This is a genomic window from Microcoleus sp. B4-D4 (assembly GCF_036705185.1).
Classification (GTDB): domain Bacteria; phylum Cyanobacteriota; class Cyanobacteriia; order Cyanobacteriales; family Microcoleaceae; genus Microcoleus.
Genome location: NZ_JAUBTX010000003.1, coordinates 1 through 57,671, shown reverse-complemented (window position 1 = coordinate 57,671; position 57,671 = coordinate 1). Strand labels below are relative to the sequence as shown.

Here is a 57,671-nt window from a genome sequence, read left to right as displayed (position 1 = left end):
AGCTGTTACATTATCTGCTAGAGTTTCTAAAATGTCGCTAACGCGAATTCTCATGCCGCGAATACAGGGGCGACCGCCACATTTACCAGGTGTTTGAGTAATCCTTTTAAGCAATGCAGTTCTATCAGTCATATCTTTAATTTCTCGTTTTCCGATCGATTAACTGTGATAATTCAGGTTCAACGGTTTTTGTGATGGCGTTCTGGAGTCCGCAAATTGGAGCCTGTGCAAGTCCGCACTGCGAACCGTTTTTATTATGGTAATCCATCAGGCATGATATGACCGAAAGCATCCAGGATACAAGCCCCCGCATTCATCCGTGGAGAAATAAAAAACCTGTATCCGATGAAACTTGCCCCCCGAATTTATCCGTGGGGTCAATGCTTCAATCTAAAATCTAAAATCTAAAATCGATTGACCGCTCGCTAATTTCACGGACGTTGATATTTGTTCAACAAATCAGCAAAGTGCTTGTAATCTACAGGCTTCCTTAAATACTCCGCCGCTCCTAATTCCAAACCCTGATTTTTGTCGTCCAAAAAAGTCAACATAATCACCGGAATATCCGCTAAATCCGGATCTGCTTTTAATGCAGACAGCACCGCCCAGCCGTCCATACTCGGCATCATTACGTCCAGAGTAATCGCATCCGGTAGCAACTCCTTTGCCAACTCAAGCCCAGCTTCACCGCTAGCTGACGATCGCACCTCAAATCCCTCTTTCGACAAACAGCGAGTGATTAAATCCCGGGCGTCGGGATCGTCGTCAATCACCAGCACAATAGCAGCATCTGGCAATTCCAAGGGTTGCGGCCCCAATTTGTCCGTTTTTTCCGGCAGCGATTCATCGCCTTGGGCTTCTTTCTGACTTTTAACCGCAACCGGCAACCGGATTGTAAAAGTAGAACCGCAATCAAACTCGCTCTCAACCGTAATATCCCCGCCCATCATCTGGCAAAACTTCCGGCTAATTGTCAGCCCCAAACCGGTGCCACCGTACCTGCGAGTAGTAGAATCATCGGCTTGGGAGAAAGCCCCGAACAGCCTCGACAACTGATCGTCAGTCAGCCCGATGCCAGTATCGGTGACTTGAAACACGATCGCAGAATTTTGACACCCAGAGTTCACGATAGAAAGTCCTTCAGAATTGTCAGGAGGCAAAACTTCCCATTCTTCTTCCTTCCAAACATTAATCGTAATTTTCCCTCGATCGGTAAACTTAGCAGCATTGCTCGTCAAATTCAACAGCGCTTGTCGCAGCTTCGAGGAATCAGAATATATCGTGCCAATATCGCGATCGCAATTGACGATCAAAGTGTTGCCATTTTTACCCACCAGCGGTTGAACCGTCGTCACAACCTGCTCAATCAAATTCCACACATCGAAAGTTTCCAGGAACATAGTCATCTTTCCTGCTTCAATTTTAGAAATATCAAGGATATCGCTAATAATATTTAGCAACTGTTTGCCTGCAAGATTAATGCTTGCCAAATCCATCACAAACTCTTCTTCGCCTAGTTCGATCGCCTCTTCTTGCAGCAGCTCGCTGTAGCCAATAATCGCATTTAGGGGCGTTCGCAACTCGTGAGTCATATTTGCCAAAAATGTGCTTTTCGCCCGGTTGGCAGCTTCCGCATAGTTCTTAGCAACTTCCAATTCGCGCGATCGCTCCTCTAGCTGCCGCTGCCGTACTTCCAAACCCTTGAGCAAACTGTTAATTTGCTGAGCCATTGTATTGAGAGTAGAAGATAGCACCCCGATCGCATCATTAGACACCACAGGCGATCGAGCCGTCAAATCACCGCTCGCCATCAGTTGGGCTGCTTCCCTGAGCAAGCCGAGATTCCGAATAATCCCCGACACCGACACACAAGCAACTATCCCCGCGATCGAACTCAAAACCAAAGTCCCCAGCAGCCAGTGCTGAGTGCGGCTCGCCACAAACATAGTTTGCTGCACCAGCACCGCCATTGCTGCCTCAGAAACCCCCGCTGCAGCAGAGGCAGCCTCTATTGCCACCAGATAGTTCTTCATCTGCACCGCCCCCATCCACCCGACTCCCGCCGCCATCCAAGTTATCAGTACCAAGATCGCAAACAGTCCGATCAAAGAAGCCCGAGTTCCCACAGAAATCCGCCTCGGAGCAAGGGCCGCCGCCCAAGGATAGTCTTTCAGAAAAGGATCGGGCACCAGCGGCGCGCCGGAATTCCAAATTTCCTCAATTTGACCGTCCGATCGCACCTTGCCAATCCGAGCAGTTTTCCAGGTATGCTGTGTTTTGGCATCTATTTTTACCTTGCCCGAAGGCGCGGCAAACTCAATATTTTTAGCAGCCTCCCTGACTTTAACTGCATCTATCGAACCAGCTTTTTCTACTGCTTGTTTCCAGAGATAAACGCCAAAATAAGCCGCTTCTATCGGATCGTCCGTCACTCTATTTTTCCCGTATCGAGCTTTATAAGCCTTGACAAATTGCTGATTTTTGGGTGTATCTATGGTTTGAAAATAATTCCAAACTACCAAATGTCCGGCAATATTTTGATACCCGATCGCCCGCACTTCCTCTTCTGCTATGCTCGCCGACATCACCAGCAAGTTTTCCGGTTTCAAGCCAGCTTCCCGCAACTTTTGGAAAAAAGCTACATTGCTGTCGCCGTTAAGAGTATTGAGAATCGCATCCGGTTTCACTGCTAAGATATGTGCGATCGCCTCATCCACCTTCCTCGAACCAAGCGGCAGATACATTTCCCCCGCCAATTCTCCCCCGAGTGCCGCCAGTTGAGCTTTCACAATCATATTTGCCGTGCGGGGAAAGATATAATCCGAACCCAACAGAAAAATTTTCCGCTTCCCCTGTGCGAGTAAGTAATTCACCCCAGGTAAAATCTGTTGGTTTGGCGCAGCACCAGTATAAAAAACATTCGGACACTGTTCTAGCCCTTCATACTGCACCGGATAAAACAGCAACCCGCCATATTGCTCAAAAGCCGGCAGTACAGCTTTCCGACTCGCCGAAGTCCAACAGCCAAATACCACCGCCACCTGCGCTTCTAGGAGCAATTGCTTAGCTTTTTGAGCAAAAGTTTGCAAATCGCTGGCTCCATCTTCTATCACCGCTTCCAAGGGGCGTCCGAGCACTCCTCCAGCAGCGTTAATTTCCTCAACCGCTAACAGCGTCGCGTCTTTAACAGAAATTTCGCTGATGGACATCGTGCCCGTGAGCGAATGCAGCACGCCTATTTTTATCGGCTCACGAATTAGGCCTGCTGCTTCGAGAGGGTTACTGCTGCTTGCTCCCATAGGGTTTTAGATACTTTCTACTAATAACAGAAATTTTAGTTCGATCCTGCTGGAAGTCAGCCTTGATGCTAACTCCTGTTTAGCAGATTTGTTCGGGCGATCGCCACAAAACTTGGGAATTGCCGCACCCTGTTGATTTTAACGGTCAAACTCGATCGCCTTGACCTCAGTCTGCACCAATCTGTCGCCTATTTCTCTCTTCATTTTGTACCGATGTCGAAACCGCCTCATCAAACAAACGACACAAGTCCATAAATGCGCCATACCCCAAAAATTCTCCCCGCACTCCCCCACACTCCCCGCACTCCCCACGCGCGAGTCACAAAGCAATCTCACGCACTCACGCACTATTCCCCTTCCCCTATAGCCTTTCTCAAAAAGGTGAAGAGCGATCGATTTTAGATACTTCGGCTTGCTTCGGCTACGCTGGCTCACAAGTCGCTCAGTACGAGTTTTAGATTTTAGATTATAGATTAGGAGATTGGGCAATTGGGCGATTTTCGATACCTCATATGAGAGTTCTAACTGCTATATCGCGGTTTTCAAGCGTGGTGAGGTTTACCCTATGCCGGATAGTACCTCATAGGAGAACTCGAAAGGCTATATAGCGGTTCTCAAAAACATGAGGTATGCCAAATTATGCGACGATCAGCTTTTCGCACGGAGGCCGTCTTTACCTCCAGAAACCTCAGAAAGCCTATAGGCACTTGCGATTCCCAATTCCCAATTCCCAATTCCCAATTACCCATTACCCATTACCGGACATACCTCATCTTTACGAGAAAGGCTATATCTCTCTTCCGGCCGATTCAAGTTTCCCTGATTTCTCTAACTATTAGATTAAGAAGTAAAAACTAAAAACTATTCCCCAGCCCTAATCTCCCTTCAGGCAGAGGAAAGTCTCTGCGATGGCGCTTAGGATAAATCTAAGGTTGACTCTATAAGTAACCTTCTTAAAAATAACTTTTGCAAATAGTTGGGTGAAAACTAATGAATATTGAACCAAACGCAACCAACAGGGTCAGCGACCTACAAGTCACGCTACCAAAATCCAGAGAAATATTGCTCGGCGAGGAAACAGAAAAAGCCCTCGGCGAGCAGAAACAACACAATGCTGAAACTATGCGCGCTGTCGAACAGTTAAAAGAAGAACTGCAGCACAAAATAGATACAGAATGTCACCATACGCCCGATTAAAACTAATGCCAATATTTAGAGGGTGTGGGTAAGATACGGTCTTGCCCGCACCCGCTTTTTGAAGTTAGATAAAAGTCGGTACAATTCAAGATAAATTTAAAATTTTCCATTTTTTGAGTTAAAAAAAATCCTGTTCTCGGTGTACAAATAGGTTAGCACCGAGCTTTTTGTGCGACACTACACTTCGCTTGTTGCAGCTCGCAATTTAGGTCAAAAAACTGTCAGCAGCAAACTCGCAGTCTATCCTCAATTCAAGAATAATTTTTCCTAATTCCCTATTCCTAATTCCCTATTCCCTATTCCTGACCTCCATGAGATTCTGTACACTCCGAGTACACCAAACTTTCTTCCTACAGGTAGAGTGCAACTGAACTTCTTGTTCCCTATGATAATAAGTAGAAAGTGTAAAACTAGATACAGATAAGGAAAAACAAATGAGTCTTGAAGATAAAGCAAAGGCAACTGGCAAAAACATCGAAGGCAAAGCTCAAGAAGCCCTAGGCAATGTTACTGGCGACCCCAAGGACAAAGCTGAAGGCAAAACGAAGCAAGCAGAAGCACAAGCTCGTCACGCAGTCGAAGATGTGAAAGATGAAGTCAAAAAGAAATTAGACTGATTCTAATACTAATTGAGAGGGTCTATAAAGCTGACCCTCTCAAATATTAAAACTGTTTTCATACCGGAGGAAAAAAGGTGAGTTTATTGCAGCAGAGTCGAAAAATAATTGCGGGTCTAATGTTGGTTTTAATGCTGGCTGTGACGACTGCCTGCGCCCCCAGCGTTTCCGCCCAAAAACCGACTAATGTACCTGTAGCAATTGGCGGCAGTCAGGGTTATTACGCGCAGCTAGAACGCGGCAATACCGCTGCAGGTCAAGACTTTGGTCAATGGGTAACAAAGACTGCTCAAGGCTTAGTTCAGGATGCTTACGTGCGTGACAATAATAAGTTGGGAGTTGTAATTACTCCGCAAGTGAACCCTAAAGAAGTGAAAGATTTGGCGAAGTCTTTAGCTCAAGGTTTTCACCGCAATTTTCCCAACCAGGATGTAAGTGTTTTGATTTATGCTCCTGATAAAAAGCTAATTTTGACGGCCAAGTACGACCAGCAATCAAATCAAATTGAATACAATTCTTGATTTGGCAACAAAGTTTGAATGAGCGCGTAGCTTTAATAACTTTTTGGAATTTTTGGCTGGCGAAATCATCGAAATTTGAAACATAACAGTTGTGTAGATTTGGGAAAAAATACCATGAGTAGCAGCGATAATTATAAGAGTCAAATCATGAAGGATTTGGCTCAGGGGAATAAAGAAGTGATGCCGGAAACAACCGGTGAAGAGTACGAAAATTTTGACGATTTTGCTCAGAGAACTTCGCCGGATCAGCGCAAACAATTATTCGGGCGTTCTTTGAATCATGACTCGCTACCGCCGGCGCAGTTGGAACCGGAATTGCAAAAGGCGATCGCCCAAATTAAGCCAAACGAACGAGACGACGTGGCGCGGGAATTCTTCAAGCATTTGGGCAAGAGAGGATTGGACGATCGCCACTTGGAAAAGCAGCTAGGACTTTCTACCCACCACGCCAGCCGCATGAATGCTGACGATGTTACCAAGCTGGCCTCGTTTACCTATCACAATCACCCGGATATTTTCCGAGAAGTGCTGGCCGAACAGCCGAGTTTGATGAAGTTTTTGGGCAATCCAATTGTGGCGGGTATTTTGGGAATTGTTGCTGCTAAATGGCTCAACAACCGGAAATAATCGAGCAAACACTTGCACTCTTGACTGCAAATCTTTTTGATGACAATTATATCTATTCCGGCTGCGCCGGAATGATATAGAGGACACGGCAGTGCCGTTTCCCTACCGCGATTAATTGTAGGGACACGGCACTGCCGTGTCCTGATTTCTTACTTGACTGCAAATCTTTTTGATGACAATTATATCAATTCCGCCTGCGCCGGAATGATATAGAGGACACGGCAGTGCCGTTTCCCTACCGCGATTAATTGTAGGGAAACGGCACTGCCGTGTCCTGATTTCGGGTAATATTAATTCCGATGCAACCGGAATTGATATTACTAATTATTCCTCACATATAAAAATAGCTGCACAGCAGTAAACTTAGGTACACCTGACACTCCGCAAAATAGAATGTAGGATTAAGTGTTGCCTTGAATCAGAAAAAAAAAGATGAACTTATCCACTATTTGGCGAAAACTCCGCAGCCAGCAAGCCTTCTGCTTCGCTGCACTGCTGGCAGGTTGCCTGGTATTTATCGGTTGTTCCCCCGCCCAGTCAGTGGCTGGCAATTCAGTCGATCCCAAGTTTAAAGAGCAAGTTTTGCAGGTGCTCCGCGAAAACCCGCAAGCAATTTTAGATTCGGTACAAGCGTACCAGCAAGAGCAGCAGCAGTCTCTCAAAGCTGCACAGGAGTCTTTTTTGCAGGCGATGAAAACTAATCCCAAATCTGCGATCGGGGATGCTCCTACCACGGGCTCGGCGGCGCAGCAGATTGTACTTTTAGAATTCTCTGACTTTCAATGTCCGTTTTGCGCGAAGGCTCACGAGACTATCAAGCAGTTTATGGCAAAACACCAGGACAAAGTTACTTTAGCTTACAAGCATTTTCCCTTGACTTCAATTCACCCTCAAGCGCTGCCAGCGGCTAAAGCAGCTTGGGCTGCTGGGCAGCAGGGCAAATTCTGGGAATATTACAATGCTTTGTTTGAAGGGCAGAAAGACTTAGGCGAAGAATTTTACGGATCGATCGCCCAAAAGCTCAATCTAAAATTAGATAAATTCAACACCGATCGCAACAGCCCCGCCGCCGAAGCCGCCATTGGGAAAGACGTGCAACTGGCTAAACAACTTGGCATTGAAGGCACTCCGTTCTTTATCATGAACGGCCAAACTTTCTCCGGGGCTGTCGAGCTTTCTGAGATGGAAAACATTCTCGCGAATGTCTCGAAATAATCAATCTCATTTCCGGTTGCATCGGAATTAATATTACCCGAAATGAGGACACTGCACCTGCGGTGTCCCTACAATTAATCTCAGTAGGGACAGGGCATTGCCGTCTCCTCTATATCGCAAAAAAGTGCAACCGGAGTTGACAGAAACGCTGCGATTGAATTTGCAAAATGGGAATTATAGCACTCCTAAATCATTTTCAATAACTGGTTAAGAGGCTAAGAGCCTAGGAATCGATGTCACTCTTGAAGAGCCTCGCGAAAATTGAGGCAGAGCCTCCGGATCTGCGTTACCAGGCAGAGCCTGGTAACGAGTAATCTAAAATCTAAAATCGAATGACTGGCTGTTTGAGTCGATCGCAACTGAGCATTACTGTTTGTATGATATTATAATACACACATCCTCAAACACCGTCAAAAACAGAACATAAAGAACAAGATTGTTAGCATCAAGTCAATCGCAAGAATTTGCATGGCAGTTGCGATATTTATATCACCTCATATATCAGTGATGGAGGAACAACCTCATGACACCCTTGATATCTCCAACCGATCGCACCAGTGGATTGTACGTGCGTTCCCCCGAAGGAAAACAACTCGTTTTTCCCCTGAAACATACAGAAGTTCTAGCCCAAATAGCCGGAAATCTATCGCGAGTTGAAGTCTCGCAAACATTTGAAAATCCTTTCACCAAGCCGCTGGAAGCCGTCTATATTTTTCCGCTACCTGCCGAAGCAGCGGTTGATGAGATGGAAATTAAAATTGGCAGTAACACTATTAAAGGCAGCATCAAAAAACGCGAAGAAGCACAGCGAATTTACGAAAAAGCCAAACAAGAAGGGCGAACTGCGGGTTTGCTGGAACAAGAGCGAGATAATATTTTCACCCAGTCCCTTGCCAACATCAAACCGGGAGAAGAAATCGAGGTTGTGATTCGCTATACGGACAGCTTGAAATTTCAAGCTGGGGATTATGAATTTGTGTTTCCGATGGTTGTCGGGCCGCGATATATTCCCGGTACGCCGCTGGATGAAACTGCAGCCAGCGGTAGCGCCCCAGCCCCAATGACAGTTAATTCGTCTACCGATATTGTTCCCGATGCGTCGCGGCTGAATGCCCCGATTTTGCCGCCGGGAATGCGATCGGGACAGGATATCGGCGTGACGCTGGAAATTGAGGCGGGCGTACCGATTCGCAATGTCAATTCTCCATCGCACCAACTGCAAATTGAATATTTCGACTCTCCCCAAACTTCCCCAAACAGCGAGCAAAAGAATGGGCTGAAGGTGCGAATTCAGTTGGGAAATCAAGATACAATTCCCAACAAAGATTTGATTGTTCGCTATCAAGTTGCCGGTCGAGAAACTCAATCGACGGTATTAACTCAATCGGACGATCGCGGCGGACATTTTGCTATTTACTTAATTCCGGCGATCGAGTATAAAACCGATGAAATTGTTCCGAAAGATGTCGTTTTTTTAGTCGATACTTCTGGTTCGCAATCCGGTGCGCCTTTGCAGCAATGTCAGGCATTGTTGCGGCAATTTATTAACGGATTGAATCCAGCGGATACTTTCTCGATTTTGGATTTTTCCGACAAAGTGCGGCAACTGTCAAAACAACCGCTACCGAATACAGCGGAGAATCGGCAACAGGCGATCGCATATATTAACAAACTCCACGCTAACGGTGGTACGGAAATGTTGGGCGGCATTCGGGCTGCGATCGATTTTCCAGCACCATCCGGGCGCTTGCGGACTGTGGTATTGCTTAGCGACGGTTACATCGGCAACGAAAACGAGATTTTCGCCGAAGTACAGCAGCATCTCAAATCGGGGAATCGCCTGTACAGTTTTGGTGCGGGGAGTTCCGTTAATCGCTTTTTGCTCGATCGCATTGCCGAAATTGGACGGGGGTTTTCCCGGATTGTCACCCACGACGAACCAGTTAATAAATTTGTGGAAAAGTTCTTCCGGCAAATCAACAATCCGGTGTTAATAAATCTAGAAATTACTTGGCAGGGAGAGGGCGAAAATCCGGTAATTTATCCGTCAGTTGCGCCGGATTTATTTGCCGAACAACCGCTGGTTTTATTTGGTAAAAAGGGCGATCGCCAAGCTGGAACACTTCATATAAAAGGAGTTAGCGCAGGCGGACACCAATACATCCAAACCTACGAGATGAACTTTACTGATGCTGGAAATCCGGCAGTTGCCCAGCTTTGGGGGCGGCATCGCATCAAAGATTTGATGAATCAGATGGTGCAGTACGAAACCAAGGTGGGAGTGGAAACAGTGACAGAAACGGCGCTAACCTATCAGCTTCTGTCGCAGTACACGGCTTTTGTGGCCGTCAGCGATGATGTGCGCGTCGAACCGGGTGCGGAATCGATCGCGATGAATGTGCCAGTAGAAATGCCGGAAGCGGTGGAATATGAGGGCGTATTTGGTGGCCACACAGACTATATAGATGGCAGCACAGACTGGATGGAAGCAGGAGGAGAATTAGAACGCGGCATCTCATTTAGCCCACCTCAGCAGATGTATTCATTGTCCGCACTAGCCAGCGCCCCCGCACCGTCGGCGCGCCCGCGCGGCACCTCACCTGTAGAAGTTGTTAGCGCTACGGGGTTGGATGAAGAGGCGATCGATAGTTTAAACGAACACTTGGAAACTCTGACTGTGCCACCGGGTACAAATGGCGAATTGGTGTTAGAAATTGTCTTCGGTAAGGTGCGCCCCAGTCGAATAGTTGTGGATGATGATGCTTCGACTTTGGCGGATGTGGAGTTGCTGAAAACGATTAAAAAATGGCTGTTTAGTTGGCGCATTCCTCACTTTATTGGGGATACAGTGCGCCTGACGCTGCGGGTGCGCTCAATTCCGGTTGCACCGGAATGATAGAGGAGACGGCAATGCCGTGTCCCTACCCAAAATAATATTGTAGGGACTTAAGCCAAGCCGTGTCTTGATTTCTACGCCAGATTAATTGTAGGGACACGGCACTGCCGTGTCCTGATTTCGGGTAATATTAATTCCGATACAACCGGAATTGGTATAACTTGACGGAAACGATCGCATTTTCAACTAAACAGCAGCCAACTCAGGAGTCGGGCGCTTGCTGTTGCGGATACCCTCGATCGCGCTTGCGTAATCCTTCGCCTTAAACACAGCAGAACCCGCGACGATCGCATTTGCGCCCGCTTCCAGAACCTGCCAAGTATTGTTCGTCTTCAAACCGCCATCCACCTCAATCCAAGGATCGAGGCCCTTCTCATCGCACATTTGGCGCAACTGGCGAATTTTCGGCAGCACCGCCGGGATAAAACTTTGGCCGCCAAAGCCCGGATTCACGCTCATAATCAGCACCAAATCGCAAAGTTCCAGCACGTACTCGATCAACTCTAGGGGTGTCGAAGGATTCAGAACCACACCAGCCTGCTTGCCCAATTCCCGAATTTGACCTAGGGTGCGGTGCAAGTGAGGCGAAGCATTGTGCTCGGCGTGAACGGAAATAATGTCCGCACCAGCCTTAGCAAAGTCTTCGACGTATTTCTCCGGCTCCACAATCATCAGGTGGACATCGATTATCTTGGTAGTAACGGGACGAATTGCTTCGACAATCATCGGCCCGATAGTAATATTAGGAACAAAGCGACCGTCCATCACATCTACGTGAATCCAGTCAGCCCCAGCTCGATCGACCGCCTGAATCTCTTCTCCGAGACGGCTAAAATCGGCTGATAATATTGATGGAGAAATAACGATCGGTTTTTGAGATTTGGTCATGGCTAAGTCTGTTCTCCTGTCTGCGGTGCTGTATCCAGTTTATCAAAATACGGCTCTCCGGGTCGAAAAGTTGCTGGCGGGCGATCGATCGCCCGCAATCACCGAAAAATTTTGCCTCTGACAGACAACGTTTGTGCAAAACCAGCCCTGCTGCGAATTTTGGTCTGCGAGCTCAATTTTGTGTCAAACCAATAAATTTTGTGCAAAACTAGACCTCCTGTAAATTTTGAATGCAAATTATGAAAAATACACATCCCTCAGAAAATCCTGAACTCGATCGGGCAAGTCTGTTTGTATTAATGATCCCAGTCATCGGCTTTTTCCCCGCCCTGTGGAATCTTTATCGGCGTCAGGGCAGCCCCGAACGCAAAGCCGTCAGCCGCTTGGCAATTGCCCTTGCTGTTAGTTGGCTCCTAGGACATATTCTTTTAGAAGGTGCAGCGATTTCTGCGGAATCTCCGACACTTACCATGTTATTAATGAGTAGCCTGCTAACAACCAGTTATTTTATTGTTTCTGTGGGACTGATGGTTCGTCTCTGGAAGCGTCAACCGCTATGGTTGCCCGGAATAAGTCGCGTAGCCGAGCAAGTGGTCGGCAAACATTTATCATAATTTAGGGTTCTTTTAAGCCCGACCCTATTGATTGAGTGCAGTTTCCGCTTGATACTACATATTTCCGCGATGTTTTTTTATTTTTGTTGTCTGTGAGGAAGCCAGTGCCAGTTCAAAAAACTCCTAATCAAGACCCTATCGAACAATCAACCGCTCAACCTGCAACTAAAAAATCGAACCAGCCGCATCGAGGCCGTTGGTTGGGTTTTGGTTTTGGTTTGGCTGGAGTAGCAATGCTCTCAGCCACCGCCGGAGCGCTGCTAGCCGTCTCGCTTTCCACAACACCGCTTCAGCAACAAAAGTTGACTCCCGAAGAAGCGGCGGTGTTTTCTCAAGGCGACATGGCAAAGCTCAACATGAAGATGCCGGAACTGACTCGTCCAGTTAATATTTTAGTTTTAGGACTTAAGGTTCTGAGTTCAGACCTCGACGGCCATCCCGACAAGGAACAGGGATACGATGTCTGGCAAAACTCTTTTAAAGGGTTAACCGATACCATGCTATTGGTGAGGTTTGACCCTCAAAATAAAAGATTAAGCGTGCTTTCGATTCCCCGTGACACCCGCACCTATGTTGAAGGTAGGGGTGAAGTGAAAATCAACGAAGCTAATTACTACGGTGGCCCGGCTTCGTCAGCTAAATCAGTCAGCGGACTCTTGGGCGGCGTGGGAATTGACCGTTATGTCACAGTCAATATTCAAGGCATCAAAAGCTTGGTAGATGCACTGGGCGGCATTACTATTAATGTCCCTAAAGACATGAAGTATACCGATGAAAGCCAACATTTATATATAGATTTAAAGGCTGGCAAGCAGCTTCTCAACGGCGAACAAATCGTGCAATATTTGCTTTACCGGCACGACGATTTGGGCGATATTGGGCGGGTGCAGCGCCAGCAATTGTTGATGCGGGCTTTTGTGGAACAGGAAGTTAATGTAGGTTTGCTGTCTCGCTTGCCGAAGATTTTGTCGGTGATTCAGTCTCACCTTGACACGAATTTGAGTATAGAAGAATTGGTGGCTTTAGCTGGTTTTGCTACTCAAACCGATCGCGCTGGCGTGCAGATGTTGATGGTTCCCGGCAGATTCAGCGATCCTAAAGACTATAAGGCAAGTTTTTGGTTGCCAGACCAAAATGCGATCGAAACTATGGTGGCAGAGCATTTTGACTTCGGCCAAAATACTTGGACAATCGAGAATGCTGATGCGACTTTTCTGAAGGTGGCGATTCAAGACAGTACGGGCAATGAATCGGCTGTTGAAGATTTTGTCAATACTCTGACTCGCGCTGGCTATCGGAATGTCCAGGTTTATAAAGATTGGCCAGAACCGCTAGAAGAGACTACGATTGTCGCTCAAGACGGCGATATTAAAGGTGCCCGAGCGATTCAACAGTCTTTGGGTTTTGGAGATGTGCTGGTTGAGAGTACGGGTTCTTTGCAGTCGGACGTGACAATCAGATTGGGTAACGATTGGTTGACTAAAAGAACTCTGTCGGGCGGGGAATTTAAGTCTTTTTAAACTGGGTTTTAACCGCAGTATTTGTAGGACACAGCAATGCTGTGTCCTCTTATTTTCTGTGGGTATAGAGGGAGGCGATCGCTTTTTTGTCGATTTACTGATACTATATTTTTTGGTGATGATGAATCGCGATCGCCATACTGATACTTCCCTTTGCAACCAGAACTAACACAATAATCAACGAGGGAAAGCTTAATATTTTTTTATAAAGGTAGGGTTGATGAACAAGGGTGCTAAAATAGACCGACAGCGCGAACATCAGGCAAATGAACGCACCTTTCTTGCATGGTTGCGAACTTCACTCGCTTTAATTGGTTTTGGATTTGCGATCGCTCGGTTCAGTTTATTTCTCCGCCAATTTCAAGCTACAGTGACTCAGCAAGAAGTTTCTTCCCCTCCCTTCTTCAACTCCGAAACTTTAGGGCTGAGTTTAGTCGTTTTTGGCATTGCAGTCATAGCCTTAGCAGCATGGCGTTACAATCGAGTTTTCTGGCAAATCGAGCGAAGTGATTATCGCCCTAATCGCGTGCTAGTTTGGATTCTGACGGGAGTTGTGATGATTTTAGGAACGTTAAGCATTCCGTTGTTGCTGTGGCGAGATCGCGCAAATATAGCTCCCACTTCAACTCCTAAAAACTCTCAATTCTAAGTTAACCCGATCGCTCAATTAAAGTCAAAACAATCGCAACCATATCATCGATCGGGTTAATCGCGATCGCCCACAGGTAAACTCAGTATAAACCCTGTTTGACCCAGGATTGCAGCATCTAGTTGAATATCGCCGCCGTGGGCCCGTGCGATTTCCCTTGCTAAACTTAGCCCCAATCCCGATCCTTCTATTTTTTTGGTCTGAGTCGAGTCACCGCGATGGAAGCGCTCAAAAATGCGATCGCGCTCCCTCAAAGAAATATCTTGAGAGCTATTGACAATTTTGACAATTACTCTTTTTCCCTGACAGTTAGCCTGTAACCTGAGCCAACCCTTCGGTAAATTATATTTAATCGCATTACCAACTAGATTTTGCAAAACCTGCACCAGCAAATCGCGATCGCCCTTGATATATAAATTGGGAGCAATTGCCATTTGCACATCTAAATGCGGTGCTAGCAGTTCCATATCTTCGGCAATTTCCGATAGCAAAGCCGACATATTCACCTCAACCAAATGTAAACCCATACGTCCGGCATCTGCTAGAGAAAGTAAGAGAAGTTTACGGGTAATTTCACTCAAACGGCGCACTTCATCCAATAATTTACTGAGGGTTTGCTGCACATCCGAACCCGATTCAACTTGATGCAAAGCCCGTTCTAGTTGGCCTTGCAAAATTGCCAGCGGAGTCTTTAATTCGTGGGCAGCATCTCCACTAAAACGAGAAGCTTGCTTAAAACTTCGTTCCAGACGTTCTAGCATCTGATTGAACACAAAAATTAATTCTACAAACTCTATATCCGTTGAGCCGTCAGGGACGCGCCGATCTAGCCCCTGTACGGTAACATTGCGAATTGCCATCGTAAGTCGCCCAATTGGAGATAGAATACTCCGCGATATGACCCACGCTCCACTGGCCACGAGTAAAAGCACTACGGGAATAGAAATTAGAAAGATATTACGAATCGATGCCATTTCCCGATCGATCGCTTGTAAGTTAACAGCGATCGCTATTTGAGTCTGAGGAGAATGAATCGCGCCTACACGCCAAACAGCCGTGCTAGTACGCTGGGTTGCTAGCTTAGCTTTGAAAACTCGAGGAAAATCCGGTCGATCGAATTGAGGAGGCGGATCGCGCGGGGGTCTTCTTTCTCTCGGTGAAAATGAATCGGGTCGATCGGGAGGTGGCGGATAGGGTGGAGGTGGTGGAGGGGGAGGTTCTAATTGAAAAGGTATTCTAGCAGGATCGGGAGGGGGTTGGGGCAGCGATCGCCATAATGAATTAGCATCAAGTCCATCTTGCCACTGGCTCGATCGGTAGAGCAAATTACCATCTCTATCAGTCACCAGCAAAGCCGCGGTTGTTTCCCCATCATTCATGCCTAAAACTGAGGGCAAAGAATCACTATAAACATCCCATTGCGTCGATTGCGGGCGGGTAGATTGGATTAACTGATTCTTGATTTCAGCATCAAGACGCTTGACCTTAGCATCGTAAATCAACCACCACGAAACAATACTAAAGCCAATTAAAGCAATACTTGCTAGAACAGCAGATGATAGAGCAATGCGAAAGCGAAAAGATTGCAATTTCACGATGGGGAATCTGGTTTGCGAAACCGATAGCCAACGCCCCGCACGCTCTCAACCCATCCCGTACCGCCGATCGGTTCTATTTTTTTGCGAATGCGTTGAATGCACACATCTACTACATTCGTATTCGGATTAAAATCATAGCCCCAGATATGTTCGAGGATTTGCGTGCGGGTGAGTACCCGGCCAGGCGATCGCATCAGATATTCCAACAGATTAAACTCGCGGCTTGTAAGTTCTACTGCATGGCGATCGCAAGTAACTTCTCGCAAAATGCGATCGAGCTTAACTGGGCCAACACTCAGAATATTTTGGCGATCGCCAGAAGCCCGACGCACCACAGCATAAATCCGAGCAACTAACTCCTCAACAAAAAACGGTTTAGCCAAATAGTCATCAGCACCGAGATGTAACCCTTCAATGCGATCGTCTAGTTCATTGCGAGCCGTTAATAAAATCACAGGTACGTTGCGCCCAGCCTTTCGCAGATGTTTGAGGATAGACAATCCGTCTTTTCCCGGTAAAACAATATCAAGCACGATCGCATCGTACTGATTATCCATCGCCCGATCGTAGCCATCATTGCCATTATCGCAATAATCCACAACAAAGCCTTGTTCTTTCAAGCCCATACAAACAAAATTGGCGATTTTTTCTTCATCTTCAACGTATAGAACATTCATAGATTTACCTATTCGGTTGCGATTATACGGCCATCAGGGATTTACTTAAATTACAAAACTGTAATCCATCCGCACTGGTGCAGGTAATGTTTGGGGAATTTGATGTAGTTATAAACATTTTTAGGTCGGCGATCGTAAATATCATGAAAATTGCTTCACTGCTAGCGTTACCTGCTACAGCCTTGCTGCTGGGATTTAGCAGCTTGACTTTTCCCGATCGGACTACAGCTAATTCTAATACTCTACTCGCCCAGAGCCAACCCGAACCCAGTCAAGCGCCCAGACATCCGCCCCGTATAGATTTTCCTGCTGCTGCCAAACAATTAGGAGTCACCGAAGCCGAGTTAATCGAAGCTTTGGGGCTACCCGCCAAACCGCCGGAACCGCCAAGTGAAAATAATCGCCCGCCCAGCCCACCCCCCCGTCCTCGTTTAGATATTCCCGGTGCAGCGAAAAAGTTGGGAGTCACCGAAGCAGACTTGATTAAAATTTTGGGCATTCCACCGCGTCCACCGGGCGATCGTAATTTACCTCAAAATTCGGAAAAACCCTAATTTCTCCAGATTACAAAACTGTAATCACAGCACAGGGATAAATGTCATTTTCAACCAGTTTAATGATTGTAGAGACTAAATCAAAGGCCGATCGAGAATTCATTCCTTTAGCCTGAAAGTTACTTCAAACTTAGAAAACTCATCGAGGGAATTACATCATGCCACCACTATTTCCTAATTCAAACAACGCACCGGGCAACCAACCACCTCAAAATCAAGGCGCACCGGGCAACCAACCACCTCAAAATCAAGGCGCACAAATTACCAATTCTGCTCTACCTCCGCAAAATCAAACTCCACCCCCTCCGCCAGCTAACAGTATTAGTACCACAGCAGGAAACGACAATATTACCGGAGATAGTTTAGACAACTTCATTCTAGGTAGTAGCGGCACTGATAGCATAATTGGAGGATTAGGCACGGATACAATGAGCTATCTTTCCCTTACCAGCAGCATTAGCCTTGAGGCGAAAGGTATTGTAGATAAAGGCGCAGCAGGTACAGATACCCTGCAAAATATAGAACAAATAATTGCTCCTTTGGGACAGATTAATACGATCGATGCTTCTACAGGTAGCGGCACAGCTTCTATTAATGTGGATTTGTCGCAGAATCGTTTGGCGGTTAACAATCTACCCGGTATCGGCACTCTGAATTTTACGGTAGAGAATTTCGTTAACGTCACAGGTACTCCGAATGTAGATGTCCTTACCGGAAACATCCAGAACAATTCTTTAGTAGGAGGAGATGGTAACGATACACTCTCAGGTTTGCGCGGCAATGATACGCTAATTGGAGTCAACCCATCGAGTGCTGCACCGGGAAGTAATGAAACGGATGTGCTGATTGGCGGTCGGGGAAGAGATGTTTTTGTGCTAGGTGATGCCGCCAAGACCTACTATAGTGGAACAGGAGTTGCGTTGATTCAAGATTTTCAGCAGGGAATCGATCGCATTCAGTTACGCGGGAGTCTTTCCAACTACAATATTGTTGGTAACTCCATCAATTTGGCTGGTACATCTGACCAAATTGCTGTAATTCAAGGAGCCTTTACTCCTGATAGTTTCCTGTTTGTTTGAACTATCAAGTTTTAACTGGTTAACTGGTTCCCCGGCTCCAGCCTGGGAACCCATATCTAGAGGCTCTGCCTCGCTTGGGAAGGAAATGGAGGCAGAGCCTCCCGATCAGCGTTACCAGGCTGGAGCCTGGTAACGAGTAATTCTTCCCGCAACAAAAGAGCAAAAGCACTAATTTTCTGTAAATACCGATCGCTCTTTAATCCAATCGAGTAAAATAGGATTGACCAATTCCGGCGCTTCATCCTGGGGACAATGGCCAACTCCCTCCAAAGGAATAAACTTTTCAACAGCCGGAAACTTTGCCAATTCTCGCCCCAATGCGATCGGCTCCCAAGGGTCGTCCGTACCCCACAAAATCAAAGCCGGACAGCTCAAACGAGGCAACAAATCCTCCGGTAGCGGCCCTTGAGAATAACTGATAAATGCTACAAATACTTCGACTGCGCCGCTATCTTTTGCAGGTTCCAGCAGCATATTTACCAGTTCGTCGCTGACAGCTTCAGGACGGCGATATGCTTGCAAAAGCACTTTTTTTACTGTTTTTGGCGTTGCTAATTGTTTAAAAAATAATTTACTTATCCACTTGACATTTAAAACTTTTTGTGCAATTGGCGCTCCCATACTGCGATACCAAGGCAATTCGGCGCGTTTGTGATCGTGCAGCAACCGCAGGGAACAATTGAGTAAAATTACGCCAGAAGCAATATCGGGAAAATCAACAGCCGCTTGCATTATTGCCACACAGCCGATCGAATTTCCCACCAAAAAAGCCGGCCCGCCCGCAACTTCCCGACAAAAATCAGCAATTAGCTGTCCCCAAGTTTCAAAAGTATAGTCAATCTCAAACTTGGGCGCGGGCTTAGCAGAACCGCCAAAACCGATAAGATCGATCGCATAACAGCGACAATCAGCAGCCAACACAGGCAAATTCTTGCGCCAGTGGCCCGAAGACGCGCCAAAACCGTGAACAAACACCACCGCAGGGCCCTCGGTTCCCGCAGTCTGGTAGCAAATGGGAAAACCTTTCCACAGCCAAGTTTGAGGTGCAGCAAGTGTTGACGTAGAAGATGTCATGGGATTTTAGATTTTAGATTGGGCATGGGGCATGGGGCATAGGGCATAGGGCATGGGGCATTGTTGACTGTTGACTGTTGACTGTTGACTGACAACCACCAACTGACAACCACCAACTGCCAACTGCCAACTGACTAATGACTACTTTGCAGTTAGAGGCGATACTATGTCACGATTAAAGATGCTGACTTCTTTGCTGTATTAAAATTTCCCTTATGCCAACGATCGTTTCCACTGCTGTCGTACCGTTTCTGGGGTCAGAAATTGTACCAGACTACGACACAGCCAAAGTAGTAATCTTGCCAATTCCCTACGAAGCAACCACCACCTACCGCCGGGGGTGCGAAAACGGGCCCGCCAAACTGCTAGAAGCTTCTCACCAGCTCGAATGCTACGACGAAGAACTAGATTCCGAAGTTTGCTACGATGTTGGCATTTATACCGCATTGCCGATCGCCGACACCCGCAACAACCAACGGGTTTCATCCTCAGAAATGCTGCGAGTCACGCAACAAACCGTACAGCAGCTAATTGCGGAACAGAAATTTGTCATCTCTCTCGGAGGCGAGCACAGCATCACCGCCGGCATTGTCGAAGGCTACCGCCAAGGCTACCCGGATGAACCCTTCACCGTCGTGCAAATCGATGCCCACGGCGACTTGCGACACGAATACGAAGGCTCGATCCACAACCACGCCTGCGTGATGCGGCGGGTTGTTGATATGGGCTTACCGACACTGCAAATCGGGATTCGCGCTATCTGCAAGGAAGAAGCCGACTTGATTAAAGCCAAACAGCTAAACGTGATTCGAGCTCGGGAAATCGCTACTCAACCGGATTGGGCCGATCGCGCCATTGCCAGCATAACAACCAAACGAGTATTTTTGACGATCGACCTAGACGGCATCGACCCGACATTAATTCCAGGGGTAGGCACACCCGAACCGGGCGGGTTAAATTGGTATTCGCTAACCGGATTTTTGCGGCGCGTCTTCGAGTCCTGCGAAGTAATCGGCTGTGACATCATGGAATTAGCACCTGTTGTAGATTCTGTCGTCTCAGAATTTACCGCCGCCAAATTAACCTACAAACTTATTGGATATCAAGCGGCGGCTCAAGGTTGGCTAAAGCAAAACGAGGAATAAATCGCGAATTATGAATCAAAATAAGCTGTTGGCCAGGTTAGAATCAAAGTAAAACCCAAAAACAGCCAATTTGATTATTGCTGAGAATTTCATCTTTCACGCTCGCAAATACTGCTCTTAACCTCCTGAAAACATGAGTTTACCAATCGAAACAACGGGTACTTCAATTAATGGCTACGCTCCCGATTTTGAACTGCCGGGAGTTGACGAAGAAGTTCACCATTTAGCTCGCTATTTAGAAAAATTTCGGGCAATCGGGGTAGTATTTATCTGCAATCATTGCCCTTACGTGAAGTTGTATATCGATCGCCTGAAAGAACTTCAAGCAGCTTTTCAAGATCGAGAAGTTACTTTAATCGGGATTAACGCCAATGATTGCAACCAGTATCCCGACGACAGTTTTGAGAACATGAAAATTTTTGCAGCCGACAATCAACTCAACTTCCCGTACATCCGAGATGTTGCTCAAGATGTCGCCCACAGTTTTGGGGCTTCTAAAACGCCGGAAGTTTTTTTGTTAGACCGAGACGGCAAATTGCGCTATAAAGGTTTAATTGATGATAATGCCGACGATGCAGCAGCAGTACAGGTTTCTTATTTGCAAAGCGCGATCGACCAATTGCTCAAAGACGAACCGATAGAACCTTCTATTACAGAGGCGATCGGTTGTTCTGTCAAATGGCGACAATAGGGATAACACCTGAAATCCGTAGGGACACGGCACCGCCCATTAGTGTGAATTTAACGTCAAACGTAGTGCGAGTCTTCTGTCTAGCGATTAAGGCCAGATCCCCCCTTAGCTTGCCCCCTACTCCCCCTTAAGAAGGGGGGGACAAGATTCTGCTCAAAGTCCCCCTTCTTAAGGGGGATTTAGGGGGATCTGGCCTCTGCTATAAACGAGAAATACAAAGATTTTCACATTTAAGTTGATACTAATGATCGATGCCGTCTGTCTACCGCACTATTATTTAACGAACCGCGAAGATGCAAAGAGCGCGAAGGAAGAAAAAGAGGAAGATAGTTTTGTAGCGGTTTTGATATAATTCAAAATCAAAGATTCTCAACTATTCCCGATGAACCTAAAAAGAAAACGTATTCTCAACTTGATAATCGCAGCCGTCGCCACACTGGTACTGCTGATTAGTTGGAACTTATTTCAGAATGTTTCCCCAGCCACAGCACGATACCGCAAGTCTTTAACTGTATCCGCCGCCATCAGTCTGTCGCCAGCCTTAACAGAAATCAAAACAGTATATCAAAGCAGCAATCCCAATACTACTATTACTTATAATTTTGGTGCTTCCGGCGCTCTAGAGCAGCAAATTCAGCAGGGAGCTCCGGTAGATATATTTTTCAGCGCCGCGACTAAACAAATGGATGGTTTGCAAAAAGCTAATTTGCTGATGAACGAGACGCGCCGCAATCTGCTGACAAATCGCCTAGTTTTGATTACTCCTAAAAATGGCGCTGTTTTGAGCGATTTTAAACAGTTGACAGAGGCAAAAATCAAGAAAATTGCGCTCGGCGAACCCAAAAGCGTACCTGCGGGACAATACGCTCAGGAAATGCTAACTAAGCTCGGATTGTGGCCGCAACTGCAGCCAAAATTAGTATTGGGAAATAACGTCCGCCAAGTGCTGACATTTGTCGAAAGCGGTAACGTTGATGCCGGTATAGTCTACACCACAGATGCCAAAGCATCGGACAAAGTAACAGTGCGACTAACGGCGGCAGAAAACTTGCACTCGCCCATTGTTTATCCGCTAGCAATTATCAAAAACAGCCGCAATCCCGCCGCAGCAAAAGCCTTTGTTGAGTTTTTAGCGGGCGATCGCGCTAAAATAGTATTTCAGAAATACGGATTTGGTCTAGCTCGTTAATTAGAAACCCGGAGGGCGGGCACGGGGACACCGCCCCTACAGTTGATTCTCTTCCTTCTCTTTCTTCCTTCGCGCCCTTCGCGTCTTCGCGGTTAGTTAAAAAAAATCTCATTCACAAATCATCCAAAACTGCGATAGTTCATCCAAAATATGGAATTTGACATATCTCCATTATGGATATCCCTAAAATCATCAGCCATCGCCACATTCTTTACCTTCTTTCTGGGAATAGCTGCCGCCCGGTGGATGCTTTCAACTCGCATCCCAGGTAAAGCCTTGATTGAAGGCATTTTCATCTCTCCTTTGGTTTTGCCGCCCACGGTAGTCGGATTTTTGCTGCTGCTGCTGTTTGGTAGAAATGGTGCGATCGGTCAATTTCTTCTAAAATTTGATTTAACTATAATTTTTACTTGGCAAGCCGCCGTAATTACTGCCACAGTCGTATCATTTCCCCTGATGTACAAAACTGCTTTGGGGGCTTTTGAGCAAATTGATGCCAATCTTCTCAATGCAGCCCGCACTTTGGGCGCTTCGGAAGGGACGGTTTTTTGGCGGATTATGTTGCCGCTAGCGTGGCCGGGAATTATAGCAGGAACTATTCTCGCATTTGCCCGCGCTTTGGGTGAATTCGGCGCGACGCTGATGTTAGCTGGGAATATTCCCGGACAAACTCAAACTATCCCGATGGCAATTTATTTTGCGGTGGAAGCTGGGGATATGAGGCAAGCTGCTATTTGGGTTTTGATTATTCTCAGTCTTGCTTTGAGCGTGCTCACTTTGGTTAATTACTGGACTTATTTACCGAGAATTTCGTCCAAGCCAAATCCTAACTATCAACGGCAATCTAATCTGGCTCAAGTTAGCTCTAAACTTACCATAAAACCCCCAAAAAAACAACTGGAAGGCGGACTATTTTTAAATATTTTTAAACCTCTTTCTGGCTTTGCCTTGGAGGTCTGTTTTGATATCGGTCAGGAAGTGCTGGGAATTCTGGGCGCGTCGGGTTCCGGCAAAAGCATGACTCTGCGCTGTATCGCGGGTTTGGAAACTCCCAGCAGCGGTAAAATTGCAGTTAATGGAAAGGTTTTATTTGACTCGGCAGAGGGCATTAATTTACCTTCTAAAGACCGCCGGATTGGTTTTTTGTTTCAAAACTATGCTTTGTTTCCTCATCTGAATGTGGCTCAAAATATTGCTTTTGGTTTGCAGCATTTATCTAAAGGCGAGCAAAAGATTCGGGTCAAAGAACAGCTTGTTTCGGTGCAAATGTCGGGAATGGAAAACCGCTATCCCCACGAACTTTCTGGCGGCCAGCAGCAGCGAGTGGCTTTGGCGAGGGCGATCGCCCCGAATCCCGATTTACTGCTGTTAGACGAACCGTTTTCGGCTTTGGACACGCACTTGCGGAGTCAACTGGAACGGGAGTTAATGCAGGTTCTGGCTAATTATCGGGGAATTACTTTGTTTGTCAGTCACAATTTAGAGGAAGTTTACCGGGTGTGCAAAAATCTGTTGGTGTTGGCTGAGGGAAGGGCGATCGCCTTTGATAGCAAACAGAACATTTTCGATCGCCCGCGCCACTTCACCGTCGCGCAGTTAACGGGCTGCAAGAATTTCTCTGCTGCTAAACCGGTTGCTGAAACTGTCGTAGAGGCGATCGGCTGGGGCTGCACTTTAACTGTCGTCGAACCAATTCCCAAATCTCTAGTTTCTGTCGGAATTCGAGCTCATCAAATCAATTTTGTTAGCGGGTGCGATCGCGAAAATACTATTGCTTGTTGGGTAGCCTCAACAGTAGAAACTCCGCACCGAGTGACATTATATCTTAAGTTGCACTCGCCTCCCCACGATTCCCAAGATTATCACTTGCAAGCTGAACTTTTCAAGGAAAAGTGGCGGGCGATCAAGGACAATTCTTTTCCCTGGTATGTTTATTTGGAGCCAATTAGGTTAATATTAATGGAGGCATGAGTCAACAGTTAACAGCCAACAGCCAACAGTCAACAGTTAACAGTCAACAATCAACAAGATTAAATCATGACAGACAAAGTTAAAAAAACCGATGCCGAATGGCAACAGCAACTCAGCCCAGAACAGTTCAAAGTTACCCGAAAAAAGGGAACCGAAAGAGCTTTTAGCGGCGAATATCACGACAACAAAAAGCCCGGAATTTATAAGTGTATTTGCTGCGGTACCGAGCTATTTAAATCAGAAACAAAATACGATTCCGGTACTGGTTGGCCGAGTTTTTACGCTCCCATTAACGAAGAAAATGTCAAGAATGAGTCGGATAACAGCTTATTCATGCGCCGCACTGAGGTACTGTGTGCTGTTTGTGACGCTCATCTCGGTCACGTATTCAACGATGGGCCAAAACCCACGGGCGAGCGTTACTGCATGAATTCTGCTTCTCTTGATTTCGTTCCCCAGGAATAAATTAAGTCCGCATTTCTCACCAAAAAACCCGGTTTCTGCCTTAACTTTAAGATTGCTCAAAAAGAAGATTAGGCCGAGAAACCGGGTTTTTATCCGTTCCCAGCAGCCTGTTCCAAGCAATTGATGTTCAAAATGCACCCGTGCTGCTATCTTATGGTGGAGACAAAAAGAAAAAATAGTGGCGGCATGGGGATGGTTTATCAGCGGGTTTTGCTGAAGCTCAGCGGTGAAGCGCTGATGGGCAGCTTGGGCTACGGCATCGATCCGGTAGTCGTTGGATCGATCGCCCAGGAAGTGGCCAAAGTAGTGTCCGAAGGCATCCAAATCGCGATCGTTGTCGGCGGCGGCAACATTTTTCGCGGCGTAAAAGCTGCTTCTGCAGGGATGGATCGGGCAACAGCCGACTATGTGGGCATGATTGCTACGGTGATGAATGCTATCACTTTGCAGGATGCCTTGGAACAAGCAGGAGTACCAACGAGGGTACAATCGGCGATCGCCATGCAAGAGGTAGCTGAACCCTACATCCGGCGGCGGGCAATTCGTCACCTCGAAAAAAAACGGGTAGTAATTTTTGGTGCCGGTTCTGGCAATCCTTTTTTTACTACTGATACTACAGCCGCTTTGCGGGCGGCGGAAATTGATGCACAGGTGATTTTTAAAGCTACTAAGGTAGATGGGGTCTACGATTGCGACCCCCACCTCAACCCCAACGCGCGCAGGTATCAAACCCTCACCTACGCCCACGTCTTGAACCAAGACTTGCGGGTGATGGACAGTACCGCGATCGCCCTGTGCAAAGAAAATAATATTCCTATTATGGTATTTGACCTCTCGGTATCGGGCAACATCTACCGAGCCGTAATGGGAGAATCTATTGGAACCCTTGTCGGAGGATTTTGTGAAGTTAGCTGAAGCAGAAGATCATATGCAAAAGGCAGTTGAGGCTACTCAACGGTCTTTTAATACTATCAGGACGGGACGGGCCAACTCCTCCCTCCTCGATCGAGTCATGGTAGATTACTACGGAGCACCAACTCCCATCAAATCCCTTGCCAATATCGGCACGCCGGATGCAACTACGATCAACATTCAACCGTTCGATCGCACAGCACTAACATCGATCGAAAAAGCAATTTCTCTGTCGGATGTAGGACTCGTGCCCAACAACGACGGTTCAGTTATTCGCTTGAACATTCCACCGCTGACAAGCGAAAGACGGCAAGAATTTGCCAAAATGGCCTCGAAGTTTGCCGAAGAAGGTAAAGTCGCAATTCGGAATATCCGTCGCGATGCGGTTGACTCGATTCGCAAGCAAGAAAAAAGCAGCGATCTCTCTAAAGATGAATCGCGGGACTTGCAAGACAAAATTCAAAAGCTGACAGACAAGTATGTCGCCAAAATAGAAGAAGTTCTGGCAGCCAAAGAGAAAGATATCACGACTGTTTAGCACAGTTCAGTTATCCTAAAAAGCCAGTAAGCGAGCAGGCTTTCGGGCCTGCTCCCAATAATTATTTTTTAGATCCGGTAATTCACCGGACATCGTATTACCTTTTTATATCACCTTCCCTGTTCCATCGGGACTTGCGCTCTTCAACCGGGTTTCTCAGAAAAATATTGGTTTCTCAACTATAAAACCAGGTTGAAACCTGTTTGACTATCTGGGCGCGTGCGTCCGCGATTGTTGCATCTTCCTTATCCTAGAAAATTTAAAATAATTATGATAATTTATTTTTATAAAGTAGAGGAGCCTTACGGCTGCTTTTCCAATTTTTCACCGCATGAGATTTTCCTGGGCGGTCAAAATTGGTTAACCGTGGAACATTACTATCAAGCCCACAAATTTGTTGGTAGCGTCGATAGAAGATTAGTGGCGGCGATTCGAGGCGTAGCAACTCCTCAAGAAGCAGCCCAATTAGGTCGCGATCCCAATCACCGGATTCGCGACGATTGGGAAGCGGTGAAAATTCCGATTATGCGGGAAGCAATTTTAACTAAGTTTCTCGCTCATCGAGACATTCAAGCTATTCTTCTGGGTACGGGGGAGCGAGTGATTGTGGAGGATTCGCCAACCGATTACTACTGGGGCTGCGGCTGCGAGGGAACAGGCCAAAATCATTTGGGTAAAATTTTGATGAGCGTGCGACACGAAATTGGTCAGCGTCTGGGAGGCTGAGAGAAACTCAAATTCCTTTTTTTTTTGATTATTATATGAAGTTAGACAAACAAATGTCAAGTTACCTTGATGATTAATAATTATGAGAGTGAGATTTTAAGATTGCGAGAAATTTATGAGAATATTATAATAATAATTATCATTCGGTTAAGCTTCTTGGTCTGTTGAAGGCAAAGACTAAACCGGGGCGATCGCACATTTTCCGTCCCCCCAGCGCTCCAGCGTCCTCTCTAAGCCGCGCGCGCCCGATTCATTCTACAGATCGGTTAAATTAAAAAATCAGGCAGGTGCAGTGCTCGTCAGAGCGATCTGACAGCATATCAAAACTTCTTATTTTTATCGTAATTCTGATGATTGCCAAAGGAGATTTATGCAACTGACAGAAAACACACAAGAAGAATTAAATCATAAACTAGACAGAGAAATTTTGGTGCGGCGGATCACAGAACGCATCCGCCAATCTCTAGAATTAGAAGATATTTTAACCACTGCGGTAGCAGAAGTGCGGTCTTTTTTGAAAACAGATCGCATCATGATTTATAGGTTTAGTGCCGACTGCAGCGGAGAAGTTGTTGCCGAATCAATTAATAACAACCGTCTCCCTTCCTTGAAGGGTTTGCACTTTCCAGCAGACGACATCCCCCCCCACGCCAGGGAGATGTATGTCAGGATGCGCCAGCGGACGATCGTAGATGTTAACTCCGGGACGATCGTCCTGAGTCCCCTCGATGTCGCCGATACTGGTCAACCTTTGCTAAACGAAGAAACGCACTACCGATCGCTCGATCCTTGCCACGCAGCTTACCTGATGGGAATGGGAGTGCAATCTTCCTTCGTCGTGCCGATTTTGCACCGCCGGATCGTGTCGAAAAACAGCCAAACAGAAGATATATGCGAAGCCCCCGCGTGCGTGACTAGATACGAGCCGGGAAGCGATCGCCAAACTCACATCGAACTGTGGGGACTCTTAGTTGCTCACCACTCGGTTCCCCGCAATATTTTACCCACAGATTTAGAAGTAGTTCAGCTCGTAGCAGATCAACTGTCAAATGCGATCGGCCACTCGATCCTGCTCCACCAAATCCGCTCTCAAGCAGCCCGCGAAGCCACCGTGAGCCGCATCGCAGCCATGTTGTACGGTCACGGCAATATTCAACTGCAACAGGCTTTAGAGGCCACTGTTGCAGCCTTTGGTGGCAGCGGTGGCAGAATTTATCTCAACGCCCCGAATGTCAAAAACAGCGACAAGTTATCGGTTAAGGGCGATCGAGCATTTGCCATTACTGCCCAAAGCAAGCCTACCTTTGAACTGTTCGCCACCGGCGAGCAACCCACACTTTCCAACGGAGAAACACCAGGGGCGATCGAAGCTCATCCGCTCTGGCAGCAATGGCTGAGCAAAGGATTCAAAAATACCGAAAAAATTCCCAAATTCTCAACTTTTACTAATTCTCAATTCCCAGCTTGGATAATTACAGACCTCTACAAAGAATCTCAATTTCGAGTTTTATTCCCAGCTTTCCAAGCTACTAAAATTCGGGGTTTGCTGGTAATTCCCCTCCACCACGAACAACAAGTAGTAGGCTGTTTGACCATTTTTCGCAATGAAATTGATACCGAAAAAATGTGGGCGGGGCGCTTTGACAGCAGCGCTGCACAAACCCTTCCCAGACAATCCTTTGAAGTCTGGCGAGAAATCAAAAAAGGTCAGTCGCCGGAGTGGAAACGGGAAGATATCGAGCAAGCTTTAGCGATCGGCAGCCAATTTTGTGCGGCAATTGGGCAGTACCTACTTTATAAAGAAGTGCAGGCCCTGAATGCCAACTTGGAGCGCCAAGTTCAAGAACGCACCGCCCAATTGCAAAAATCCTTGGACTTTGCTCGAGTATTGACCAGAGTTAGAGACCAAATTCGCAGCACCTTAGATTTAAAAACCATCCTCCAAACTATTGTGCGGGAAGTGAGAGTTTTGCTCGATACGGATCGCACCGTAATCTATCAATTTACCGCCGCCAAACAGGGCGAGGTAGTTGTCGAAGCTGTGCGCGGCGAGTGGGAGTCAATTTTAGGTCTCAAATCTCCACAAGAATGCTTCCCCGAAGGCTCAGAGTGCTTTTACCGAGCTGGACGAGTGCGAGCAATTAACGATATTGAGACTGAGGATTTAACGCCCTGTCACCGCGAATTTTTGGAAAAATTGCAGGTGAGGGGAAGTTTAATTGTGCCGATGATGGGCACAGATACCGAATGTTGGGGGTTGCTGATAGCCCATGAGTGTTCCGCGCCGAGGGTTTGGCAAACAGCAGAACAAGAGTTGCTGCAACATTTGGCCTCTCAAGCTGCGATCGCCATTCACCAAGCAGAACTTTATCAAGAAAGTCTCAATGCCGCAACTGCCGATCGAGACAAAGCCGAACAGCTAGCTAAAACCCTCACAGAACTCAACAATACCCAAGCCCAACTGATTCAAACCGAAAAAATGTCCAGTCTCGGACAACTCGTGGCGGGAGTCGCCCACGAAATCAACAACCCCGTTAACTTTATCTACGGAAATCTTTCCCACGCCAGCGAATACAGCAAAGATTTGCTCTGCTTGGTGGAACTCTACCGCCAGCACTATCCCAATCCCCACCCAGAAATTAGCGAGTGCTCCGAAGCCATCGACGTTGAATTTCTGGCCGAAGATTTACCCAAAATTTTGACCTCCATGAAAGTCGGATCTGAGCGCATCCGCCAGTTAGTTGTATCTTTGCGGAATTTTTCTAGACTCGATCAAGCTCAAAAGAAACCTGTTGATATTCACGAAGGCATCGACAGTACCATGTTGATTTTGCAACACAGATGCAAATCGCAGTCCGATCGCCCCAGCGTAGAAATCATCAAAGAATACGGCAATTTGCCCTTAGTAGAATGCTATGCGAGCTCGCTAAATCAGGTATTTATGAATTTGCTCGGCAATGCCATTGACGCGCTAGAAATGGGACAAAAAGAGCAAATTATCAATGTTCCCGGACTCTCTGCCAGCGCAGCAGCAACATATTTTAGCTCTCAGAAACCGGAGATAGAACCTGCAGATATAAATGGTAGCAGCGAGTCTTTGATTCCTGATTTTTCCTACCCTTCCATTCGGATTCGTACCGAATTAATCGATGAAACAACAGTAGGAATTTGCATTGCAGACAACGGTCACGGCATTCCCAAAGAGTTGATTTCTCACATATTTAATCCCTTTTTTACGACTAAACCCGTCGGTCGGGGGACGGGTTTAGGACTTTCTATCAGTTATCAAATTGTAGTTGAGAAACACCAAGGAACACTCAAGTGTATTTCTGTGCCAGGTCGCGGTACAGAGTTCTGGATCGAGATTCCGGTGAATTAGCAAGCTCTGCTTAAGGCAAGAGTATCTTCACCAGAACCGAACCGAGGGAGCCGAGAAGACTCATCAAGTTGCCGTTACCCCCAGTGCGCGGCTCGGTTGGTTTTTGGCGCGCCACAATGGCTTCGGCTAACTGCTTTGACAATTCCTGACCTTGGGGATTTCCTTGATCGGTAAAGAGTTGCTTAGCTCGATCGGCATCTTGAGTCGCCCCGGCGAAATCTCCCAAATCAGCCCGAGACATACTGCGCGCGAAATAAACGGCGGCTAGATCCGATTTCATATTCAGGGCTTGATTGTAATAATCAATGGCGTTTCTGTAGTTTCCCGCTTGAGCTTCCATTACTCCCAAGCGATAGAAATCTTCCGCGCTGCCGATATTAGTTGGCATTCCCCTAACTCCCAGCAATTGGGCGTTAGTTAAATTGGTGTCAGTTAAATTGGCATTGCTGAGATAGGCGCTTCTCAAGTCAGCTCCGCTGAGGTTGGCTCCGCTGAGGTTGGCTCCGGTGAGGTTGACACCAAACAAACTTGTGCCGCTGAGATTGGCTCCGCTGAGGTCGGCTCCGGTGAGGTTGGCTCGGCTGAGGTTCGCCAATCTCAAGTCAGCTCCTTTGAGATTCGCTCCTGTTAAGTTGGCTAAAACCAGACCGGCACTGCTCAGGTCGCAGTTGGGGCACTGTTTGGTGGCTAGTAATTGTTGCGTGTGTTGGATGTTCTCGGCCCCTGCAGGAGCTAGAGGGGCGATCGCGCTCAACAGCGTTGCAGCAGCAAGGATTCTAAGTTTCATATTAACCATCCAAAATCCCAAATATTAAATCTAAAATAGCTTTTATCAAAGCAAGTGAAAGCCAAGATAACAGATATTGTTAAATATTACCTGATTCTAGACATCATACATAGGGCTTACCCACGGGCGATCAGAAACCGGGTTTTTTAGGAAAATATGCGCGTTGTAGTCCACAGATAGGGTAAAAACCCGGTTTCTTTGACCTGAATGCGTCCAGGCCGATACATTAAAATTCACAGCCTCAACAGAGTCTCAAATAAACATTTCGCCACCAATAAATTAGGGTAACAAAAAGCTTGTTACCCTTGAGCAGCGGTTCTCACCAACCATAAAATTTAAAACTTGACACTCCTCGGCAATCGGGCACGAGGATTCTTAAGACATTTGGGTCTTAATATCCCTATTGCTAGGGTTCCCAGGCTGACCGCATTTGCACGTTACGCGCACAATCATATCTCCTCTGTGAATGTTTTGGGCGTAGACTTTCCCCCAGTCCGGAGGTAGGTTTTTACATCTTGTCTGATTGCTATACTCTACCATATTCATTTGTGAAGATGGATTTGTTATTTTACTTAACAATGCAAAAAAGCCGTCCTCAAAGGACGGGGTTTTCAACCCAATTTTCTGATAAATTAGTCGTGGATCGTGCCGTCGGGCATCGTCGTACCCTTCAGATATACTCCGTTCAGGTTAACTTTTGTAAGGTTTGCTCCTAGGAGATTTGCCCCGCTTAAATCAGAGGCACTTAAAATCGCTTCTGTCAAGTCTGCCCTAATTAAGCTCGCTCCCATTAAGTCGGCTCCGCTGAGGTCTACTTTGCTCAGGTTTGCGCCAATTAAATCGGCTTCTGTCAGCACCGCCCTCCGCAAGTTTACTCCGTAAAGATTTACTCCGTGCAAGTCTGTACGGCAGAGTATTGCCCGAGATATGTTGGCTCCAATTAAAGTTGCTTGGATCAGCGAAGCACCGCTCAAGTCTGCTTTGCTCAAATTTGCTCCCATCAACTCTGCTCTGTACAGGTTAGCTTCCAGTAAAAGTGCTTCTGTGAAGTCCGCTCCAGCTAAGTCGGCTCTGCTCAAATTGATTTTGGACAAATTGGCTTTGCCAAAGTTGACTCTGCTGAGTTTGCCTTTGCTGAGATTGGAGCCAATCAAATCTGCTTCATACAGATTGGCTCCAATCAATTCTGCTTCGTAGAGGTATACTTCGTGCAGGTAGACCCCACTAAAATTTCTTTCTCCTATTGCGTATAGCTTGAGCAGTTCGTCAACTTTCATTTTGCCTTCTCTACACCTTTTAAATGCAGAATACTGTCAGTTGGTTGGTTGTACCGGATGTTCTGCCATTTGAGATTTTAGATGCTGACAGGTTCACAGGCCCAGAACTCTGAGACTGTTTGGGGAGTAGAAGCGCAAAACAAGATTCTCTTTGCCCCTGAATTAACAAAAATTAAGATTAATTTTTTTAACAACCTCGATCGCACTTTTTGAGTAAATCAAAGGATCTTAACTCCAAAGGGCGATCGAGGCCATAAGTTCTTGCGTATAGTTGAGTTTACTGAGGAGTGGTGTGACCGCGATCGCTAATTGATGTTAGTAGTATCACATAGAAACAACCGTTTCGATCGCGACAAAGCCCAAAAAATAGCCGATAATGATACCGTGCGGCTGGGAAATTGACAATCCCACCGCCTGCGTGTTTTACTCAACAGGCGATCGATCAAGTAGTTTCACAGAGACAGGCCTGTGGCACGAAGGTCGGTTCTAGCGTAACTCGACGCAACCTGTTCAGATTGATGAAAGTGCTGATATCGCAGGATTTCTGGCACAGCGAGAGCCAGAAATGCACTTATGGGTACAGGGAAATGTATGTGTAAAATTTCGATCGCTGGCGTACAGATTTAACCTGTTTGCTAGCACGTAATGATTAAAAATTGCCAATATCGGCACAAAAAATACCGAAACACACCATGAAAACGATGATAAATGTTGAGTAAAAATAGCAGAAATGGTATCGCATAAAATTCAACTATTGCAGCGAATGTAGCAGTCAAACGGTTAACCAAGATCGGTATTAGCAAGGACGCTGGTGCGATCGTCGAAGACAAAAATTACCCCAAAAACAGGTAATTTCTCAAAAAATCTGGTTGCAGCCCCGGGCTAAACCAAGAACCAGCTTACTATCGTCTGAGTAAGCCGATGACTGAAAAAATTTGATTGAGAGCGCTTGTGTATTGCTTGATTAGCAAACAACAGGCGATCGATTGGGACGGGGCAGATTTTTATCCCTTGTCAAACAAACCTATTGTATAACGCAAATCGTGAGGTGATTGGTATGGCTGGAGTATGTAAACTTAGCATCACAGAGACAAGTGAAGAATTGAAAAGCTTGCTAAACGAACAAAAAACGGCAAGTGGCTTTCAAAAAATTCAAGCACTTTACCTGTTTAAAATTTGTCAAATTAAGACAGTTAAAGAATTAGCAATGACAATCGGCGTCAACCGAATTACCGTGCAGCGGTGGCTGAGAAAATACCGCTCTGACGGACTTGAAGGACTCCTAGAAACAAAGCACAGCGGCGGCCGCAAGCCTGCGATTCCTCCTCTAGCCCGCGCTAGTTTGGCAATGCGCCTCAGCGATCCCCAGAAAGGCTTTAAAAGCTATGGAGAAATTCAAGAGTGGTTGCAGCAGGAATACAGCATTGAAGCTTCCTATAAAGCCGTTTACGCAACAGTCAGATATCAGCTAAAAGCCAAGCTGACGAAAGTCTAGACAGTTGATACTCGCGCAGCAAGTCAATCACCGTCCAAAAGTTTGCAGGTTTTGAAATTTTTGAGGATTTGGATCTTCTATACAAACTCAACTAATTGTTTTTGAACTAAAAATTGCGCGCGCGGGTCAGAAACCCGGTTTCTTCCTAGATACTGCGCTAGCAAACCAAGATTTCTCACAAAAACCGGGTTTCTTTGGCATCAGTTTTGTGAAGCAAACTCGCTCTCAGAGTTTGTGAAAGATGCTTAAAAAATCTGCCATAATTTATAGCTTGCAAGTTTTGTCTAATTTGCAGGTTTTGTTATATGGAGGTAAAAATCGGCAGCAATTAAGGCAAAAACCGATCCAAAGCCGCTTTCAATTCTTCTATTTCTGTATCAATATTGCCTTCTTTAGCGGCTCGGGCGATGCACTCGGTTAAATGTTCGTCAAGAATGATTCTCGCTACGCGATCGAGGGCTCCTCTAACTGCTGCAACTTGCACGAGAACTTCGGGACAGGGACGGTTTTCTTGCACCATTGTTTTGATACCACGGACGTGTCCTTCAATCCGAGATAAGCGATTTACCAGCCGCCGCATCGATTCTTCATCGTGATGGTGAGGGTGGGCCGATTCATTGTGATGGTGGTGGGAATTTGAGGGCAAGGATTTGTCAGTAGAAGTATCAGATACAATCATTGGGGTTATGCTATTTTAGATTTTAGATTTTAGATTGGGAAGTGAGTTATTCGGTAAGGGTTGGCTCCCGTGTCTAGTGTTGCATTATTTTGTGAAATTGATGTTAGTCAAGAAAATTTTCAAGTTAGAATTGAGAATATGTTGAATTTGTCAAAGCTGCTGACTCATGTATTGTAACTGTCAAAATATATTTAGGATCTAGAGAGCCGCAAATAATTGAGCGGGCGCGATCGCACACCTTCCCACACCTTGACCAGAATAACTCAGAGTAACAAAGATTGACGCTATGCGACTATTTAAGTTTTTTGACCGCGCACCCCGCACCGGCGATCGCCACTTCGCCCTAATTTTAGGAATGACGATCGCCCTGAGCGTTCTAGCAATCAATCCTGCACTGGCTTTAGCAATTGACAAAAATCCGCCAAACTCGCGGGAAATGGCAAGAACAGCCCTGCAGCAAGCAGATTTGAGTTCCCCAGCGACTCTGCCAAATCCGCAAATGCTAGCACTGCAGAGCCCGGAAATCCCGGCGGCGACAAATACCAACAGTTTTGTGACGGCGGCAGTCGATCGAGTCGGGCCAGCGGTTGTTCGCATTGATACCGAGCGCACTGTCAGTCGCAACCTCGACCCGTTAATGGAAGACCCCTTCTTCCGCAGATTTTTGGGAGAAGATTTGCGAAGCATGACACCGAGACAAGAACGCTTGCGCGGTCAAGGTTCTGGCTTCATCATCGACAAAAGCGGGATTGTTTTAACCAACGCTCACGTAGTTGACAAAGCCGATCGAGTCACTGTAACTCTCAACGACGGGCGGACATTTCCAGGACAAGTCCAAGGTACTGACGAAGTAACAGATTTGGCTGTGGTCAAAATTAATACTAAGGAAGTTAACTTGCCCGTGGCAACCTTGGGAGATTCCGATGCGGTGAAAGTGGGAGATTGGGCGATCGCCGTGGGCAACCCCCTAGGATTTGACAACACCGTCACCTTGGGCATTATCAGCACTCTCAAACGCTCCAGTGCAGCCGTCGGCATCCCCGACAAGCGGCTCGATTTCATTCAAACGGATGCGGCCATCAATCCCGGCAATTCCGGCGGCCCGCTGTTAAACAGCAGGGGAGAAGTGATTGGTATCAACACGGCGATTCGAGCTGATGCAATGGGTATTGGGTTTGCAATTCCGATCGACAAAGCCAAGGCCATCTACGCGCAGTTAGCCAAGGGAGAACAAGTCAGCCACCCGTTTTTGGGGATTCAGATGATTGCTTTGACTCCTGAAATGGCCAGAGAGAATAATGCTGACCCCAATGCTCCTGCGATCGTGCCGGAAGTTACAGGGGTATTGGTGATGCGAGTGGTGCCCAATACGCCTGCTGAGAAAGCCGGGATTCAGAAGGGAGATGCGATCGTTCAAATTGACGGCGAGAAAGTGACACAGCCGGCACAGTTGCAAAATTTGGTGGAAAACAGCCAAATCGGTCAAATTCTCAAGCTGAAGGTGCGCCGCGGTGCCCAGACGAAAGATATTGCGGTTCAAACTGCTCAATTGAGGGATTTTTAGGAAAGAAGGGGAAGGGGGGAAACTGTTAGAAACCCTTTCCTTCTTCCTTCTTCCGACTTCCCTCGGACTGACATCCGTTACATCCGTTACAGAATCCGTTGCCGAACTTCCTTCCTCTATATGACACGAATTCAGCTTGCATATCCCAAAATTCCAGATAGTAAAAATTGCCCTAACGAACAATGTATAGCTTTTGAAAAGTACGATGGCACTAATTTTCATTGGGTTTGGGAATTTGAACTCGGTTGGTATGCTTTTGGTATGCGCCGCAGTAGATTTGATTTGGATGAAATGGGAATTGCAGAATTTAATGCTGCACATCCAGGTTTAGAAACAGCACCTGAAATATTTAAGAGAGATTTTGCTAGTCCGTTAGAGTCTATATTTCGAGAGAACGAACAGTATCACTGTGATGCAATTACTGTGTTTACAGAGTTTTTTGGTGCTAACTCGTTTGCGGGAATGCACCAAAAGGACGATCGCAAACAATTAGTGCTTTTTGATGTGGAAACCGATCGCGGTATGGTTGTTCCCGATCGGTTTATTCAGGATTTTGGTAAATTAAATATTGCGCGAGTGATTTATCGCGGCAAATTAACTGGCAAGTTTATGGATGATATTCGCGAGGGGAAATACGGTGTGGATGAAGGTGTTGTGTGCAAGGGAGGCAGCAACTCTCATAATCTGTGGATGGTGAAGATTAAGACTGATGCGTATATGCAGAGATTACGGGAAGCTTTTCAGGATGATTGGGAAAATTACTGGGAGTAATATCAAACTGATAGATCGACTGTCACAAGCCAAAGTGGGAGAGATAGGCACCCCCCCTTGGATGTGACAATACCGTTGCGTAAGTCATCAGGAATTAAAGTATATTAGTCATAATCAATAGACAGCTAATAAAAAAATCAGGGAAAATTTAGTTATGACATCTGTGGAGCTTGAAAAAAAAGCCATGACTGAAGAAGATGTGGCAAAGTTATGGGAAGCCTTCAAAGTATTTGACGCGGACGGGAGCGGTGGTATCTCATCAGAAGAACTGGGTCAAGTGATGCGATCGCTAGGCCAGAGTCCTAACGAAACCGATCTGCGCGACATGATCAAGGAAGTGGACGTAGACTTGTCGGGCAGCATCGATTTTGAGGAATTCAAAATGCTGATGGTGTCCCAGCAGGGCGATCGCCAGAGTCGTCTCAAAATGGCATTTAGTGTATTTGACGAGGATGGCAGCGGTCAAATCACTAAAAACGAGATGCAGGGTGTGATGAGCCAGTTTGGGCTCACAGAGCAAGAGCTGGATGAGATCATCAAAGAGGTAGACAATGATGGCGATGCCTCAATTGACTTTGAGGAATTCTGCAAACTGGTACCGGATGAGTCAGAGCTCGCAACCGGATATAAAGACTCGCCCGTTCCAGTTGTCAGTACACAGACAACCGAGATTTCAGATAGTACAGCCGCTGCGATCGCAAGTACAGCAACTGCGATCGATGAGGCAGCTTCTGCCACTATTGAACCTAATCTAGAAGAAGCACCCACCGATAGCAATCCAGAAATAGCGCGGCTAAAAGAACTACTCGCCCAACACCCACAAACTGAGAAGAAGCGCGGTACGTCCCGCTTACAGATGCAGATTGGTTTGTTTCGTCTGATCCAGGGAGCCGCCTACCGCAGCTTCCGCGAGAGTTTCTCCGCCAACCACCAGACTCACCTGCGCGTGAGAAACTTGCCGTACAGAATCGCTGATTTTGTGCAATTTGTCAAAACTGCGATCGCCCTTTATAAAGGATTAGGTATCGTAGAGTCTGCGTGCAACCCTGTACTGGATGCAGTCGTGAAATCGATCGAAGATGAATATGCCAGACTACAGGCTCGCATCAAGAAGTGGAAGACGATCGAAAAAACTCCAGAAATGTTGGCAGAACAAAAAGCCATGTTGGAGGCGCGGGGTAAATCTGCCACCGCCAAGGAAAAGTTTGCCGCGGGAGTCGAGTTTGCAATCACCATCAAAAAGAAGAGTCTCAACTTGCGCGACATCGCTGAGGGCGTGCTTGCCATCAACGAACTCAACCGACTGCGAAAAATGGAGCTGAGTGAGGAAATGGCACCGCCACCAGCCCAATCTGAGGGAAATCCCAAAGATTACCTGAAGAAGTGGAACCGCGTCATCCTCTCGGATGCCTCAGAGAAAATCGATGGTGCGATGATGCCCGTGGCATATTGGTATGAAGACTTTATGCCGAAGTTGCTGGCTGCCTTTAGCGTCATTACCGCAGCAGACATCCCCTTGAACACGGTGCCTGACGAAACGGCTTTAAACCAGTGGTACGAAGCCACTAAAACGTCAGGGGAATTTGGGCGCTATGGGGCGGATGTTATAGAAAGCTTTCCCAAATGCGCTCCAAAACAGCAACTGATGCTCAAACAGGCATGGCGCTTGACGCACAACTACCTAAATGGGGTACAGAAACGGCGCGAACGCATGGAGTTTGGGCGCGAGTCTGGCGAACTTTCGCAATATGTGTCATTTATCGACGTGTATCTCGATCGCAGTGAAATCAAGAATTCACAAATGCGCGTCAGCTTCCCTTACTATATTGGCCCTGCGGTGTGGCGTTTCTTCCACACTACGGCTGAAATCGTCTCTACGAAGACCCCCAAACAGCAAAAAACTCTGGTGGCCATCTTCAAGGACTTTTTCAAGCTGTTTGCCACTATGTATCCCTGCCCCTACTGCCGCCACCACCTCAACGCCTACGTGGTGCAGAATAAGGAGGTGGAAATGTACCCTGTGGAGTACCTGGTGCTTGGGCGCGACCCGCGTCTGAATAACTTTGAGGTATCAATGGAGGCAAAGCTGTCTACCGTAGTAGATGGCGATTCCCTGCGCTTATTCTTCTGGAAGCTGCACAATACTGTCTCCTCATCAATTGCGCGATCGGAGGAGTGGTATCACAAGGATGAGAAAGCATTCTACACCACCCGTTATTGGCCCAGTATTGACTCTGAGCTAGCACGAGCCAACGCCCTCAAACACATTAGCATTGCCACCGATCGGATGTACCGCCTCTACGGTATGCTCAAACCCGCGGCACGACTGACAGGGGTGAGAGCAACATTGCAAAAACTGTTGGATAAGCGGGACTCAGAAGGCATCAAGGAGGCTTGCTTAGTTGCCCAAGATTATATCAAGGAGTTGGAGGAGGCGATCGTCACCGGACAATTCCTACAAGAGACATATTACTTTGACCCGGATCTGGTCGATCGATCTCCAGTCTTCACTCCTGAAGAAGAGGAGTTTGCTCGCAGCGGTGTGTTCGTAGAGGTTGCTTAGATATCAGCTAAAAAGTTAAGCTTAAAAGCTTAACTTTTTAGCGATATTAGAAAAAATTAAAATATTAACGATCGCTCAATGCCTAATCCGAATACCAATGCCAAAAAGACTCAAATCATTGAGGCACTAAAGCAGGATTATTTTCAAATGACCGCGCCGCTTCAGAGGAACTGGACACCAGAGCAACATGAAAAAAATCGATTGAGTCGTTCTTTGGCTGCATTTGCGATCGCCAATCTTGCCGACATTACCCCAGCTCAAGCGGCTAACTCAATTGTCAATGGGGAAAATGACAATGGGATTGATGCCATTTATTTCGATCGGATGAAAAATTTGCTTTTGTTGGTGCAGGCTAAGGCGGGGAATGCTCCGAATATGGGTGATAATAAAAAATTTTGTGATGGGATTAGAGATTTAGTTTATCAACGTTTTCAGAAATTTAATGATGGCTTTGCGCGGTTGCAGCAAGATGTTGAAGATGCTTTAAATGCTAACGGGGTAAAAATAGTTGGCTGTAATATATATCTTGATGAAAGCCTGAGTTCTCATGTGATTACGGATCTTAATCAGTTAAAAAGTGAACTGAATCAGTTCGCTCAACGTTTTGAATGGCAAGATTTAAATATTAGCATAACACATGGTTGGTTGACCGCAAAACAAGCGATCGCCCCTGTTGATGTAGTCTTGACGTTGGAAAACTGGCATTGTTTAGATCGGCCGCGTAGGGCATTTTATGGATTGGTTAAGGCTTCAGAACTTGCCTCTTTATATCAACAGCATAATAAGTCGCTTTTTGAGAAAAATATCCGTTATTACCTAGGTGCAGAGGATGTTAACTTAGCGATTGCGGAAACTGTCAAAGAGCAACCATCTGAACTATTCTATCTCAACAATGGTCTGACGATTACTTGTTCGGTCATTAGTCTGCCATCAGGACATAAACAGGAATCAACTCAATTTACTTTAAAAGATTTTTCCGTCGTGAATGGGGCGCAAACGGTAGGAGCTATCGCTTCTGTTTATAATGCTAGTGGCTCAATATCTGCTGATGCAAAGTTATTAATTACAATTATTGAATTGGGGACGGAAATTGATAATATTGGCGAAAAGATTACTGGGGCCAGAAATACGCAAAATGCTGTGCGCGATGTTTATTTTGCCGCATTAGATTCCAATCAAGAACGTTTGCGACAGGAATGTATGGTATCGAATATTGTTTATGAATATCGACCATCGGCGGAGCAGAATCAGGATGCAATTACGATTGAACAAGCGGCAGTTGCCCTTGCTTGTTTTAGCGGCGACACCGAAATATTGGTTGCAGCAAAGAAAGAGATTAGTCAGCTTTATAAGCGTTATTATGGTATATTGTTTAGTGATGCGATTTCAGGAGTTACGCTTTGTCGTTATGTGCGAATCTTTCAATATCTGGATGAAATCTTTTCGGCTTCAGAACAGGCTGCAAGAAATCAACAAAAAATGTTTTATAAGCACGGTAGATTCTTTATTCTCGATATTCTTGCTAGACGCTATAAAACTTTGTTGAACAAGCATGAAGTTTATTTGTCTGAGGACGATCAAATCCAACTTTCACGAATTGGGTTAGAGATTGCTGAGGTTGTTTACACTGTTGCTGAATCTAGATTTGCTAGTGACAATAAGGGATATCTTGCTATTTTTAGGAATATCACAGATGTTAATCCTTTAACGAGTGAGGTGATGCAGGAGTTAGATCGCAGGGATGCTCAGGCTGAAAATCCGAATATACCTACAGTTTAACTTTTGAGATAGATATTAATTATGAATAAGAAGCAGAGACTAGAATTAACTTGGATTGGTAAGGATATTCGCCCCAAATTGGAGCCGCGAATTTTGCTGGAAGATCCAGAGAGGTCTTATCATGCGGCGCATCAGGTGAGTGAAAATGATATTTTTGATAATCGCTTAATTTTTGGGGATAATTTGTTGGCTCTCAAGGCTTTAGAGTCTGAGTTTGCAGGAAAAGTTAAATGTGTATTTATCGATCCTCCATATAATACAGGGTCAGCTTTTGAACATTATGATGATGGAATTGAACATTCAATCTGGCTTGGTTTAATGCGCGATCGTTTAGAGATTATTCGACGTTTATTATCAGAAGATGGATCGCTCTGGATCACGATTGATGATAATGAAGCGCATTATTTGAAAGTAATGTGTGATGAGGTTTTTGGGCGGAGAAATTTTATTGCAAATGTAGTTTGGCAGAACAGATATTCTCGCTCTAATGATGCCAGTCTCTCGCTATCACATAACTCTATATTGGTTTACGCACAAAACCCTGAGAAATGGAAAAAAGTACGCAATAGATTGTCTCGAACAGAAGAACAAGCTGGGCAGTATAAGAATCCTGATAATGATCCTAATGGTGCTTGGAGGGCTATTCCGTGGGATGCTCCTAATCTACGTCCTAATCTCTCTTATCCTATTAAAACACCAACGGGCAAAATTTATTTCCCTCCCCAAGGAAGACATTGGTCTCGGACTGAAGATCAATGGCTTGAAATAGTGGAATCTGGATTAGCCTATTTTGGGAAGTCAGGAGATGGCGCACCTTCTTTTAAACAATACTTAAAAGAAGCTTCTGATATCGTTCCAAATACTTGGTGGAATCATGAACAAACTGGTCATACAGATGAAGCAAAAAAGGAGATGCACGTACTTTTTGGAAAAGAAAAAGCATTTGAAACACCCAAACCAGAAAGACTATTGCATCGGATTCTTCATATAGCCACAAATATAAATGATCTAGTGCTCGATTCCTTTGCAGGGTCGGGAACAACAGGCGCAGTCGCGCAGAAAATGGGAAGACGATGGATTATGATTGAACTCGGCGAACATTGTCATACCCATATCATTCCCCGACTCAAAAAAGTAATTGATGGCGAAGATAAAGGTGGAATTAGCCAAGCAGTTAACTGGAAAGGGGGCGGTGGGTTTCGTTACTATCGTCTTGCACCATCCCTACTCGAAAAAGATAAATGGGATAATTGGGTTATCAACAAAACCTATAACGCCGCCATGCTTGCCGAAGCACTCTGCAAAATCGAAGGTTTCACCTACGCACCATCCGACACCTTGTATTGGCAACATGGCTATTCCACCGAAAGCGACTTTATCTATGTCACCACCCAAAATCTTAGTCACGAACAACTATCTAAACTTGCAGATGAAGTAGGACAAGAGCGCACCCTACTTGTTTTATGTACCGCTTTTCGAGGTCAAACCGATATATTCCCAAACCTCACTGTTAAAAAAATTCCTAAACAAATCCTTTCACGGTGTGAATGGGGACATGACGATTACAGCCTCAAAATTGAAAACTTGCCAAAAGCACCCCCAAAGGTCGGACAACTAACACTATTTGACGTGGATACCTATGATAAATCAAGTTGTTAATAATATTTCTAATCGTCTCAGTCTGCGCCATCCCCAGCGCCAATCATTAGAAATTCTCGCTCGCATTTGTGAACTTTTATCCATCCCAAACATCACAGATACAGAAACAATTTTAGTCGCCATCAAAAAAGAATTTCCAACGTTTACTGACTTCGAGCGCGACTTTCCATCCCTATGTTTTGCCCTAGCTACAGGTGTGGGTAAAACTAGACTCATGGGCGCTTTTATTAGTTACTTATACCTAGCATATAACATTAAAAACTTCTTTATTCTTGCCCCAAACCTAACCATTTACAACAAACTGATTACCGATTTTACGCCCAATACCTCAAAATATGTATTTACGGGTATCTCTGAATTTGCGATCGATCTCCCAGAAATCATTACGGGAGATAATTACGAAAAGTCATCTAACATCACTGATTTTTCCCGTTGCAGAATCAACATCTTCAATATCTCAAAAATTAACTCGGAAGTACGCGGAGGTAAAAGCCCTAAAATTAAACGACTATCCGAATATATTGGCGAAAGCTATTTTGATTATTTGTCAGAATTAAAAGACCTCGTAATTCTCATGGATGAATCGCACCGATATCGCGCCTCAGCAGGAGTTCGGGCTATTAACGAATTAAAACCATTAATGGGGGTAGAACTTACCGCCACACCCTTTATCGAAACCAATAAAGGTTCAGTAGCCTTCAAAAATGTCATCTATGACTATCCCCTCGGACGTGCCATAACCGATGGATTTGTTAAAGATCCTGCTGTCGTCACCCGCAAAGATTTTAACCCTAGGGCAATGTCACCAGACGCGATCGAGCGTCTCAAACTAGAAGACGGCATCTATCTCCATGAAAATATTAAAGCTGAATTAGAAACCTATGCAATTCAAACGGGAAAAACAACTGTTAAACCCTTTATGTTAGTGATTGCCCGTGACACTACCCACGCATCCAAACTGATGGAACTCATTCAATCCGATGAATTTTCCAAAGGTGATTATAAACAGAAAGTTATTCAAGTTGATTCTAGTAAAACGGGCGCTCAAGAAGATGAAATGGTAGAGCGATTGCTGAAAGTAGAACATACCGATGAACCTACTGAAATAGTGATTCATGTAAATATGCTCAAAGAAGGTTGGGATGTCACCAACCTCTATACAATCGTCCCTCTGAGAGCCGCAAATTCTAAAATCCTGATCGAGCAATCTATCGGAAGGGGCTTGCGTTTGCCCTATGGAATGCGTACAGGTGTAGAAATTGTCGATCGCCTAAATATCGTCGCCCATGACAAATTCCAAGAAATTGTCGATGAAGCAAAACGCCCAGAATCCCAAATTTGCTTAAAACAAATTATCCTCACAGATGAAGATTTACAGCAAAAGACACAAACAGTAATTTCGCGATCGCAACTAGCCCAAAATCTAGGACTTCACCCCGAAAAACCCATTAATTTACCTGATAATTTACCTGAAAGCGAACCCCAAAATATTCAACAATCCCTATTTCAATCACCTATAGAACAAAAGATTGCACAGCTTACATACCAAGAAATTCTAAAGCTTGAAAGCCGGCCAGAAGAAGTCCCAACTACCGCCGATCTCGCATCCCCAAAAGTTCAGGAAAGGGTGCGCGAAGCCGTAGCTAGAGAATATCAACCCGCACAAATGGAACTTGAGGGCATAATAGTACCTCCCGATATTGAAGCGATCGTGGCGAAAACAACGAATTTAGTGATCCAGCAAACCATCAATATTCCTAAAATTCTTGTGACTCCTAAAGGGGAATTGCGATCGGGTTTCAGGTCTTTTGCCCTAGATGTCACCGACTTAAATTATCCCGTTCCCTCCCAAGAACAATTACAGATTCAATCGCTAACAACGAATAAAGTTGATTTTATGGAAATTAGCAAAGAAAACTTTGAAGAATCCCGGCTAGAAAACTATATTGTCAAAAATTTAGTCAACTTCAATGATATTTCCTATGACGAACACGCTGATTTACTCTATGACCTTGCGGGTCAAGTTTTAAGTCATTTTATGACCTACTTATCCGAAGAAGATACACACACAATTTTACGTTGTTACCAAAGGGAAATTGCCAATTTTGTCCACAGCCAAATGCAGCCGCATTTCTGGGAAGAAACAACAGGTTATGAAGTCAAAATCAGTAAAGGTTTTACAGCCCTAAAAGATAGCGCCTACACTACAAATGCTAAGAATTGCCTTGATTATCAATCTTCACCACGAGACAAAAGCAATATGTCCAAATATCTGTTTACAGGCTTCTCCAAATGCCTCTATCGAGAACAGAAATTTCAATCGGAAGCAGAAAGAATACTAGCAATGATTTTAGAACGGGATACAATCAAATGGTTTAAACCCGCAAAAGGACAATTTCAGCTTTATTACAAATGGCACGGTAATTATCTAGAATATCAGCCAGATTTTGTCGCTGAAACTGAAGAAGTTATCTATATGTTTGAACCAAAAGCTCGAAATGAAATTGACAATCCTCAAGTGCTTGCTAAGAAAGATGTCGCTGTTCAATGGTGTCAAAATGCTTCAGACTATATGCTAAATCACGGTGGCAAACCTTGGCAATATGTTTTGATTCCCCATGATGCTATACAAGAAAACATGACACTCCAAGGAATAAGCGATCGCTATACCGCCACTACTAAGGGTTAATTTCAGCAGCACTCTTAAAGCTCTAAATATCGAGCCAAAATCAGTTGAATTTCGGATATTTGTTGCAACTCCAATTGCCCAAGACAGCGCACAAGTCTGCGTTTATCAAATGTCATCGGATCGACGCACACGATAAAACTATCGGTACTCAGACCATTGATAGTCGAGGGAATCACAGGTAAAACAATGGGTCGTAAATGCTCATTTGGAACAGCAGAAGTGATGGGTAGAACTGTGACCTTGCTGCGTTGATTAAAAGCAGTTCCTGAAATAATTACCGCTGGTCGAGTCTTGCGGATTTCTGTACCGACTGAGGGATCGAAATTCACGAGCCAGATGCTTCCCAGTCGGTAATCGCTGCTTGCTGCCATGCTTCATCCTCATCGGTTAATTCATCGCTCATTTCATCCAGCAATAAACAGGCTTCTACCATTGCCTGCTGTTCTTGTTGTTTGCGCCATGCTTGCAATAAAAGCTCAACTAGGCGACTGCGATTTTCTACACGCTGGTCAATATAATGCACTAACTCATCTGGCAAAGAGATAGATACTTTCATATTATTTATGCCACTTTTAATACTACCAATGGTAGCAGAAATATCGACCAGATTGCAAGTTGATGAAATAGAGCAGCAGCAGCGCCGATTCCGTCTGATTCCGATCGCCCCCTACACAAAATTAGCCGGATCTTGATCTCGCCGATGCTTCAGCAGAATCGGAGAACCTTGGCCATCACCCACCAAAGCCGCCGTTTCCTCCAACGCTTCCCTCAATCGCTTGGCCGCGTAAATCGACATATCGCGGGGCACATTCACCCGATCGCGCAAATACCGCAAAGCCGCATCAGAACCAGCCGGCGGCGTACAAACTTCGCCAGTCATCATCAAAGTTAAAGCACAACGCAAAGCCTCATCGAATAACTTGTCATCAGCAGGATTGACTCGAACGATGTTGCGGTGATGCTTAATAACGCGATGAAGTGCTTCAGCGCGGGAGGTTTCCGGTTCTGGATACATCACATCCGGCAGTCCAGCCCAAGGCCCATTATCCACGCGGGCTTTGTTGAGTAGCATCTGCGGTTCGCCGTTTTCATAACACCCGCCCATCTGAGGCGGTAAATCGTGGACGTGGGTGTGAAAATCGCTTTGAGTGCCGCGATAGGTAGGGCGGGTTTCCATCGCCGCAAACCAGTCAGCAAAGCGCGGGTTTTCTTCCCGCATCAAGTAGCCTTTGTAGTAGTAAAGACTGGCATTCATCCGTTCGACATAGGGCGTAAAGATCACATCCGCAGTCCCAAATTCATCAAGGAAATAAGGCCCCGGAGTGCTAGCCAGGGCCTTTTCTACCTGGGCGACGACGCTGATAAATTGGTTGCGGTTGTGCTGTTCTACTTTGGCTGAACTCGCCGGGTAACACAGCCAAGAGCACCAGGCCCTAAACAGCAGTCGCTCTAACCGCCGCATGGGTATTACTGCCGGGTTTTCCATGCCCAAACCCAAGGGGCCATAGACTCGTTCGAGGGCGATTAAGATGTCATCGCTTTCGGTGATGATGCGGCCGTCTAGTTCGATCGCCGGTAACATTCCCGACGGCACTTTGCGCTTGTACCAGCTTTCCTTTTCCCCATAGCAGAACATGGTAACTTTTTCAATGCGGTAGGGGATTTGTTTTTCTTCCAACCACAACCAAATTTTCTGGCAATAGGGACACCACGCATGATTGTCACGGTACAGGGTGACTCTCACGTCGGATTCTGGATGTCCGAAGAGGCGCAAGCGGGCTTGAGAATTGGTTGGCCCGTTGGTGCGATCGACTTGAAAGTCTGTGAGTGCCTCCAATTCTGTCCAGCTTAGGGGGGCGAGGCGATCGGTGGTTGTCATAGTTAAATTGGGCTGATAATAAGCTTAGGGCGATGTCTGGGGAGGAGGTGGAGCGTCTTGAATTTTAACCAGTGCTGCTTTCATTTCAGGAGTGGCTAGGAAGTTTTGGGTGGCTGAAATCAAACGATCGCCCCAGAGGTTTTCTTTGAGAAAATCTACAGTGGCATAGCGTCTGTCTAATTTCAGGGCGGCTTCTCCCATTGCTAAACCTTTTTCTTTGTCGCCTTTGCTGTAGAGTGCTACTGCTAGAGCTAGCATTGGTTCTGCTGCTTTGTTGTCGATCGCGATCGCTTGTTGCCAGCGTTTGATTGCGCCATCGGCATCTCCGGTTTCGTATTTGACTAATCCGATGTTGTTGATAGCGGGCCAAAGGTTTTTTTCTAAAGCAAAGGCTTTTTCGTACTGGGCGATCGCATTATCAAACCGCTTGAGCTTGTAAAAAGCGTTGCCCAAATCAAATAATGCGCCCGGAGTGTCTGGCTTTATTTTCAAACCAGCTTGCAGGTATTCGGCTGCTTTTTCGTACTTCGCTTGCCGAAAGTAAGCTTCTCCCAAGACAAATTTAATTGAGGGATTTTCTGGCGATAGAGATTGAGCTTGCCCCAAAGCTTCAATCCCTTTGTCCAACTGTTCGACTTGAAGGTACAAGCTGCCTAACAAAGTCCAAGCTCGATCGTTCTTGGGGGCTAACTGTGTGGCGAGTGCGGCTCTGGGGATGGCGAGTTGGTACTGCTGGAGTCGGGCTAGCTGGACTGCTTCTTCAGCAAGGCTCAAGGCTGTCTGGTCGAGTTGGGCCGAGTCGATTTGCAGGGTGTAAGGCAGGAGTGCCTGTGCGACAACGGGCTTGGGCATTGTGCCCAAACTGAGCGCGATCGCCAGAGATATTAAAGAAATACGATTAGGCACTGTACAGCCCCAGGAAAAAATATAATGGTTTCTCGATCGCCTATAATAACTCATATTTTTGAGTTTTGATATTGCTTCCTGACTCGCAACGTTTTGCGGTTTTCTGTTAAATTGTTCCCCGATTCTGTTTTGCACTCAGGAATAATAATTTTGATTCACTGTTTTAGAGAGGACTGAAGTCCTCACTACAAACCAGGAAAATTTTTCATCTTAGCAACTTTAGTGAGTTAATAAAGTCTGTTGAATACTGCTTTAGAGAGGACTGAAATCCTTACTTAAAACCTGAGATTTTTTTCATTTTAGCAATCTGAGTGAGTTAATAAAGCCTGTTGAATTTGGTCTAACAATTGTGCTACCGATAAGGAAGAAGGCAAAATTTTAGCCGATACTTCTTGCAGCAAAAAGTCGATCGCCTCGGATTCTGAATTTACAACAGATCGATAATCCCAGACTAAAATTGGCAGTTTTCCAGTCATTTGTCGCAGGTTCGAGAGCGCTTGCAACATAGCAGTTGATTCTGAGGGGGCATCTCGCAAGCACAGCAAAACTAAGTCAACGCTTTGATATTGCAACTGCTGCAAAACTTCTCTCCAGCAGGGTGCGATCGCCCCTCGAAATCCTGCGGTTTGGATGTATTGAATAAAAGCTTGAAAGTTCGGAGCACAAAACTGGGAATTGGGCAGAGGAATCTCCGCATTGGTCGATCGATCGCCATTTTTCAATTCTTTTGTCATATTCTCCCCAGCCGCGCGGTGCAAGTCCGGTAAAGTCGAAATGTCAGCAAATAAAATGCTGGGCTTCCAACTCATGCCCGCAGCTACTTGAATCACTTGCCACAACGCAGAAGCGCCCAAAAGAGTGCCTTCGCGACTGCCGGCTGCCAAACAGGGAAATACGGACAATCCTTTGATTTGATTGGCCAGTTGCGTAGTTGCTGGGTCTAAAGTCACCAAGGGCAGAGAACCTAAATTTCGAGATCGACTTAACTGTTCAATAAAAGCTAAGGGGTTTTTCAGTTGACTTGTACTGTCCAAAACGATCGCCGAAGGCCGCCAAATTCGGGCGACGAGTTCTGCTTGGTCGAGGTCGTCTGCCTCTAAAACCCGGCAGTAGGTGGGATTTAGCAGTAAAGCGGAACCTTGAGATGAAGTATTTTGCGGGCTGAGCCACAACACGGTTAAAGAACTTCTCACCTTATTGGTACTGGCATTACTGTGGCCGATCAAATCTGCCAGCAACCTTCGCAAAGCGGGTTCTTCCACCGGCAAGCTCAAAAAGCCTTCGGCGCGGTTGACAGCAGCCCGTTCTTTTTCGCCTCTGGTGGCTGTGACGATTGCCGGAATCGATCGGGTATCTGGATCGCTCTTGAGCAGCGTCAGCACGTCCCAACCGGACAGCAGGGGCAGCAGCGGGTTGAGGAATATCGCTTCGGGACTGAACCTGCGGGCTTTTTCCAGGGCTTCGGTGCCGGAACGGGCGACTATTACTTGGTAGCCCAAACTGGAGAGGACGTTGGTTAAATCTTCGATATATTTGGGAACTGCTTCGACTATTAATACTAAACGAGAGCGAGAATTGGCGATCGGATGCTGATATTTTGGTTTGAATAATTCTTCCTCGGCCAAAGCAGGCGGTGGGGATTCTTCCCCGCAGTTTCCGGGAGGATTGGGCGGCAGCAGCAGGGTAAATTCAGAGCCTCGGTTTTCTGAGGAAATAAACGAAACGTCTCCGCCGTGGAGCCTCGCGAGCCGTTGAGTCAGTACCAGTCCCAGTCCGGTTCCTTGAAAGCGTCTGGTCAGGGGGCTTTCTAGCTGTTGGAATTTTTGAAAGATCAGGTGCTGTTTGTCGGCGGGGATGCCGATGCCGGTGTCCCAAACTGTGAAGGCGAGCCAACCTTCCCAAACATTTACTTTCAATCCGATTTTGCCGCCGGCTTCGGTGAATTTTAGGGCGTTGGCAAGGAGATTGACGAGCATTTGTCGCAGCCGCAGTTCGTCGGCAATCAAATAGCTAACTCCCGGTTCTATTTCGAGTGTAAATTCTATTTTTTCTGACGGTTCTGCGTTTGCTTCGCCGTTTGTTTTGGGGGGAGATTTTTCTTCTTGCTGTTGCAGTTGTTTTGCTTGTTCAAAGGCTCTTTTGCAAGTTGCTGCTATTTCTACGGATTCGGGAATTAGTTCTAGCTGCCCGGTTTCCATGCGGGTCAAGTCTAAAATGTCGTTAACTATTGTCATCAAATGCCGTCCGCTTTGATGGATTAGTTTGGCGTAACGTGATTGCCGATCGTTGAGTTCTCCGATCAATTTATCTTTGAGGAGGCTTGACAAACCGAGGACGGCGGTGAGCGGGGTTTTTAGTTCGTGGCTGATGCAGGATAAAAATTCGTCTTTTAGTCGGTTGAGGTGGATTAAGTCTGCGTTTTTTGCTGCTAGTTCTTTGGCGACTAAATGTTCTTCGGTGACATCTTGTCCCATGACTAAAATTAGCTGGTCTCCGAGCGGCTGTTTGACAAATTGCCAGATCCGTTCTTGACCTGTTTGTACCGGGCAGTCGCAAATGTATGTGTCTGGTTTGCCTGCGATGGCGCACCAAGCTGGAGCGGTTAAGGTTGATGGGGAGGCGGCCGAGTACAGCGGTAGCGGGCAACTGGTGGCTGCGGTTGCATCCCGATCGCCCGATCGACTTACTCCTACTAAGCTCCTGCACTCAGAGGTGATAGCCTCGAATTGCACACTCTGGTATTCGGTGGTTACATGGCTTGGTTGGTGGGACGAGTGTTTGCCCAAATTTGGTGCGGGTTCGGGAATTGGTTGAGGCCCGGCTCCCAGCAAAATCCGCCACGCTGCGTTTTGACTGACTATTTGTCCGCTGGGGGTTTGCAATCTCAGCGGTAGGGGCAGTTTTTCTAGAAGTTGGACTAGGGAGTTGAGGTTTTCCGAGGGTTTCAATCCCGCTTCTAAAAAGCGCCCTTTGCCCTCGGCGGTAGCTAGTGCCGAGGAAACGGGTATTAATTCGATTTCTTTGACTGCTGTTGACTCCGCCTGACTGCTGCTGTTGAGTGTGGCGATATATTGCAGCAGGCTCAGGCTCTCTAGGAGTCCTAAAAATTTACCGCTGGCATCTGTAAGGGCGATCGGGCTTTTGGAGAAACCGCCGACGCTTTGGCTGTGGGCTGGGCTATTTAGTTGTTCTTTTTGCAGGTACTGCCAGAATTCGCTGACACTCAAAGCTGCCGGTACTATGGTGATGGGTTCGATCGCGATCGAGCTTTCCGACAAAAGTTGCTCTCCGTCGTTTGTGCGCGAGTCCGTGCCCGTCCAAAGGCTGCGGAGGTAAACTAATCCTAGGGGCTCCTTCTGTTCGTTGACTACTGCGACTCGATCGCAATTTCCCTCCATGAAAATTGACCGCAGCGATTCTAGTGTCGCCGTTGGTCGGCACAGCGGCACTGGGGAGATAAAATTGTTGAGACTGGGGTTAGTGGTTGGCATAACAAACCTGAGAGTCTGCTATTTATAGCAGTAATATTTTTGATACCCAATGTACCTGCGGATTTCTGTATCTTATTAATTTTATATCAGTTCGCTATCTGGTCCGGGATCGACCAAAAAAGAGCGAGTTCGAGACCGGCACTTGATTTGAGGCGATTATTAATTATTTTAAGGCTTAAGCTTAATTGCAGAAATCAAGCTCAGGGTGCTTGATATTAAAGCACCCTGAGCAAACTGTGATTATTCTTCTGTTAGAAAGCTTATCCTTATTTATTTGGTCGTTAAGATTGGTTACAATTGATGTTGAATTGATTTTAATTGTGTAAACAAATTTGTCATAGCGATCGGCATGAATCTCGCTGTGTTAGGGAGCATCTCTGGTTTTGTAACAAGCACTTTTTGGCGATCGGCTGTTGTGCAAATAAACGTTTTATATCTCGACAAACTGCAAATCGTTAACTTTTGTCAAACTCTCAAACTCTCTCCACCTGCGATCGCCATAAAGTATAAAATCGATTTACGGCAGCCAGCGGGGATGATAGCCAGTAAAGGGAAGTTCTTCGGGCTGTACTTTTGCAGCAGAACCGTCTGGAGGTATTTCTAATAAGGGTAGCACCCAGAGGCGGCTGGTGGCGATCGACTGTCCGCCGGAGTTGCGGGGACTGTCTGCTGCTGAGGGTTTTGCTGATGTAACTAATTGGTCGAAAATTAATGCCAGACCGTCGGGAGATAAACTGATTTGGGTATCTAATTGGTTGGGCAAAACTAGCAGCGGTTTGATGGTTCCTACCAAACGAGTGCCATCTTTTTTGAGGTCGATGGCGGCGATAAAAGGCTGTTCTTTGTAGCTTTCTGTTTCGAGGCGTTGGGCTAACAAACAGTAAAGACGCTGGAATTGATTGTCTTTGTTTTTGCGCGGGTCGAAATAAACGGAGATAATGCTACCGGGAATCCGCAATATTTCTTGTTCCACACCTTGGTTGTCTAAGATGAAAAGCGATCGAGTAAAGTCGCCGTTGTATTTAACATAGGCGGCGGCGGAGTTGTCGCGGGCCAGGCCCAATACTTGTTCGTATTTTGGTAAAAGTTGTACTGGATCTGCTTCTGGTTTGAGCGGGACGATCGCTAATCCTTGTTTTTGAGACATTACCACCGATTTGCTGTCGGGCCGAATCATAAAATCTCCGCCTTGTTGATTTTCCAATGGGCGGGGCGGTAATTTTTCTTCCAGAATCCAAGGGCTGAAATCGCTGGGATTGCTGCGGTTGACGCGCTGAATCAGGATAATTTTTCCGTCGGCTGAAAGGTCAAATTTTAGGTTTTGGTAATCTTTGGAGTCTAGTAGTTTGTCGATTCTACCTGCTGGCTGTTTTTGTTGGGGTTCTTCTCCGGGGGATTGGGGATTGAGGCCGGTGGTGACTGTAAATAGTTCTTGATTTAGGGTGCCGCGAGTACGGGCGATCGATCGATCTGTGGCTGAGAATAAAATGCGATCGCCCCCGGGATAGGGTTTAAAATCGGTGACAACCAAATCTTTGGGAGTCAGGGGTATCGGTTTCGATTCGCTGCTGGAGAGATTGACTAGCATTAATCTGCTTTCTGTTTCGCCTTGAACGCCGATATAAGCAAAAGCCCGATCGCGAGTGCGAAAGGAACTGCTAAACGGCTGCATTGGCGTGCCTTTATATTGGTTGTTTTCTCCGAAATACTTGTCCGTTGCACCAGCGAGTTTTAATGTGTAGGTAACGCCGTAGGGTGCTGGATCTTGGAGGGTGTAAGCCATGCGCCGTCCCGCCCAACTAAATTTACCGGGGAGGGGAGGTTCTAGCGTTAAGTTTTCCTCGACGGTGGAGTGGTTCATCGGGCGAAAGAAGGTGAGGAGAAAGCCGGTATCTCGCGCGCCGATTTGTTTGTTTTCCCAGCTAAATTCTCGCACTCTGGGCGCTGTGCGATCGCCACTCAGCAGCAGCAGTCCGATTAAGACGCTTAACATTAACATCAGCAAGATCGCCGTGCGGTCGATCGGCTGTTTGAACGGCAGAATACCGAAGAATGAAGGATTAAATTTTTTGTTAAAAATATTCACAAATTTTTCTCTCCTATTTATGGTGAAAAATCACTGCCCAATTTTTCCTCTTAAATTTTACATTCCCAGGCGCACCCCAGCTCAAAAACCCAATTTGGCGATCGGAGTTTCATATCAACTCCGGTTGACATCATAGCAAAAACAGTTCGTAGTGCGGACTTCACCGCACTACGAACCAATCCGAGAGCGATCGATCGCCACCGCGTCCAAAACTCCTAATAATTCAGACGGCTACTTAGCCCAGAGCCATTATTTCACGAATCCTTGACGATTGGTATATTGGAACTATGATTAACCGCTGACAGTGTATAGGGCGATTCCGGTTCGGGATATAATATAGAACCCATTTGACATCTTTGAGTTTTTGGGTTAGGTGACGAGAAATATAGAGAGAAACTGGTTTCTGAGATTTACGCAAGGGGCGAGAAACCGGGTATTCTTGGAGTTTTGGGTTGGGTGATGAGAAATATAGAGATCGACCCGGTTTCTGAGATTTACACAGAATAGATATCAAATGGGTTCTATAGAATATTTGCTATCGTAATGCCTGACCTCAAAATAGTTTAAATTTGACGTGTGAGACTTAATATATAGAGAAACATTCCAAAAGACAAAAAGTGGCTGCACTCTCTAAAGGCAAGACTTCCACTATTCGATTTTTGAAGAAACAACCTGATTTTATCCAGTGTTTCATCTGCTTTCTTGACAAACAGTAAAATGCTGCGTGAGGATTTTTAAATTCCGCAAATTTTACATTTTCTATCTCTACACTAGATAGCTTGTTTATCACCAATGGTTGCGTTATCGTCAAATCAATATATCTCTTAGTCCCTTGATACATTTCATAACAATTTGGAAAAAAAAATAGCATTTTTATATCCGCTTTCTTGGTTGAATTTTGCTAATTTTCTAGCGTGAAAGCATCGGCTAAAATAATGTCATCTTCTATGAATAAAAACCATTCAAGTTCTTCTACTTTTTCGACAAATTCTTCCTGAAGCCTAAACCATACCAAGATCGGGTCGCATTCTGGGTCTTCTTGTATCTGAATGCACTTAATTTGATCTTCAGGTAAATACATACGCTGTAACCTGCCTGTTCGGTAGAGTTTGGCTCGCAATATAGCGTTTCTCAAGTATGGTGAGGTATGCCCGGTTTGGCCTATGCCGGATAGTACCTCATATGAGAGATCGAAAGGCTATATTCACGTCGCAATGAGCAAAACTCGCCAACAGTCCATCTATTGTATACCTGAGTCTTTCTATTTTTGCTGCCTCTTGTTCAGGATTCTCAGATTCTTCAACTGATGTAATGTGTGCGGCAGCAGCAAAAATTTTATGGCGTTCTTTCTCAGGCGGTTCGTTTTCTTTGAATAAAATTATGATGGTTTTTTATAAAAAAACAGCATCATTTTAATAGACCTAATGACCGATCGCGATATTTGTTGTAACAAAGCAATTTGAAAAAAGATAAAGTGTATTACTTTTCTTTTTGGTAAATATTCATCTGACATACAGACAATCTCCTTTGTGTTTACTTAAATAGTTGATTGATCGGTACTAAATCCATCGGTGATATTTTGTCGATAGGTAGTCCCCAACCGAGGACATACATTCTAATGCAAAGTATGCCCGCTAGTACCCCTAAGAACAGTGCTGTCAATTGGATATCCTCCCAAAAACAAGTTAGCCTTTCTTTCCAAAGACCGTAGCTGGTTACTAAATAAGTAGGAATATCACCGACAGCGACAGCAATCACAGCACCTAAATTACCAAAAAAATGATATCCGACCGGGATGCCAATAGTGATACTCAAGAAAGTTACCAGATTGCCCATAGCTGCATATTGAGATTTGCCAACCGCTAACAAACAAGAACCCATCAAATTGTGGAGAGTAGTGTGCCAGATACCTAAAGCCAAGATTGGCATCATCCAAGATGCTGCCATATACTCTTTCCTGTACAATGTTAAAATGACCTGATCTCCAAAGCTAACAAAAATTGCTAAGCCTACGGCTAAAGGTATCAGGATTAAGTTGCGGTTTTTAATAATTTTGGCGCGCAATTCCTCACGAGGCAATTCTGCTAGCATCGAAATTGAGGGGAAAATCACCCTACCTGCGAGGGCGATGATCACTTGGCGCGGCATATCGCCGAGGGTAAAAGCGATGCCGTAAATGCCCAACATTGTTAAAGTAAAGATTTTCCCTAGAACTAGGCGATCGGCTTGAGAACACAGAAAAAATAACATCGTAGACAAGAATATCCATTTTCCATAAGAAAATATTTCTTTAGCGGCTTCTTTATCCCAAGCGAAGCGGTTTGACTGGCCGCGAATCAAAAAATGGCTCCATACTAACTCCATTATAGCGCCAGTCAAACCGCCGAGGAGGATGGCCCAGATTGTGGGATGGAAAAAAGCCCATACAACCATCACTGTAGTAGAAACTGCCTGTATGCCCAACTCAAAAAGCACTACTTGCTTGACGCTCATTTTGCGTTCGAGGGTGGATACAGAAGTGGATTTGAACCCTCCTATTAGGGTATTTATACTTATGCAGGGAAGCAACCACAGGAGACGGGGTTCTTCATAAAAATTAGCAACTGGCCAGGTGATTGCAATTAAACACAACCAAACAAATAAGCTGCGAAGAACTTGCATTGTCCAAGCGGTGTTGAAAAATTCAGGCTCCTCCCCGCGTTTGTTTTGAATGATGCTCGGGCCCAGACCTATGTCTGTGAATAGGTTGACACCTGTGATGAAAACGTAGGCTAGACCCATCAAACCAAATAGTTCGGGCAAAAGCAGGCGGGTCAAAATTAGGTTGCTACCGAATCGGATAATTTGACTGCTTCCATAGCTGGCGATCGTCCAGAATGCGCCTTTGATCGCTAATTTTTTTTCTGATGACATATACTCTAAACTTATTTCCTAATTATGAGTCTAGTTGCTGAATTTGCCGTTGGCAACTTCTACAGGATACTGCAGCCATTTTTTTAGCTAACTTTACCGTATCTTCATTTTTCGATTGTAGGAAGATCCCGACGCACATCCTACAATCAGAAAGATAAAATTTAACCTGCAACCTGCTCCACATCTAATAATCATAAGGGTTTTTTGGTTCGGGAATTGGTTTGAGGGAGGATGCTTGAATGATTAATTTGCGCTTACCTTGTAGTTCTTCTACGATTGTTTCTCCTTCTATTTCTAGCCAACTGTCTGGGGGAAAAGAGGCGCGGCTTTGACCGATCGCTAATTTGACCGGCAACCCGATCGGATAGGCATCCGCCGCGCAGCAGGTAATGATAAAACGCCCGATCCACATATATTGTTCTGCTATGTTGGGCGGGTGAATCACAAATCCTTTAACCTTGACTTTTTGACCTCTGTATGTATCTGGTTCGGGGTTAAAATTTAACAGCCGCACCCATTCGACGAGCGATCGATTTTCGGGTTTTGTAGTATTGCGAAATTCTTGCGGTTGCAGTCTGGTGATGGGCAGAGATTCGGTGAGACCTCGTTCCAATGCTGTCTGGCTGGTAAATGTGCGGGGCGTTACTGCTAAACCGATTAATGCGACGCTCAGCATTAAGGTGCTGCCGATGCTGGGGGGAAATAAAGTAATGTGTTCAACTTCTGTGATTCTGGGAGAGTTGTTGGCTGGGGATGTCCGCAATTGTTTGTTGGCGCGATCGACCTTTAAGAGTTCCCAAATTTTAAATCCGCCAATCACCATTAAGCCGATTCCTCCCGCGACTGTCAAGCCAAAGTAATTGGGGTGAATCAGAATGCTTAATTTGCCTGTAATCCAATATTTGAGGAGCAATATTCCCCAGGCTAGGATAGCTAGGGCGTCCAGCCAAGGGCTAATTTTTTTAAGATTCATGTTTGAAGAGTCATTAGTTATTAGTCATTGGTCATTAGTCATTAGTCATTAGTCATTAGTCATTGGTTATTGGTTATTGGTTATTGGTTATTGGTTATTGGTTATTGGTTATTGGTTAT

At 45.8% G+C, this 57,671-nt stretch carries 48 protein-coding genes (1 of these 48 running past the window's edge); 30 read left to right on the top strand and 18 right to left on the bottom strand.

Going from position 1 to position 57,671, the window contains the following annotated elements:
• On the bottom strand, positions 1-132 hold the 5' portion of the coding sequence (locus QUB13_RS03490) for a DUF433 domain-containing protein (RefSeq protein ID WP_333090912.1). Its footprint begins 102 nt before the window's first position; the window shows 132 of its 234 coding nt (coding positions 1-132); it begins with the start codon at positions 130-132; its stop codon lies off the left edge, out of view.
• A gap of 299 nt (positions 133-431) precedes the next feature.
• Positions 432-3,299, bottom strand: a complete 2,868-nt coding sequence (urtA, locus tag QUB13_RS03485) for an urea ABC transporter substrate-binding protein (RefSeq protein ID WP_333378990.1) — start codon at positions 3,297-3,299, stop codon at positions 432-434.
• 255 nt (positions 3,300-3,554) lie between these two features.
• Here urtA and QUB13_RS03480 point away from each other — a divergent pair, with 255 nt between their 5' ends.
• The 7 genes from QUB13_RS03480 to QUB13_RS03450 all read left to right on the top strand — a co-directional run bounded on the left by QUB13_RS03480 (position 3,555) and on the right by QUB13_RS03450 (position 10,372).
• Positions 3,555-3,701: a hypothetical protein gene (locus QUB13_RS03480; RefSeq protein ID WP_333378988.1), complete on the top strand. Its 147-nt coding sequence runs from the start codon at positions 3,555-3,557 to the stop codon at positions 3,699-3,701.
• Between the two features lie 588 nt (positions 3,702-4,289).
• Positions 4,290-4,496, top strand: a complete 207-nt coding sequence (locus tag QUB13_RS03475) for a hypothetical protein (RefSeq protein ID WP_333378986.1) — start codon at positions 4,290-4,292, stop codon at positions 4,494-4,496.
• 434 nt (positions 4,497-4,930) lie between these two features.
• On the top strand, positions 4,931-5,113 hold the full coding sequence (locus tag QUB13_RS03470) for a CsbD family protein (RefSeq protein WP_333378984.1): 183 nt from the start codon (positions 4,931-4,933) through the stop codon (positions 5,111-5,113).
• A 77-nt stretch (positions 5,114-5,190) separates the two neighbouring features.
• Positions 5,191-5,634, top strand: coding sequence for a hypothetical protein (locus QUB13_RS03465; protein WP_333378982.1), 444 nt, complete (start codon positions 5,191-5,193; stop codon positions 5,632-5,634).
• A gap of 114 nt (positions 5,635-5,748) precedes the next feature.
• The gene (locus tag QUB13_RS03460; protein ID WP_333378980.1) at positions 5,749-6,261 is read left to right on the top strand and encodes a hypothetical protein; all 513 of its coding nucleotides are present in this window, start codon (positions 5,749-5,751) and stop codon (positions 6,259-6,261) included.
• Positions 6,262-6,693: 432 nt separating this feature from the next.
• On the top strand, positions 6,694-7,476 hold the full coding sequence (locus QUB13_RS03455; protein ID WP_333378978.1) for a DsbA family protein: 783 nt from the start codon (positions 6,694-6,696) through the stop codon (positions 7,474-7,476).
• Positions 7,477-7,999: 523 nt separating this feature from the next.
• Positions 8,000-10,372 (top strand): VIT domain-containing protein, encoded by a 2,373-nt coding sequence (locus QUB13_RS03450; RefSeq protein ID WP_333378976.1) that lies wholly within the window; start codon positions 8,000-8,002, stop codon positions 10,370-10,372.
• A gap of 186 nt (positions 10,373-10,558) precedes the next feature.
• On the opposite strand, the gene rpe is transcribed toward QUB13_RS03450, so the two are convergent.
• The gene (gene rpe, locus QUB13_RS03445; RefSeq protein ID WP_194009673.1) at positions 10,559-11,260 is read right to left on the bottom strand and encodes a ribulose-phosphate 3-epimerase; all 702 of its coding nucleotides are present in this window, start codon (positions 11,258-11,260) and stop codon (positions 10,559-10,561) included.
• Here rpe and QUB13_RS03440 point away from each other — a divergent pair.
• The 4 genes from QUB13_RS03440 (at position 11,259) to QUB13_RS03425 (ending at position 14,043) form a co-directional block, all read left to right on the top strand.
• Positions 11,259-11,381 carry a hypothetical protein gene (locus tag QUB13_RS03440; protein WP_333378974.1) on the top strand — a complete coding sequence of 41 codons (123 nt, stop codon included), beginning with the start codon at positions 11,259-11,261 and terminating at the stop codon, positions 11,379-11,381. The two genes, rpe and QUB13_RS03440, sit on opposite strands and share 2 nt — an antisense overlap.
• 118 nt (positions 11,382-11,499) lie before the next feature.
• Positions 11,500-11,874, top strand: coding sequence for a hypothetical protein (locus QUB13_RS03435; protein ID WP_333378972.1), 375 nt, complete (start codon positions 11,500-11,502; stop codon positions 11,872-11,874).
• A gap of 104 nt (positions 11,875-11,978) precedes the next feature.
• Positions 11,979-13,394, top strand: coding sequence for an LCP family protein (locus QUB13_RS03430; protein WP_333378970.1), 1,416 nt, complete (start codon positions 11,979-11,981; stop codon positions 13,392-13,394).
• A 220-nt stretch (positions 13,395-13,614) separates the two neighbouring features.
• Positions 13,615-14,043: a YidH family protein gene (locus tag QUB13_RS03425; RefSeq protein ID WP_333090893.1), complete on the top strand. Its 429-nt coding sequence runs from the start codon at positions 13,615-13,617 to the stop codon at positions 14,041-14,043.
• A gap of 56 nt (positions 14,044-14,099) precedes the next feature.
• Here the strand turns inward: QUB13_RS03425 and QUB13_RS03420 are convergent, their stop codons facing one another.
• Complete coding sequence (locus QUB13_RS03420) at positions 14,100-15,638, bottom strand: sensor histidine kinase (RefSeq protein ID WP_333378967.1); 1,539 nt, start codon at positions 15,636-15,638, stop codon at positions 14,100-14,102.
• Positions 15,635-16,318: a response regulator transcription factor gene (locus QUB13_RS03415; protein ID WP_333378965.1), complete on the bottom strand. Its 684-nt coding sequence runs from the start codon at positions 16,316-16,318 to the stop codon at positions 15,635-15,637. The genes QUB13_RS03420 and QUB13_RS03415 overlap by 4 nt, the downstream gene beginning before the upstream one ends.
• A 143-nt stretch (positions 16,319-16,461) precedes the next feature.
• Between QUB13_RS03415 and QUB13_RS03410 the strand changes: the two genes are divergently transcribed.
• Together QUB13_RS03410 and QUB13_RS03405 are read left to right on the top strand one after the other, a co-directional pair.
• Complete coding sequence (locus tag QUB13_RS03410; RefSeq protein ID WP_333378963.1) at positions 16,462-16,872, top strand: hypothetical protein; 411 nt, start codon at positions 16,462-16,464, stop codon at positions 16,870-16,872.
• Positions 16,873-17,030: 158 nt separating this feature from the next.
• Complete coding sequence (locus tag QUB13_RS03405; protein ID WP_333378961.1) at positions 17,031-17,951, top strand: calcium-binding protein; 921 nt, start codon at positions 17,031-17,033, stop codon at positions 17,949-17,951.
• A 168-nt stretch (positions 17,952-18,119) separates the two neighbouring features.
• On the opposite strand, the gene QUB13_RS03400 is transcribed toward QUB13_RS03405, so the two are convergent.
• Positions 18,120-19,025, bottom strand: coding sequence for an alpha/beta fold hydrolase (locus QUB13_RS03400; RefSeq protein WP_333378959.1), 906 nt, complete (start codon positions 19,023-19,025; stop codon positions 18,120-18,122).
• Between the two features lie 215 nt (positions 19,026-19,240).
• On the opposite strand from QUB13_RS03400, the gene speB reads away from it, so the two are divergent.
• The 9 genes from speB to QUB13_RS03355 all read left to right on the top strand — a co-directional run bounded on the left by speB (position 19,241) and on the right by QUB13_RS03355 (position 30,041).
• A complete protein-coding gene (speB, locus tag QUB13_RS03395; protein WP_333378957.1) occupies positions 19,241-20,170 on the top strand; it encodes an agmatinase in 930 nt (309 codons plus the stop codon).
• Positions 20,171-20,303: 133 nt separating this feature from the next.
• Positions 20,304-20,861 (top strand): thioredoxin family protein, encoded by a 558-nt coding sequence (locus QUB13_RS03390; RefSeq protein ID WP_333378955.1) that lies wholly within the window; start codon positions 20,304-20,306, stop codon positions 20,859-20,861.
• A 382-nt stretch (positions 20,862-21,243) separates the two neighbouring features.
• Positions 21,244-22,050 carry a molybdate ABC transporter substrate-binding protein gene (gene modA, locus QUB13_RS03385; protein ID WP_333378953.1) on the top strand — a complete coding sequence of 269 codons (807 nt, stop codon included), beginning with the start codon at positions 21,244-21,246 and terminating at the stop codon, positions 22,048-22,050.
• 150 nt (positions 22,051-22,200) lie between these two features.
• Complete coding sequence (gene modB / locus QUB13_RS03380; RefSeq protein ID WP_333378951.1) at positions 22,201-24,021, top strand: molybdate ABC transporter permease subunit; 1,821 nt, start codon at positions 22,201-22,203, stop codon at positions 24,019-24,021.
• A gap of 66 nt (positions 24,022-24,087) precedes the next feature.
• Complete coding sequence (msrB, locus tag QUB13_RS03375; RefSeq protein ID WP_333378949.1) at positions 24,088-24,486, top strand: peptide-methionine (R)-S-oxide reductase MsrB; 399 nt, start codon at positions 24,088-24,090, stop codon at positions 24,484-24,486.
• Between the two features lie 186 nt (positions 24,487-24,672).
• Positions 24,673-25,401: a UMP kinase gene (pyrH, locus tag QUB13_RS03370; protein ID WP_228050104.1), complete on the top strand. Its 729-nt coding sequence runs from the start codon at positions 24,673-24,675 to the stop codon at positions 25,399-25,401.
• Complete coding sequence (gene frr, locus QUB13_RS03365; protein ID WP_194068474.1) at positions 25,388-25,936, top strand: ribosome recycling factor; 549 nt, start codon at positions 25,388-25,390, stop codon at positions 25,934-25,936. Before pyrH ends, frr begins: the two co-directional genes overlap by 14 nt.
• Before the next feature lie 270 nt (positions 25,937-26,206).
• A complete protein-coding gene (locus tag QUB13_RS03360; protein ID WP_333378947.1) occupies positions 26,207-26,662 on the top strand; it encodes an NADAR family protein in 456 nt (151 codons plus the stop codon).
• Between the two features lie 370 nt (positions 26,663-27,032).
• The gene (locus tag QUB13_RS03355) at positions 27,033-30,041 is read left to right on the top strand and encodes a GAF domain-containing protein (RefSeq protein WP_333378945.1); all 3,009 of its coding nucleotides are present in this window, start codon (positions 27,033-27,035) and stop codon (positions 30,039-30,041) included.
• Positions 30,042-30,051: 10 nt separating this feature from the next.
• Here the strand turns inward: QUB13_RS03355 and QUB13_RS03350 are convergent, their stop codons facing one another.
• Both QUB13_RS03350 and QUB13_RS03345 read right to left on the bottom strand, forming a co-directional pair.
• Positions 30,052-30,828, bottom strand: coding sequence for a pentapeptide repeat-containing protein (locus QUB13_RS03350; protein WP_333378943.1), 777 nt, complete (start codon positions 30,826-30,828; stop codon positions 30,052-30,054).
• 632 nt (positions 30,829-31,460) lie between these two features.
• The gene (locus tag QUB13_RS03345) at positions 31,461-32,105 is read right to left on the bottom strand and encodes a pentapeptide repeat-containing protein (RefSeq protein ID WP_194010561.1); all 645 of its coding nucleotides are present in this window, start codon (positions 32,103-32,105) and stop codon (positions 31,461-31,463) included.
• A gap of 1,057 nt (positions 32,106-33,162) precedes the next feature.
• Between QUB13_RS03345 and QUB13_RS03340 the strand changes: the two genes are divergently transcribed.
• Positions 33,163-33,600, top strand: a complete 438-nt coding sequence (locus QUB13_RS03340) for a helix-turn-helix domain-containing protein (RefSeq protein WP_194066461.1) — start codon at positions 33,163-33,165, stop codon at positions 33,598-33,600.
• 328 nt (positions 33,601-33,928) lie between these two features.
• On the opposite strand, the gene QUB13_RS03335 is transcribed toward QUB13_RS03340, so the two are convergent.
• Entirely contained in the window at positions 33,929-34,279 is a 351-nt protein-coding gene (locus QUB13_RS03335; RefSeq protein WP_194010563.1) for a metal-sensing transcriptional repressor, read from the bottom strand.
• A 286-nt stretch (positions 34,280-34,565) separates the two neighbouring features.
• On the opposite strand from QUB13_RS03335, the gene QUB13_RS03330 reads away from it, so the two are divergent.
• The 6 genes from QUB13_RS03330 to QUB13_RS03305 all read left to right on the top strand — a co-directional run bounded on the left by QUB13_RS03330 (position 34,566) and on the right by QUB13_RS03305 (position 45,304).
• Positions 34,566-35,843, top strand: a complete 1,278-nt coding sequence (locus QUB13_RS03330; RefSeq protein WP_333378940.1) for an HhoA/HhoB/HtrA family serine endopeptidase — start codon at positions 34,566-34,568, stop codon at positions 35,841-35,843.
• 120 nt (positions 35,844-35,963) lie between these two features.
• The gene (locus tag QUB13_RS03325; RefSeq protein ID WP_333378938.1) at positions 35,964-36,614 is read left to right on the top strand and encodes an RNA ligase family protein; all 651 of its coding nucleotides are present in this window, start codon (positions 35,964-35,966) and stop codon (positions 36,612-36,614) included.
• 154 nt (positions 36,615-36,768) lie between these two features.
• Complete coding sequence (locus QUB13_RS03320) at positions 36,769-39,177, top strand: EF-hand domain-containing protein (protein WP_333378936.1); 2,409 nt, start codon at positions 36,769-36,771, stop codon at positions 39,175-39,177.
• 78 nt (positions 39,178-39,255) lie between these two features.
• On the top strand, positions 39,256-40,956 hold the full coding sequence (locus QUB13_RS03315; protein WP_333378934.1) for an AIPR family protein: 1,701 nt from the start codon (positions 39,256-39,258) through the stop codon (positions 40,954-40,956).
• A gap of 21 nt (positions 40,957-40,977) precedes the next feature.
• Positions 40,978-42,615, top strand: coding sequence for a site-specific DNA-methyltransferase (locus tag QUB13_RS03310; protein WP_333378932.1), 1,638 nt, complete (start codon positions 40,978-40,980; stop codon positions 42,613-42,615).
• Positions 42,596-45,304 (top strand): DEAD/DEAH box helicase, encoded by a 2,709-nt coding sequence (locus QUB13_RS03305; RefSeq protein ID WP_333378930.1) that lies wholly within the window; start codon positions 42,596-42,598, stop codon positions 45,302-45,304. Before QUB13_RS03310 ends, QUB13_RS03305 begins: the two co-directional genes overlap by 20 nt.
• Positions 45,305-45,318: 14 nt before the next feature.
• On the opposite strand, the gene QUB13_RS03300 is transcribed toward QUB13_RS03305, so the two are convergent.
• Both QUB13_RS03300 and QUB13_RS03295 read right to left on the bottom strand, forming a co-directional pair.
• Positions 45,319-45,675, bottom strand: a complete 357-nt coding sequence (locus QUB13_RS03300) for a type II toxin-antitoxin system PemK/MazF family toxin (RefSeq protein ID WP_333378928.1) — start codon at positions 45,673-45,675, stop codon at positions 45,319-45,321.
• Positions 45,630-45,860, bottom strand: coding sequence for a hypothetical protein (locus QUB13_RS03295; protein ID WP_333378926.1), 231 nt, complete (start codon positions 45,858-45,860; stop codon positions 45,630-45,632). Before QUB13_RS03295 ends, QUB13_RS03300 begins: the two co-directional genes overlap by 46 nt.
• Before the next feature lie 7 nt (positions 45,861-45,867).
• Here QUB13_RS03295 and QUB13_RS03290 point away from each other — a divergent pair, with 7 nt between their 5' ends.
• Positions 45,868-45,996: a hypothetical protein gene (locus QUB13_RS03290; protein ID WP_255515813.1), complete on the top strand. Its 129-nt coding sequence runs from the start codon at positions 45,868-45,870 to the stop codon at positions 45,994-45,996.
• Here QUB13_RS03290 and QUB13_RS03285 read toward each other — a convergent pair.
• The 7 genes from QUB13_RS03285 to QUB13_RS03255 all read right to left on the bottom strand — a co-directional run bounded on the left by QUB13_RS03285 (position 45,972) and on the right by QUB13_RS03255 (position 57,552).
• Positions 45,972-47,183, bottom strand: a complete 1,212-nt coding sequence (locus tag QUB13_RS03285; protein WP_333378925.1) for a glutathione S-transferase family protein — start codon at positions 47,181-47,183, stop codon at positions 45,972-45,974. The genes QUB13_RS03290 and QUB13_RS03285 overlap by 25 nt on opposite strands.
• Before the next feature lie 24 nt (positions 47,184-47,207).
• Positions 47,208-48,089, bottom strand: a complete 882-nt coding sequence (locus QUB13_RS03280; protein WP_333378923.1) for a tetratricopeptide repeat protein — start codon at positions 48,087-48,089, stop codon at positions 47,208-47,210.
• 299 nt (positions 48,090-48,388) lie between these two features.
• A complete protein-coding gene (locus QUB13_RS03275) occupies positions 48,389-51,580 on the bottom strand; it encodes an ATP-binding protein (RefSeq protein WP_333378921.1) in 3,192 nt (1,063 codons plus the stop codon).
• A 517-nt stretch (positions 51,581-52,097) separates the two neighbouring features.
• Positions 52,098-53,666 (bottom strand): hypothetical protein, encoded by a 1,569-nt coding sequence (locus QUB13_RS03270; protein ID WP_333378919.1) that lies wholly within the window; start codon positions 53,664-53,666, stop codon positions 52,098-52,100.
• Positions 53,667-54,567: 901 nt separating this feature from the next.
• A complete protein-coding gene (locus QUB13_RS03265) occupies positions 54,568-54,747 on the bottom strand; it encodes a hypothetical protein (RefSeq protein ID WP_333378917.1) in 180 nt (59 codons plus the stop codon).
• A 452-nt stretch (positions 54,748-55,199) separates the two neighbouring features.
• Entirely contained in the window at positions 55,200-56,579 is a 1,380-nt protein-coding gene (locus QUB13_RS03260) for an oligosaccharide flippase family protein (RefSeq protein ID WP_333378915.1), read from the bottom strand.
• Positions 56,580-56,763: 184 nt separating this feature from the next.
• Positions 56,764-57,552, bottom strand: a complete 789-nt coding sequence (locus QUB13_RS03255) for a TIGR03943 family putative permease subunit (protein WP_333378913.1) — start codon at positions 57,550-57,552, stop codon at positions 56,764-56,766.
• Positions 57,553-57,671 lie beyond the last annotated feature (119 nt).

What these genes read in the sequence shown, in the direction of transcription:
- urtA (WP_333378990.1), bottom strand. Translation starts at nt 3,299, where the DNA reads ATGGGAGCAAGCAGCAGTAACCCTCTCGAAGCAGCAGGCCTAATTCGT.
- QUB13_RS03480 (WP_333378988.1), top strand. Translation starts at nt 3,555, where the DNA reads ATGCGCCATACCCCAAAAATTCTCCCCGCACTCCCCCACACTCCCCGC.
- QUB13_RS03475 (WP_333378986.1), top strand. Translation starts at nt 4,290, where the DNA reads ATGAATATTGAACCAAACGCAACCAACAGGGTCAGCGACCTACAAGTC.
- QUB13_RS03470 (WP_333378984.1), top strand. Translation starts at nt 4,931, where the DNA reads ATGAGTCTTGAAGATAAAGCAAAGGCAACTGGCAAAAACATCGAAGGC.
- QUB13_RS03460 (WP_333378980.1), top strand. Translation starts at nt 5,749, where the DNA reads ATGAGTAGCAGCGATAATTATAAGAGTCAAATCATGAAGGATTTGGCT.
- QUB13_RS03455 (WP_333378978.1), top strand. Translation starts at nt 6,694, where the DNA reads ATGAACTTATCCACTATTTGGCGAAAACTCCGCAGCCAGCAAGCCTTC.
- QUB13_RS03450 (WP_333378976.1), top strand. Translation starts at nt 8,000, where the DNA reads ATGACACCCTTGATATCTCCAACCGATCGCACCAGTGGATTGTACGTG.
- QUB13_RS03440 (WP_333378974.1), top strand. Translation starts at nt 11,259, where the DNA reads ATGGCTAAGTCTGTTCTCCTGTCTGCGGTGCTGTATCCAGTTTATCAA.
- rpe (WP_194009673.1), bottom strand. Translation starts at nt 11,260, where the DNA reads ATGACCAAATCTCAAAAACCGATCGTTATTTCTCCATCAATATTATCA.
- QUB13_RS03435 (WP_333378972.1), top strand. Translation starts at nt 11,500, where the DNA reads ATGAAAAATACACATCCCTCAGAAAATCCTGAACTCGATCGGGCAAGT.
- QUB13_RS03425 (WP_333090893.1), top strand. Translation starts at nt 13,615, where the DNA reads ATGAACAAGGGTGCTAAAATAGACCGACAGCGCGAACATCAGGCAAAT.
- QUB13_RS03415 (WP_333378965.1), bottom strand. Translation starts at nt 16,318, where the DNA reads ATGAATGTTCTATACGTTGAAGATGAAGAAAAAATCGCCAATTTTGTT.
- QUB13_RS03410 (WP_333378963.1), top strand. Translation starts at nt 16,462, where the DNA reads ATGAAAATTGCTTCACTGCTAGCGTTACCTGCTACAGCCTTGCTGCTG.
- QUB13_RS03405 (WP_333378961.1), top strand. Translation starts at nt 17,031, where the DNA reads ATGCCACCACTATTTCCTAATTCAAACAACGCACCGGGCAACCAACCA.
- QUB13_RS03400 (WP_333378959.1), bottom strand. Translation starts at nt 19,025, where the DNA reads ATGACATCTTCTACGTCAACACTTGCTGCACCTCAAACTTGGCTGTGG.
- speB (WP_333378957.1), top strand. Translation starts at nt 19,241, where the DNA reads ATGCCAACGATCGTTTCCACTGCTGTCGTACCGTTTCTGGGGTCAGAA.
- QUB13_RS03390 (WP_333378955.1), top strand. Translation starts at nt 20,304, where the DNA reads ATGAGTTTACCAATCGAAACAACGGGTACTTCAATTAATGGCTACGCT.
- modA (WP_333378953.1), top strand. Translation starts at nt 21,244, where the DNA reads ATGAACCTAAAAAGAAAACGTATTCTCAACTTGATAATCGCAGCCGTC.
- modB (WP_333378951.1), top strand. Translation starts at nt 22,201, where the DNA reads ATGGAATTTGACATATCTCCATTATGGATATCCCTAAAATCATCAGCC.
- msrB (WP_333378949.1), top strand. Translation starts at nt 24,088, where the DNA reads ATGACAGACAAAGTTAAAAAAACCGATGCCGAATGGCAACAGCAACTC.
- pyrH (WP_228050104.1), top strand. Translation starts at nt 24,673, where the DNA reads ATGGGGATGGTTTATCAGCGGGTTTTGCTGAAGCTCAGCGGTGAAGCG.
- QUB13_RS03360 (WP_333378947.1), top strand. Translation starts at nt 26,207, where the DNA reads ATGATAATTTATTTTTATAAAGTAGAGGAGCCTTACGGCTGCTTTTCC.
- QUB13_RS03355 (WP_333378945.1), top strand. Translation starts at nt 27,033, where the DNA reads ATGCAACTGACAGAAAACACACAAGAAGAATTAAATCATAAACTAGAC.
- QUB13_RS03350 (WP_333378943.1), bottom strand. Translation starts at nt 30,828, where the DNA reads ATGAAACTTAGAATCCTTGCTGCTGCAACGCTGTTGAGCGCGATCGCC.
- QUB13_RS03345 (WP_194010561.1), bottom strand. Translation starts at nt 32,105, where the DNA reads ATGAAAGTTGACGAACTGCTCAAGCTATACGCAATAGGAGAAAGAAAT.
- QUB13_RS03340 (WP_194066461.1), top strand. Translation starts at nt 33,163, where the DNA reads ATGGCTGGAGTATGTAAACTTAGCATCACAGAGACAAGTGAAGAATTG.
- QUB13_RS03335 (WP_194010563.1), bottom strand. Translation starts at nt 34,279, where the DNA reads ATGATTGTATCTGATACTTCTACTGACAAATCCTTGCCCTCAAATTCC.
- QUB13_RS03330 (WP_333378940.1), top strand. Translation starts at nt 34,566, where the DNA reads ATGCGACTATTTAAGTTTTTTGACCGCGCACCCCGCACCGGCGATCGC.
- QUB13_RS03325 (WP_333378938.1), top strand. Translation starts at nt 35,964, where the DNA reads ATGACACGAATTCAGCTTGCATATCCCAAAATTCCAGATAGTAAAAAT.
- QUB13_RS03320 (WP_333378936.1), top strand. Translation starts at nt 36,769, where the DNA reads ATGACATCTGTGGAGCTTGAAAAAAAAGCCATGACTGAAGAAGATGTG.
- QUB13_RS03315 (WP_333378934.1), top strand. Translation starts at nt 39,256, where the DNA reads ATGCCTAATCCGAATACCAATGCCAAAAAGACTCAAATCATTGAGGCA.
- QUB13_RS03310 (WP_333378932.1), top strand. Translation starts at nt 40,978, where the DNA reads ATGAATAAGAAGCAGAGACTAGAATTAACTTGGATTGGTAAGGATATT.
- QUB13_RS03305 (WP_333378930.1), top strand. Translation starts at nt 42,596, where the DNA reads ATGATAAATCAAGTTGTTAATAATATTTCTAATCGTCTCAGTCTGCGC.
- QUB13_RS03300 (WP_333378928.1), bottom strand. Translation starts at nt 45,675, where the DNA reads ATGGCAGCAAGCAGCGATTACCGACTGGGAAGCATCTGGCTCGTGAAT.
- QUB13_RS03295 (WP_333378926.1), bottom strand. Translation starts at nt 45,860, where the DNA reads ATGAAAGTATCTATCTCTTTGCCAGATGAGTTAGTGCATTATATTGAC.
- QUB13_RS03290 (WP_255515813.1), top strand. Translation starts at nt 45,868, where the DNA reads ATGCCACTTTTAATACTACCAATGGTAGCAGAAATATCGACCAGATTG.
- QUB13_RS03285 (WP_333378925.1), bottom strand. Translation starts at nt 47,183, where the DNA reads ATGACAACCACCGATCGCCTCGCCCCCCTAAGCTGGACAGAATTGGAG.
- QUB13_RS03275 (WP_333378921.1), bottom strand. Translation starts at nt 51,580, where the DNA reads ATGCCAACCACTAACCCCAGTCTCAACAATTTTATCTCCCCAGTGCCG.
- QUB13_RS03265 (WP_333378917.1), bottom strand. Translation starts at nt 54,747, where the DNA reads ATGTATTTACCTGAAGATCAAATTAAGTGCATTCAGATACAAGAAGAC.
- QUB13_RS03260 (WP_333378915.1), bottom strand. Translation starts at nt 56,579, where the DNA reads ATGTCATCAGAAAAAAAATTAGCGATCAAAGGCGCATTCTGGACGATC.
- QUB13_RS03255 (WP_333378913.1), bottom strand. Translation starts at nt 57,552, where the DNA reads ATGAATCTTAAAAAAATTAGCCCTTGGCTGGACGCCCTAGCTATCCTA.